The 57,671-nt window shown below is 67.2% G+C and carries 50 protein-coding genes, 1 tRNA gene and 1 pseudogene (1 of these 52 running past the window's edge); 17 read left to right on the top strand and 35 right to left on the bottom strand.

Annotated features, from left to right (window positions below):
- The 6 genes and pseudogenes from A5650_RS26530 to A5650_RS21010 all read right to left on the bottom strand — a co-directional run.
- Positions 1-121: pseudogene (locus A5650_RS26530) on the bottom strand (DUF302 domain-containing protein); its annotated part reaches 356 nt to the left of the window's first position; the annotation flags it as partial.
- 171 nt (positions 122-292) lie between these two features.
- Positions 293-365, bottom strand: a tRNA-Ala gene (locus A5650_RS21030).
- A gap of 62 nt (positions 366-427) precedes the next feature.
- Positions 428-1,435, bottom strand: coding sequence for a divisome protein SepX/GlpR (sepX, locus tag A5650_RS21025; RefSeq protein ID WP_067296163.1), 1,008 nt, complete (start codon positions 1,433-1,435; stop codon positions 428-430).
- Positions 1,436-1,658: 223 nt separating this feature from the next.
- Positions 1,659-2,312: a GNAT family N-acetyltransferase gene (locus tag A5650_RS21020; protein WP_082950869.1), complete on the bottom strand. Its 654-nt coding sequence runs from the start codon at positions 2,310-2,312 to the stop codon at positions 1,659-1,661.
- Between the two features lie 18 nt (positions 2,313-2,330).
- A complete protein-coding gene (gene glp / locus A5650_RS21015) occupies positions 2,331-3,587 on the bottom strand; it encodes a molybdotransferase-like divisome protein Glp (RefSeq protein ID WP_067296160.1) in 1,257 nt (418 codons plus the stop codon).
- Between the two features lie 26 nt (positions 3,588-3,613).
- Complete coding sequence (locus A5650_RS21010; RefSeq protein WP_067296157.1) at positions 3,614-4,525, bottom strand: UTP--glucose-1-phosphate uridylyltransferase; 912 nt, start codon at positions 4,523-4,525, stop codon at positions 3,614-3,616.
- 65 nt (positions 4,526-4,590) lie between these two features.
- On the opposite strand from A5650_RS21010, the gene A5650_RS21005 reads away from it, so the two are divergent.
- The 4 genes from A5650_RS21005 to mscL all read left to right on the top strand — a co-directional run bounded on the left by A5650_RS21005 (position 4,591) and on the right by mscL (position 6,867).
- Positions 4,591-5,187 (top strand): 5-formyltetrahydrofolate cyclo-ligase, encoded by a 597-nt coding sequence (locus tag A5650_RS21005; RefSeq protein WP_067296154.1) that lies wholly within the window; start codon positions 4,591-4,593, stop codon positions 5,185-5,187.
- Positions 5,188-5,260: 73 nt separating this feature from the next.
- Entirely contained in the window at positions 5,261-5,587 is a 327-nt protein-coding gene (locus A5650_RS26525) for an FmdB family zinc ribbon protein (RefSeq protein ID WP_082950868.1), read from the top strand.
- 69 nt (positions 5,588-5,656) lie between these two features.
- Positions 5,657-6,307 carry an SAF domain-containing protein gene (locus tag A5650_RS20995; protein ID WP_067296146.1) on the top strand — a complete coding sequence of 217 codons (651 nt, stop codon included), beginning with the start codon at positions 5,657-5,659 and terminating at the stop codon, positions 6,305-6,307.
- 101 nt (positions 6,308-6,408) lie between these two features.
- Positions 6,409-6,867: a large-conductance mechanosensitive channel protein MscL gene (gene mscL / locus A5650_RS20990; protein ID WP_067296143.1), complete on the top strand. Its 459-nt coding sequence runs from the start codon at positions 6,409-6,411 to the stop codon at positions 6,865-6,867.
- 61 nt (positions 6,868-6,928) lie between these two features.
- On the opposite strand, the gene mspA (A5650_RS20985) is transcribed toward mscL, so the two are convergent.
- From mspA (A5650_RS20985) to rpmF, 8 genes are all read right to left on the bottom strand, one after another.
- A complete protein-coding gene (mspA, locus tag A5650_RS20985) occupies positions 6,929-7,573 on the bottom strand; it encodes a porin MspA (protein WP_067296141.1) in 645 nt (214 codons plus the stop codon).
- A 535-nt stretch (positions 7,574-8,108) separates the two neighbouring features.
- Positions 8,109-8,753 carry a porin MspA gene (gene mspA / locus A5650_RS20980; RefSeq protein WP_067296139.1) on the bottom strand — a complete coding sequence of 215 codons (645 nt, stop codon included), beginning with the start codon at positions 8,751-8,753 and terminating at the stop codon, positions 8,109-8,111.
- Between the two features lie 369 nt (positions 8,754-9,122).
- Positions 9,123-9,281, bottom strand: coding sequence for a hypothetical protein (locus A5650_RS27190; protein WP_197501935.1), 159 nt, complete (start codon positions 9,279-9,281; stop codon positions 9,123-9,125).
- A 51-nt stretch (positions 9,282-9,332) separates the two neighbouring features.
- Complete coding sequence (locus A5650_RS20975; protein WP_197501940.1) at positions 9,333-9,872, bottom strand: MogA/MoaB family molybdenum cofactor biosynthesis protein; 540 nt, start codon at positions 9,870-9,872, stop codon at positions 9,333-9,335.
- A 23-nt stretch (positions 9,873-9,895) separates the two neighbouring features.
- Entirely contained in the window at positions 9,896-11,254 is a 1,359-nt protein-coding gene (locus tag A5650_RS20970) for a S1C family serine protease (protein WP_067296134.1), read from the bottom strand.
- 189 nt (positions 11,255-11,443) lie between these two features.
- Positions 11,444-12,913: a HAMP domain-containing sensor histidine kinase gene (locus A5650_RS20965; RefSeq protein ID WP_067296130.1), complete on the bottom strand. Its 1,470-nt coding sequence runs from the start codon at positions 12,911-12,913 to the stop codon at positions 11,444-11,446.
- Positions 12,913-13,599, bottom strand: coding sequence for a response regulator transcription factor (locus A5650_RS20960; RefSeq protein ID WP_067087122.1), 687 nt, complete (start codon positions 13,597-13,599; stop codon positions 12,913-12,915). Before A5650_RS20960 ends, A5650_RS20965 begins: the two co-directional genes overlap by 1 nt.
- A gap of 84 nt (positions 13,600-13,683) precedes the next feature.
- Complete coding sequence (rpmF, locus tag A5650_RS20955; RefSeq protein ID WP_064350598.1) at positions 13,684-13,857, bottom strand: 50S ribosomal protein L32; 174 nt, start codon at positions 13,855-13,857, stop codon at positions 13,684-13,686.
- 195 nt (positions 13,858-14,052) lie between these two features.
- Here rpmF and A5650_RS20950 point away from each other — a divergent pair, with 195 nt between their 5' ends.
- The 6 genes from A5650_RS20950 to A5650_RS20925 are packed head-to-tail and all read left to right on the top strand — an operon-like array spanning position 14,053 to position 22,396.
- Entirely contained in the window at positions 14,053-15,771 is a 1,719-nt protein-coding gene (locus A5650_RS20950; protein ID WP_067296127.1) for an acyclic terpene utilization AtuA family protein, read from the top strand.
- Positions 15,768-16,925: an acyl-CoA dehydrogenase family protein gene (locus A5650_RS20945; protein WP_067296118.1), complete on the top strand. Its 1,158-nt coding sequence runs from the start codon at positions 15,768-15,770 to the stop codon at positions 16,923-16,925. The genes A5650_RS20950 and A5650_RS20945 overlap by 4 nt, the downstream gene beginning before the upstream one ends.
- The gene (locus tag A5650_RS20940; RefSeq protein ID WP_067296115.1) at positions 16,922-18,517 is read left to right on the top strand and encodes an acyl-CoA carboxylase subunit beta; all 1,596 of its coding nucleotides are present in this window, start codon (positions 16,922-16,924) and stop codon (positions 18,515-18,517) included. Before A5650_RS20945 ends, A5650_RS20940 begins: the two co-directional genes overlap by 4 nt.
- A gap of 5 nt (positions 18,518-18,522) precedes the next feature.
- On the top strand, positions 18,523-20,460 hold the full coding sequence (locus A5650_RS20935; RefSeq protein ID WP_067296280.1) for an ATP-binding protein: 1,938 nt from the start codon (positions 18,523-18,525) through the stop codon (positions 20,458-20,460).
- On the top strand, positions 20,457-21,617 hold the full coding sequence (locus tag A5650_RS20930; protein WP_067296112.1) for an acyl-CoA dehydrogenase family protein: 1,161 nt from the start codon (positions 20,457-20,459) through the stop codon (positions 21,615-21,617). Before A5650_RS20935 ends, A5650_RS20930 begins: the two co-directional genes overlap by 4 nt.
- Positions 21,617-22,396 carry an enoyl-CoA hydratase family protein gene (locus A5650_RS20925; RefSeq protein ID WP_067296110.1) on the top strand — a complete coding sequence of 260 codons (780 nt, stop codon included), beginning with the start codon at positions 21,617-21,619 and terminating at the stop codon, positions 22,394-22,396. Before A5650_RS20930 ends, A5650_RS20925 begins: the two co-directional genes overlap by 1 nt.
- Here the strand turns inward: A5650_RS20925 and A5650_RS20920 are convergent.
- Both A5650_RS20920 and A5650_RS20915 read right to left on the bottom strand, forming a co-directional pair.
- Positions 22,378-23,352: an HTTM domain-containing protein gene (locus A5650_RS20920; protein WP_067296107.1), complete on the bottom strand. Its 975-nt coding sequence runs from the start codon at positions 23,350-23,352 to the stop codon at positions 22,378-22,380. The two genes, A5650_RS20925 and A5650_RS20920, sit on opposite strands and share 19 nt — an antisense overlap.
- Positions 23,349-23,927, bottom strand: a complete 579-nt coding sequence (locus A5650_RS20915; RefSeq protein ID WP_067296104.1) for a hypothetical protein — start codon at positions 23,925-23,927, stop codon at positions 23,349-23,351. The genes A5650_RS20920 and A5650_RS20915 overlap by 4 nt, the downstream gene beginning before the upstream one ends.
- Positions 23,928-24,049: 122 nt before the next feature.
- Here A5650_RS20915 and A5650_RS20910 point away from each other — a divergent pair, with 122 nt between their 5' ends.
- The gene (locus tag A5650_RS20910; protein ID WP_067296100.1) at positions 24,050-24,811 is read left to right on the top strand and encodes an SDR family oxidoreductase; all 762 of its coding nucleotides are present in this window, start codon (positions 24,050-24,052) and stop codon (positions 24,809-24,811) included.
- A 93-nt stretch (positions 24,812-24,904) separates the two neighbouring features.
- Complete coding sequence (locus A5650_RS20905; RefSeq protein WP_067296098.1) at positions 24,905-25,486, top strand: DUF1707 SHOCT-like domain-containing protein; 582 nt, start codon at positions 24,905-24,907, stop codon at positions 25,484-25,486.
- Positions 25,487-25,493: 7 nt separating this feature from the next.
- On the opposite strand, the gene A5650_RS20900 is transcribed toward A5650_RS20905, so the two are convergent.
- The 11 genes from A5650_RS20900 to A5650_RS20850 form a co-directional block, all read right to left on the bottom strand.
- Complete coding sequence (locus A5650_RS20900; protein WP_231992699.1) at positions 25,494-27,488, bottom strand: vWA domain-containing protein; 1,995 nt, start codon at positions 27,486-27,488, stop codon at positions 25,494-25,496.
- Complete coding sequence (locus A5650_RS20895; protein ID WP_067296277.1) at positions 27,463-28,845, bottom strand: sigma 54-interacting transcriptional regulator; 1,383 nt, start codon at positions 28,843-28,845, stop codon at positions 27,463-27,465. Before A5650_RS20895 ends, A5650_RS20900 begins: the two co-directional genes overlap by 26 nt.
- A 90-nt stretch (positions 28,846-28,935) precedes the next feature.
- Positions 28,936-29,598 carry a hypothetical protein gene (locus A5650_RS20890; protein ID WP_067296275.1) on the bottom strand — a complete coding sequence of 221 codons (663 nt, stop codon included), beginning with the start codon at positions 29,596-29,598 and terminating at the stop codon, positions 28,936-28,938.
- A 51-nt stretch (positions 29,599-29,649) separates the two neighbouring features.
- Entirely contained in the window at positions 29,650-31,215 is a 1,566-nt protein-coding gene (purH, locus tag A5650_RS20885) for a bifunctional phosphoribosylaminoimidazolecarboxamide formyltransferase/IMP cyclohydrolase (RefSeq protein WP_067296094.1), read from the bottom strand.
- Positions 31,212-31,841: a phosphoribosylglycinamide formyltransferase gene (purN, locus tag A5650_RS20880; protein ID WP_067296091.1), complete on the bottom strand. Its 630-nt coding sequence runs from the start codon at positions 31,839-31,841 to the stop codon at positions 31,212-31,214. Before purN ends, purH begins: the two co-directional genes overlap by 4 nt.
- 10 nt (positions 31,842-31,851) lie before the next feature.
- The gene (locus A5650_RS20875; protein ID WP_067296089.1) at positions 31,852-33,315 is read right to left on the bottom strand and encodes a cell division protein PerM; all 1,464 of its coding nucleotides are present in this window, start codon (positions 33,313-33,315) and stop codon (positions 31,852-31,854) included.
- 71 nt (positions 33,316-33,386) lie between these two features.
- A complete protein-coding gene (locus tag A5650_RS20870; protein WP_067296086.1) occupies positions 33,387-34,253 on the bottom strand; it encodes a DUF5336 domain-containing protein in 867 nt (288 codons plus the stop codon).
- A gap of 52 nt (positions 34,254-34,305) precedes the next feature.
- Positions 34,306-35,436, bottom strand: coding sequence for a dimethylsulfone monooxygenase SfnG (gene sfnG / locus A5650_RS20865; protein WP_067296083.1), 1,131 nt, complete (start codon positions 35,434-35,436; stop codon positions 34,306-34,308).
- A 42-nt stretch (positions 35,437-35,478) separates the two neighbouring features.
- The gene (locus A5650_RS20860; RefSeq protein WP_231992698.1) at positions 35,479-36,663 is read right to left on the bottom strand and encodes a glycosyl hydrolase family 8; all 1,185 of its coding nucleotides are present in this window, start codon (positions 36,661-36,663) and stop codon (positions 35,479-35,481) included.
- Complete coding sequence (locus A5650_RS20855; RefSeq protein ID WP_067296080.1) at positions 36,660-39,332, bottom strand: ArnT family glycosyltransferase; 2,673 nt, start codon at positions 39,330-39,332, stop codon at positions 36,660-36,662. The genes A5650_RS20860 and A5650_RS20855 overlap by 4 nt, the downstream gene beginning before the upstream one ends.
- Positions 39,329-40,903 carry a glycosyltransferase gene (locus A5650_RS20850; protein ID WP_231992697.1) on the bottom strand — a complete coding sequence of 525 codons (1,575 nt, stop codon included), beginning with the start codon at positions 40,901-40,903 and terminating at the stop codon, positions 39,329-39,331. The genes A5650_RS20855 and A5650_RS20850 overlap by 4 nt, the downstream gene beginning before the upstream one ends.
- Before the next feature lie 396 nt (positions 40,904-41,299).
- Between A5650_RS20850 and A5650_RS20845 the strand changes: the two genes are divergently transcribed.
- Positions 41,300-42,148 carry an LLM class F420-dependent oxidoreductase gene (locus A5650_RS20845; RefSeq protein ID WP_067296077.1) on the top strand — a complete coding sequence of 283 codons (849 nt, stop codon included), beginning with the start codon at positions 41,300-41,302 and terminating at the stop codon, positions 42,146-42,148.
- Here the strand turns inward: A5650_RS20845 and modA are convergent, their stop codons facing one another.
- The 4 genes from modA to sucC all read right to left on the bottom strand — a co-directional run bounded on the left by modA (position 42,149) and on the right by sucC (position 46,641).
- A complete protein-coding gene (gene modA, locus A5650_RS20840; RefSeq protein WP_231992695.1) occupies positions 42,149-42,892 on the bottom strand; it encodes a molybdate ABC transporter substrate-binding protein in 744 nt (247 codons plus the stop codon).
- A gap of 17 nt (positions 42,893-42,909) precedes the next feature.
- Positions 42,910-44,436, bottom strand: coding sequence for an acetyl-CoA acetyltransferase (locus tag A5650_RS20835; protein WP_067296074.1), 1,527 nt, complete (start codon positions 44,434-44,436; stop codon positions 42,910-42,912).
- 106 nt (positions 44,437-44,542) lie between these two features.
- Positions 44,543-45,445, bottom strand: a complete 903-nt coding sequence (gene sucD, locus A5650_RS20830; RefSeq protein WP_067296072.1) for a succinate--CoA ligase subunit alpha — start codon at positions 45,443-45,445, stop codon at positions 44,543-44,545.
- An 11-nt stretch (positions 45,446-45,456) separates the two neighbouring features.
- Complete coding sequence (gene sucC, locus A5650_RS20825) at positions 45,457-46,641, bottom strand: ADP-forming succinate--CoA ligase subunit beta (RefSeq protein WP_067296069.1); 1,185 nt, start codon at positions 46,639-46,641, stop codon at positions 45,457-45,459.
- Between the two features lie 270 nt (positions 46,642-46,911).
- On the opposite strand from sucC, the gene A5650_RS20820 reads away from it, so the two are divergent.
- Both A5650_RS20820 and A5650_RS20815 read left to right on the top strand, forming a co-directional pair.
- Entirely contained in the window at positions 46,912-47,973 is a 1,062-nt protein-coding gene (locus A5650_RS20820; RefSeq protein WP_067296067.1) for a M23 family metallopeptidase, read from the top strand.
- On the top strand, positions 47,974-48,663 hold the full coding sequence (locus A5650_RS20815; RefSeq protein ID WP_067296064.1) for a hypothetical protein: 690 nt from the start codon (positions 47,974-47,976) through the stop codon (positions 48,661-48,663).
- Here A5650_RS20815 and pcrA read toward each other — a convergent pair.
- Entirely contained in the window at positions 48,660-50,981 is a 2,322-nt protein-coding gene (gene pcrA, locus A5650_RS20810; protein WP_067296268.1) for a DNA helicase PcrA, read from the bottom strand. The two genes, A5650_RS20815 and pcrA, sit on opposite strands and share 4 nt — an antisense overlap.
- A gap of 223 nt (positions 50,982-51,204) precedes the next feature.
- Here pcrA and A5650_RS20805 point away from each other — a divergent pair, with 223 nt between their 5' ends.
- Positions 51,205-51,525, top strand: a complete 321-nt coding sequence (locus A5650_RS20805; protein ID WP_082950866.1) for a chorismate mutase — start codon at positions 51,205-51,207, stop codon at positions 51,523-51,525.
- A 67-nt stretch (positions 51,526-51,592) separates the two neighbouring features.
- Here A5650_RS20805 and A5650_RS20800 read toward each other — a convergent pair whose 3' ends face one another.
- Together A5650_RS20800 and A5650_RS20795 are read right to left on the bottom strand one after the other, a co-directional pair.
- Positions 51,593-53,596 carry an SGNH/GDSL hydrolase family protein gene (locus tag A5650_RS20800; protein WP_502687086.1) on the bottom strand — a complete coding sequence of 668 codons (2,004 nt, stop codon included), beginning with the start codon at positions 53,594-53,596 and terminating at the stop codon, positions 51,593-51,595.
- 58 nt (positions 53,597-53,654) lie between these two features.
- Positions 53,655-55,103 carry an NAD-dependent succinate-semialdehyde dehydrogenase gene (locus A5650_RS20795; RefSeq protein WP_067296062.1) on the bottom strand — a complete coding sequence of 483 codons (1,449 nt, stop codon included), beginning with the start codon at positions 55,101-55,103 and terminating at the stop codon, positions 53,655-53,657.
- Positions 55,104-55,151: 48 nt separating this feature from the next.
- Between A5650_RS20795 and pgi the strand changes: the two genes are divergently transcribed.
- A complete protein-coding gene (gene pgi, locus A5650_RS20790) occupies positions 55,152-56,819 on the top strand; it encodes a glucose-6-phosphate isomerase (protein ID WP_067296258.1) in 1,668 nt (555 codons plus the stop codon).
- Between the two features lie 29 nt (positions 56,820-56,848).
- Here the strand turns inward: pgi and A5650_RS20785 are convergent.
- Positions 56,849-57,671 (bottom strand): HNH endonuclease signature motif containing protein (locus tag A5650_RS20785; protein WP_156744231.1); only part of this gene is annotated, 823 nt, incomplete at its 5' end.

Below are 57,671 nucleotides of genomic sequence, written 5' to 3'. Positions count from 1 at the left end.
GAGGGATCTCCTCCATCGGCACCGGTTCATCACCGACCTCGCCGAGCGCCGCCGCGACGAGTTCGTCGAAACTCTTTGCGCTGTCGAACCGCAGGCGAACCCCCGTCGAACCACTTCGCACGCGGCTGGATGGCGGCGCTGAGCACCGGGTCAGGTTGGCCGGCAGAGGCTTCCCATCACTCATGACGTCCGCGTTTCACCGATTGCCAGACGCAAGTGCGAGAGGCCTCGAATATCCCTGAGTAGTGTCGACTGAACTCAGACTACGGCTCACAGGCCTGGTCAAACTCTGTGGAGCTAAGGGGAATCGAACCCCTGACCTACTCGATGCGAACGAGTCGCGCTACCAACTGCGCCATAGCCCCTGATACCGGTAGCAGGCTACCAGCCACCGGACGGCCGCCGAAAATCGACGGCGCTCCTCGGTCTACTGGCCCGCAGCCCGCGGCAGGTCGAAGTGCCGCGCGAACGGGGCGTAGTCCAAATGCTCGAAGATCGGATCCTCGTCGTCGATCTCTAGCACCACTGAACCGGGGCGCCGCAGCCGGGCCGGCACCACGTCGAATTCGCGGTCGTCGGTGTTCTCCACACCCAGCCGCGAGCGGGCGATGCGCTGCGCACGCCTGCGACGCAGCCGCTCCTCGATCCGGGTCTGACGCCGCAGATAACCGAGGTACAGGACGGTGAAGCCGCCGACCGCGCCACACAGCCACCACAGCGTCGGGCTCAGCGTGAACACCGCAGCCGCCGACGCCACCAGCAGCACACCCAGCGCCGTCAGCATCCGCTTACGGAACCGGTACTTACGTTCGCTCACCGCGGCCGAGGTCTTCGACTCGTAGCGCCGGCGGCGCGCTTCGGACAGTGAGTCGGCCATCCGCAGGTCCGCTTCCGACGGCGCCTCGAGCCCCGACGAATCGTCAACGGTCTCGTACTCGTCGTCTTCGGGTTCGACGGCCTGTTCCTCGGCGACGGTCTCATCGTCGGCGTGGTCATCGGTTTCGTCTGCCGCCTCGTCGAACTGCAGTGTGAGTTCTTCCTTTTCGGCTTCCTGCCGATCCGAATCGCCCACGGGAAGTGCGCCCGAGTCCTCGTCGATGATGTCCACGTCGAGGTAGTCCGGCTCCACTTTCTCCTGGACGCCGACCGCGGCTGCGCGCACGACCGCGCGGCCCACGGGCTCCGGTTCCGATTCGATCTCGTCGTCGAGGTCGTCTTCCGAGGGCCGCCAGTCCGGATCGCTGGCGTGGCCGGCGGCGGGGCCGCGTCGTTTCAGCAGTCGGGCGTTGCGGCCGCTGTTGAGCACACGCGTCGCCAGCGCTACGTCACTGGTCCGGCGCACGGTGTCGCGCTTGCTGATCAGCATCGGCACGAGCACGAAGAGCCAGAGGACGACGAGGGATATCCACAGAAGGGACTGGGGGATGCTTGGCATGTCGCCTGCTCCTTTCCCCTAAAGGCTAGGTCTGTGACCTGCGCATCCGTGGGCGGCGCGCCGAGACAATTACACACCTGTAATTCGCGGGAGACAAGCACCAACAGTCACAAATGTCACTTTCGTAACAGCTGGCGTGTACCGAGCACCGCGTAATCAACACCAGGGTCGCGATCGTGCTAACACGCACAGTTATGTCGTACGTCTCGCGAGCGCGGGTCAACTACGCCCACCGGGCGCGTCCCTGCCGCACCAGCGCACCGACCGCCGATCCGGTGAGCTCTTCGATCGTGATGGCCACCAGTAAATGGTCGCGCCAGGCGCCATCGACGTTGAGATACCGTCGCAGCAACCCTTCCTCGCGAAAGCCGACCTTCTCTAAAACTGCACGGCTGGCAGCGTTTTCCGGGCGCACGGTCGCTTCGACGCGATGCAGTCTGACCGGACCGAAAGAATGGTCGACGCCCAGGGCCAATGCGGCGGTAGCAACGCCGCCACCGTTGACTGCCTTCGCTACCCAGTACCCGATCCACGCGGAGCGTAAGGCCCCGTGCGTGACATTGCCGATCGTGAGCTGTCCGCAGAACTGGCCGTCCAACTCGATCGCGAAAGGCAGCATTCGACCGTTGCGGGCCTCGGATCGCAGCCCCGAACACACCGACGGCCACGACGTGACGGCGTGCCGAGCCTCCCAATCCACCGTGGCAGCCGGTTCCCATGGCTCAAGGTGGGCGCGGTCGGCCAGTCGGATGCGGCTCCACTTCCCACCATCTCGTAACCGGACAGGACGCAACCGCACCACGCCGGCAGCCACGCGCAGGGGCCCAGCGGTCATCCGCCAACCCGGATGCGCCGCACTCAACCGCAACAGACTCATATCGACACGCGCGCGGATTCAGCCGCGTTGGGCCAGGAATGCGACGTCGACGATCTCGCCGGTGCGGACCTGTTCGGCCTCGGAGGGGACGACCACCAGACAGTTCGCTTCGGCCAGCGTGGCCAGCAGATGCGACGCGCCGGGCGCTCCGCCGAGCGCCTGAACGAGGTACTCACCGGTGTCCTGATCGCGCATGAGCTGGCCCCGCAGATATCCCGTCCGTCCCGCAACCGACTCAATCGGCGACAGTGCGCGGGCCTGCACGATCCGCCGGTGCGCCTGGCGCTTACCGAGTGACAGCCGAATCAGTGGACGCACCATCACCTCGAACACCACAAGCGCGCTGACCGGATTGGCGGGCAACAGGAACACCGGCACACCGTCGCGGCCGAGCTGACCGAATCCCTGCACCGACCCCGGGTGCATGGCGATGCGGGTCACCTCCATTTCCCCCAGCTCGGAGAGCACCGAGCGAACGCCCTCTGCCGCCGCGCCGCCGACCGCACCGGCGATGACGACGACCTCGGCGCGATTGAGCTGACCCTCGACCACTTCGCGAAGCCGCTTCGGGTCGGTGTCGACAATGCCGACCCGGTTCACCTCGGCGCCCGCGTCACGTCCCGCGGCGGCCAGCGCGTAGGAGTTCACGTCGTAGACCTGCCCGTTGCCGGGCGTGCGGGAGATGTCGACAAGCTCACCACCGACGCACAAGACCGACAGCCGCGGCCGCGGATGCACCAGCACCCGTTCCCTGCCGACCGCGGCCAGCAGGCCGACCTGTGCCGGACCGATGATCGTGCCCGCCCGGACCGCGACATCGCCGGGCTGGACGTCGTCGCCCGTGCGTCGTACGTACGCACCCGACCGGACGCCGCGCAACACCTTCACCCGCGCATCGCCGCCATCGGTCCAGCGCAGCGGGAGCACCGCGTCGGCAAGCGTCGGCATCGGAGCCCCGGTCTGCACCCGCGCGGCCTGCCGCGGCTGCAATCGGCTGGGGGTCCGGGCGCCGGCTTCGATCACGCCCATCACCGGAAGGCTCACCTCGCCGTCGGACGCCTCTTCTCCGTCACCGCTGTCGCCTATGCCGAGCACGTCCACGCTGCGCACCGCGTATCCGTCGATCGCGGCTTGATCGAATCCGGGCAGCGGACGCTCAGTGACAACCTCCTCGGCGCACATCAGCCCCTGCGCTTCGGCAATCGCCACCCGAACCGGGCGCGGCGCAACCGCCGCAGCCGCAACTCGTGCCTGCTGTTCCTCGACCGAACGCACTGCACCCCTATCTATGCGTCGGGGCTCTAGCAGTCGACCAGCCCCAATCGCTCCACCAACCACCGCCGGAGTTCCGGCCCGTAGTCATCGCGCTTCAACGCAAAGTCAACCGCAGCCTTGAGGTAGCCTCCAGGATTTCCGAGGTCGTGTCGAGAGCCGCGGTGCACGACGACATGGACGGGATGTCCTTCATTGATGAGCAGCGCGACGGCGTCCGTCAACTGGATCTCGCCGCCGGCGCCGCGCGGAACCCGCCGCAGCGCATCGAAGATCGCCCGGTCGAGGACGTACCGGCCGGCCGCGGCGTACGGCGACGGCGCGTTCTCGGGCTTCGGCTTCTCATACATACCCTTCACGCGCATGACGTTCGGGTTGTTGGTATCGGAGACGGGTTCGACATCGAAGACGCCATAGGCGCTGATCTCCTCGCGCGGCACCTCGATCGCACACAGCACCGAACCGCCGCGTTTGGCGCGCACCTTCGACATGGTCTCCAGCACGCCGGTCGGCAGCACAAGATCGTCGGGCAGCAGCACCGCGATCGCGTCCTCCTCCGGTCCCAACTTCGGTTCCACGCAGCTGACCGCGTGGCCGAGGCCGAGCGGCTCGGCCTGGACCACGGACTCGACCTGGATGAGTGCCGGTGCGCGCCGAACCTTTTCCAGCATCGATTTCTTGCCGCGGGCTTCCAGGGTGCCTTCCAGCACGAGGTCCTCGACGAAGTGGGCGACGACGCCGTCTTTGCCCTCGGACGTGATGATGATCAGGCGTTCCGCGCCGGCCTCGGCCGCTTCCGCGGCGACGAGCTCGATACCGGGTGTGTCGACGACCGGCAGGAGCTCCTTGGGGACCGTCTTGGTGGCAGGCAGGAAACGCGTGCCCAGGCCCGCTGCAGGCACCACCGCCGTGTGAGGGATAGAGACCAAAGGCCGTGTCATCGTTCACACACTAACGTCCAAGGGCAGGTTGAACATGGCGAGGTCGGGCGTGTTGAGGAGATGACGTGAGCGCGGCGAAGGCGAAGCTACGGGCGGCAATTCTGGCGGCCCGCCGGGCTGTCCCCGCGCATGAGCATGACGCCGACGCGCACGCGTTGATCGGCCACGCGACGACGCTCATCTCGGCCGGAGAAACCGTCTGCGCGTATGTGCCCGTCGGCTCCGAGCCCGGCTCGCTCGCGCTGATCGACTCGCTTCACCGTCGGGGTGTGCGGGTGCTGCTTCCGGTGGCCAGGCACGACACCGCGGGTGTGCCGCAACCGCTGCAGTGGGGCGAGTACATGCCCGGGCAGTTGGTGGAGGGACGCTTCGGGCTTCGTGAGCCGAAGGGCCCGTGGCTGGCGCCCGAGAGTGTCGCGCGCGCCCCCACGCTCTTGATTCCGGCCCTCGCCGTCGATCGGAGCGGTGTGCGACTGGGACGAGGTGCCGGGTTCTACGACCGGTCGCTGCGGCGGGTGTCGCGGTCGGCGCGGCTCATTGCGGTGGTTCGCGATGCCGAACTCGTGGACCGGCTGCCCGCTCAACCACACGATGTGTCGATGACCCATGCGCTGACGCCGCAACGCGGCTTGGTGGTCCTCGATGCGGCGGACCGGGAATGACGCACGCCACGTAGCGGTTCTAGCACTTGAGCCGGTAGAGTGCTAACAGATCTGACCATCAGGGAGGGGTCCCGTGCCTACGTATTCCTATGCGTGCACCGAGTGCGGCGATAAGTTCGACGCCATCCAGGCGTTCAGCGACGCGTCGCTGACCACCTGCAAGAAGTGCAACGGCCGCCTGCGCAAGCTGTTCGGCAACGTGGGCGTGGTGTTCAAGGGCAGCGGCTTCTACCGCACCGACAGCCGCGAAGCCGGCAAGAGCTCGTCGAACGGTTCCAGCAACGGCTCGAGCGCCTCGTCCGAGAAGTCGACCTCCTCCGAGAAGTCGAGCGGCAGCGGGTCGAGCGACTCCGGTTCGATCTCGTCGAGCTCGACCGCGCCGGCCGCGGCTTCGAGCTGACCTCCGCGGTTATCCACAGGCGGGCGAGTAACTCGCCCATCGCCGCAGTGCGCTGCCTAATTTGGCCGCATGGGGGACTCACTCAATCCGTCACTGTTTCATCGGTTCACCGGGATCTTGCGACCGGACTGGACACGCACCGTCCTGGCCCGTCGAATCGCTGCGGGCGGCCTGGTAATTCTCGCCGCCGTCGCGGCCGTGCGCTCGGACCCTGATGACGCACGCGTCGATGCCATTGTCGCCGCCCGGGACCTGAGGCCGGGAAGCCAGTTGGGCGTCAACGACGTTCGTGTTGAAAAACTCAGTGCCGCAACGCTTGCCGACGGCATCCAATCCGACCTCGCGTCGGTCGTCGGTGCCACGCTGACCGGTCCCGTCCGCCGTGGCGAAGCAATCACCGATGTCCGCCTGTTGACGCCCAGACTCGCCGAAGCGGCTGCGGGGCCGACGGCTCGCATCGTTCCACTGTCACTCGACGAGACGGCGGTGCTCGACCTGATCCGGCCGGGCGACGTGGTCGATGTGCTAGCGGCCAGCGGAGAATCCGACAGCCGCCCGCGAGTTGTGGCGACAGACGGGATCGTCGTGCTGGTATCCGAAAAGTCCTCGGGGACGGGCGCCGGCGCGGATCGAGTGGTTCTGGTGGCGCTGCCCGCTCATGCTGCCAACGAGGTGGCGGCCGCGACGCTCATGCAGACAGTGACGCTCACCCTGCATTGATACAGGGCTTTCCGCTCGCGCATTCCGCCCCTGTTCGGTGGCGACGCAGCTAACGTCGATGACTGTCGACCGCACACCACGGCAGGGAGGATTCGAGACACATGTTGAAGGGCTTCAAAGATTTTCTTGCCCGAGGCAACATCGTCGACCTATCGGTCGCGGTGGTGATCGGCACGGCGTTCACCGGGCTGGTCACGAAGTTCACCGAGAGCATCATCCAACCGCTGATCAACCGTGTCGGCGCCGGAAAAGACTCCGACTACGGCATTTTGCGCATCGGCATCGGCGGGGGCGAGACGATCGATCTCAACGTGCTGCTTTCGGCGGCGATCAACTTCATATTGGTTGCGGCCGTGGTGTATTTCCTCGTCGTCCTGCCGTACAACCGACTCCGCAAGAAGGGGGAGGTCGAGCAGGCTCAGGACACCGAGCTGACCCTGCTCACCGAGATCCGCAACATTCTCGCAGAGACCAACGGATCGTCGGGCGCTCACAGCGCGGGTCCCGGCACCGGTCCCGACCCCGATACCGCCAAGACGACCAGCGCCGACAAGTCCTGATGGAAACGGAACAGCCCCCGGAGGTTTCCGGGGGCTGTTCTGCGGCTCGGGAGAGCGTTCGTCAGTTCATGTTCCACGGTTCGCCATAGGTGGTGACGCTGTCACCGGCCGAGGAGATCAGCCGAGCGAACGGGCGCAACAACACGCCACCGGCAGCACCGGTCACCGTGCCGTGCGCATTCGACACCGCCACACCGCCATTGGCGCCGGCCACATCCACCGAGAACGTCGCGACCTCCTGGATACCCGGACCATTGCCGAGATCAGCGCTGATCGACACACCCGGGAACAGGTTCGGGGTGGTCAAGAAGCCCGCCGACGGGTCGAGGTTCGGCGGCGCCTGGTCGAACAGGATGTTGGGGGTGGTGTAGCTAAAGTTGATGCCCACACCCAGCGACCACGGAAAGCCGATCTGATAACCCAACTCCAAGGTGCCCTCGAACTCATCAGCACCCGGGCCGGCCACGATGTACTTCGCCCGACCACTGTGGAACCACTCACGGGTCAGCCGGTTGCGGTCAAGGGGAAACACACCATTGAGGAACGTGTCCCACTGCTGAATGGTCAACGTCCGATCCTTGCCGTCGACCAGGCTCAGCTCGTTGTCCAGCCCTGCGTGAGACGTGCCCGCGCCCACGAACACCGACGCGACGGCCCCAGCTATCGCCAAAATCAGTGCCATCAGCACCCGACTGAAACTCTTCATGTTCTCCCTAGCTAGTCGATGCGGGCCCCCTATGGACCCGCAACTGGTGTCAGCCGTAGCTGGCGCTAGCGCCGCACGACGCATGAGTCGCATTTGAGCAAATGAGAGACTTCACATGCTGCTCTAATGTTTCGCTCATCCGTTGACACGAGGAACATAACGGCGCTGACGGAAACCGGCAACGCGAACGGACGCGCGCGAGTCGGCGACGCGTCAACGGACCACCGCGGTCCAGTTCTGCTCACGCCGCGAATAACGCTTGCACGAGACGGATTTCGGAACTGTATCGCGGGTAGTGTGGGGTTCCGAACACGCACTTTCGGCGGCTACGCCCTACAAGACCGTGTGCTGGGGCACACCGAAGCGCAACGTGCGGTGAGGTCACAGTTTCGACCCTGTTACACGTTGTGATCAAGATCACCAGCAAAGTCCTGGCGCCGTTTACCTAGACGCAACCTCATGTTCCACAGACGGCCAGATACAAGACAGCCCCCGGAGGTTTCCGGGGGCTGCTCGTTGCTCGGAAGAGCGTTTGTCAGTTCATGTTCCACGGTTCGCCGTAGGTGGTGACGCTGTCACCGGCCGAGGAGATCAGCCGAGCGAACGGGCGCAACAACACGCCACCGGCAGCACCGGTCACCGTGCCGTGCGCATTCGACACCGCCACACCGCCATTAGCGCCGGCCACATCCACCGAGAACGTCGCGACCTCCTGGATACCCGGACCATTGCCGAGATCAGCGCTGATCGACACACCCGGGAAGAAGTTCGGGGTGGTCAAGAAGCCCGCGGCCGGATTGAGGTTCGGCGGCGCCTGGTCGAACAGGACGTTGGGGGTGGTGTAGCTGAAGTTGATGCCCACACCCAACGACCACGGAAAGCCGATCTGATAACCCAGCTCCAAGGTGCCCTCGAACTCATCAGCACCCGGGCCGGCCACGATGTACTTCGCCCGACCACTGTGGAACCACTCACGGGTCAGCCGGTTGCGGTCAAGAGGAAACACACCATTGAGGAACGTGTCCCACTGCTGAATGGTCAACGTCCGATCCTTGCCGTCAACCAGGCTCAACTCATTGTCCAGCCCTGCGTGAGAGGTGCCCGTGCCCACAAACAACGACGCGACGGCTCCAGCTACCGCCAGAACCAGCGCCATCGGCACCCGACTGAAACCCTTCATCTTCTCCCTAGCTGTGTCGGCGGTCAGCCCTCGGCTCACCGTGCTCTGTAGTTGGCGCCTGGCGCGTCTAGCCGCAGAGGCACGAGTCCCTGCGACGTAGATGAGAGACCTCACATGTCGCTGTTACGTGGTGTTCATCGTTCGTGACACGAGGAACATAACGGTCGGGCAAGAACCCGGCAACGCGAGATCGTCGATCGCCCGCCGGGCGTTACCCGACCTGCTGGTTTGTTGGGCGCGTAGCCCGGGTACCCGGCGACGCCCCGCGATCGGCTCGTTACCTGACCGGTTCGATCCGGTGCATCGGGTGGCAGCTGCGCGGATGTGAGGCATGACCGGCCGTCACCGATGCGGCATGAGGTCGGGCGGTCAATTGTGATGTGGCGGACGGTTTTCGCGCATCCAACGATCGCGGTCAGCGTCATCATCTGGGTCGGGGGCGCCACGTTCGTCGGCCGGAATCTGTGGGAACGCCTCGCCGAACACGTCGTCGATGGAATCCCGGTTGCGCTTCGGCCTATCACTCATGAGCCAGCTCCATTGTGATTAAGATCACATATTGACCATAGCGACAATGTGTTAGATGTCGACCAGCTGCCCGATGATCTGAACCGCGAGGGGGTTCAGGGTCGCCATACCGTCGCGCACCGCTGCGCGCGAACCGGCGAGATTGACGACGAGCGTGCTGCCCGAAATGCCGGCCAGGCCACGAGAGACGCCGGCGTCGATGATGCCGGCGGACAGCCCGGAGGCACGCAGCGCCTCGGAGATGCCGAGCAGCTCGCGGTCGAGGATGTCCCGCGTCGCCTCTGGCGTGACATCGCGGGGCGTGACGCCCGTGCCGCCGACCGACACCACGAGGTCCACACCGCCGATCACCGCGGTGTTCAGGGCGTTGCGGATCTCGACCTCGTCGGACGACACGACGACAACCCCGTCGACGACGAAGCCCGCCTCACCGAGCAACTCGGTGACCAACGGACCACTGTGGTCCTCCTCGTCGCCATGTGCGGTGCGGTCATCGACCACGACGACAAGAGCCCGGCCCACCAACTCCCCTGGCTGTTCCATGACTGCAACCGTATATGCGGGCCGGGACGGCGGCGCGGCCACTCTCAGGGTGGTCACATCGGTCGGCGTGCTCACTGCTGAGCCTTACCCAGCGTGACCTGGACGGTCTTGGGCTTGCCCGACGGATCCAGATACGACAGCGTGACCTTCTCTCCTGGCGCCCTGGACCGAATGGCGGCGACCAGCGCGTCGGCGCTGCTGATCACTCGGTCGTCGACCTTGGTGACCACGACACCGCTCGGCAGACCCGCCGCGGCGGCGGCGCCACCGTCGGTGACCTCCACGATCCGGGCGCCGTCGATCGATGCATCGTTGCCCACCTGCACACCCAGCGAGGCGTGCGCAGCGGTGCCGTTCTTGATCAGCTCATCGGCGATCCGCTTGGCCTGATCCACCGGAATGGCGAAGCCGAGGCCGATAGAACCGCTCTGCGCCTGAGGTCCGGCGTCCGCACCCAACGTGGCGATCGCGGAGTTGATGCCGATCAGCTCCCCGTTCATGTTCACCAGCGCGCCTCCGGAGTTGCCCGGGTTGATCGCGGCGTCGGTCTGGATCGCATCGAGAACGGTGTTCTGATTCCGCGCGTCACCGCTGGCGGCGACGGGCCGGTTCAGCGCACTGATGATTCCTGTCGTCACCGTGCCCTCCAGCCCGAGCGGCGAGCCGACGGCAACGACGTCCTGGCCCACCTGCAGGTTGGCCGAGGAGCCGACGGTGATGGGGGTCAGGTCGGACACGCCCTGTGCCTTCACGACGGCGATATCGCTGCTCGGATCGGTCCCGACGACGGTGAACGGGGCGGTGTGCCCGTTGGCGAACGTGACCTTGGTCTGCGCGCGGGCGACGGGGGCGTCCGGGCTGGACGGGCCGTCTGAAGCGGCCGACACCACGTGGTTGTTGGTCAGGATCAACCCGTCGGAGGTCAGAATGACGCCCGAACCTTCCTCGGATGCGCGCCCCATGTCGGTCTCGAGCTTGACGACGCTGGGTACCACCTTGGCCGCGACCTGTTCGACGGAGCCCACCGGCAGGCTCGCAGCGGGCATGCTGGGTGCCGCGCCGTTGGTAGAAGACGACGCCGACGGCGAATCCGGCTGTGCCAGCAGGACGACACCGCCGCCGATGCCGGCCGAGACGACCGCCACGGCAAGGGCGCCGGCCGTCAACACCCCTGCGCGCGAACGCTTTTGCGGTGGTTGGCCGGCCAGCGGCTGGGGCGCCCCGCGGTAGGGGTCGTAGGGCGCGCGGAACTGCTGCTGCGTCTGATGCTGCTGGGTCGCGTAACGCCAGTCGTACGGCTGTTGCTGCTGTTGGTACGGGCCGGGGCGCTGAGCGCCACCAGGGTAGCCGGACACCCCGTGGTCAGGGCCGATCGGTCGGCGGCCGTACGGCGGCGGGGGCGGCGGCGAATACCTCGGGTGGTTCGTCATGTCGCTCGGGCTCTTCTTCCTGCTCTTTTGGTTCTGTTGTTTTCCGACATCTGCACAACGTTGGACGCTTGCTCAACAGTGCCCCGTCGGGCTGAGAATCCACTTAGAGAACGTTCGGGACATACCCAAACTTCGTTCCCACCGTTCCCGCCGATGTCAATCATCGTTGACGTCGACCGTGCGCGGGAGTTACTCGGCCGGGGCGTGTCGGGGCGCGACCCAGTCGGGAGCGTGCTGAAGCGGTGGCCGCCCCGGCAGTACGACGTGCATCGACGTGCCGGGAGGCTGCCCGCCCGGCACGGTGTCCTCGATCCGCAGAGAACCGCCGTGCTTGAGCACGACCTGCTTCACGATCGCCAATCCGAGCCCGGAGCCGGACATCGACCGTGCGGTCGTCGACCGGTAAAACCGCTCGAACACGAGCGGACGTTCATGGGGCGGGATTCCCGGGCCGTAGTCGGAGACCACCAGCTCGGCGTTCAACGCGTCGATCTGGGTCAGCCGCACGGTCACCAGTCCGCCGGGGGGACTCCACTTGGCGGCATTGTCGAGCAGGTTGAGCACGGCGCGACCCAAGCCGGCTTCGTCGCCGTAGACCAACCACGGGGTCGTCGTGGCCTCGAACACAATGTCGTTGCGGCGGCGGCGAACCCGTTCCAGCGAGCGGTCCACGATCTCGGCGACGTCAACCGACTCGTGAACGGTGACTCCAGCGTCGTCGCGGGTCAGGTCGACGAGATCACCGACGAGGGTCGACAGTTCCTCGATCTGCGCGATCACGTCAGCACGCAGTTCGGCCATCTCCTCCTCCGGCAGCCGCGGCGCACCGGGCGCCATCGACGCCATCAGCAGTTCGACGTTCGTGCGTAACGACGTCAGCGGTGTGCGCAGTTCATGGCCGGCATCGGTGACGAGTCTGGCCTGCCGTTCCCGAGACTCTGCCAATGCGCGCAGCATCATGTTGAAAGCTTCTGTGAGACGGGCGAGTTCGTCGCTGCCGTACACCGGGATCGGCCGCAGATCGTCGGTACGCGCCACACGCTCGGCGGCCTGAGTCAGCCGCGCCACCGGGCGTAGGCCCGCCCGCGCGACCGCCCCACCCGCGATCGCGGCCACCGCCACACCGATTCCACCGACGATGATCAACACCGTGCTCAGTCGTCGGAGCAGCTGCGTGGTGGGCGCCATGCTCTTGGAGATCAGTAGGGAGCTGTCGTTGGACAAGTGCATCGCGAGCACCCGCTGATGATCGGCGGTGCGCAGCGACATGATCAGATCGCCTCGCAGCACCGCCTTTTCGGGGTCACCCAGCGGGAGGGTCTGCCCCTGCTGATTAGCCGTGAAGATGGCCCGGCCCGGGATCACGAGCATCGCGTTGACGTCGGAGTACGCGGTGCCCTCGATGGCCTTACTCGGATCGGCTTGCAGCGAACCGCTTTCCATGAGCAGCCGGGCCCGGTTGCGCAGCTGGTTGTCGACGTCGTCGTACAACGCCCGGGACACCACGGCCCACACCGCCACCGCCATCAGGACCACGACCATCGCCACCATGGACATCGCCAGCAGCATCACGCGCCACCGCAGCGACACCGAACTGGTTCTCGACGGCGGGCGAGGCGATTCGGGCTGGGGCGCGGCCCCGTAACTCGGCGCAGACATCAGGGAGGCGTTTCGCGAAGTACATAACCCACCCCGCGCACGGTGTGGATCAGTCGCGGCTCTCCTTCGGCTTCGGTCTTGCGGCGCAGGTAACCGACGTACACCTCGAGGGCGTTGCCGGACGTCGGGAAATCGAATCCCCACACCTCTTCGAGGATGCGGCTGCGGGTCAGCACCCGGCGCGGATTGGCGATGAGCATCTCGAGCAGCGCAAACTCGGTGCGGGTGAGGCTGATCTGGCGCTGGCCCCTGGTCACCTCGCGAGTGACCGGGTCCAGTGTCAGATCGGAGAAGGTCATCGCAGCCGACTCGGCACCGTTGTCGGGACCCGTACGCCGCAGCAGCGCCCGCATCCGGGCCAGCAGTTCTTCGAGCGCGAACGGCTTCGGCAGATAGTCGTCGGCGCCGGCATCGAGGCCTGCCACCCGCTCGGAGACCGAGTCACGCGCCGTCAGCACAAGGATCGGCAGGTCGTCGCCGGTGCTGCGAAGCTGACGGCACACCTCGAGACCGTCCAGCCGCGGCATCATCACATCCAGGACCAGGGCGTCGGGGCGATCGCTGGCGATGCGATCCAATGCTTCGAGGCCGTCCCCGGCGAGTTCTACGGAGTAACCATTGAAGGAAAGCGAACGGCGCAGCGACTCGCGCACCGCACGATCGTCATCGACGACAAGTATGCGCACAGCCACAGTGTCAACCCCCTATCTGAGAGTGACCTGAGAGGCGCGCCGGTGCCGCTGGGGTCGTCGGCGACATCCGGTCCGGTGTTAGCGGCGGTCCAGGTCGATCAGACCGAGGCGAGCGGCCTTGAGCAGCCGGCGCGGCACCTTGTGCTGCTGACCGGCGACGTTGACGCCCACGAGCTCGGTGCGCTTGGCCTTCCACTGCGCGCGCCGGCTACGGGTGTTCGCGCGCGACATCCTGCGCTTGGGCACAGCCATGGTCGAGATCTCCTCTTGAGGGGTAAGTCTGGCGCCGCGCACACGGTCAGGCGACGGCAAGTGTTCTTCAGGATAGCCAACGACCTGCGTAGCCTCCAAAACAGCCGAATTCGATGGCCCGAACCTTGACGCGGTACCGCCGCTCATCGTTAACCTACCGGTTGGTTGGCAGCGGCCGCGACGAAGGGAGCCCGCGTGACCTCTGCTCGTGGTCCGGTCCGCATCGGCAACTGCTCGGGGTTCTACGGCGACCGGCTCGCGGCCATGCGCGAGATGCTGGCCGGTGGTGATCTCGACTACCTGACCGGCGATTATCTGGCCGAGCTCACGATGTTGATTCTCGCGCGCGACCGCGCGAAGTCGGCCGACCGCGGCTATGCCAAGACGTTCCTGACCCAGCTCGAGGAGTGTCTGGGCACCGCGCTCGACCGGGGTGTGCGCATCGTCACCAACGCCGGAGGGCTGAACCCCGCGGGGCTCGCCGAGGCGGTGCGTGCGCTCGCCGAGCGGCTGGGGCTGACGGTCAACGTGGCGCACGTCGAGGGCGACGACCTGATCGGTCGCGTGGACGAGTTCGGCTTCGGGTCGGTTCTGGCCGCCAACGCCTATCTCGGCGCGTGGGGCATCGTCGACTGTCTCGAGGCGGGCGCCGACGTGGTGGTCACCGGCCGCGTCACCGACGCATCCGTCACCGTCGGGCCGGCGGCCGCGCACCACGGCTGGAGCCGTTCGGACTACGACAGACTCGCCGGTGCGATCGCGGCCGGGCACGTCATCGAATGCGGTGCCCAGGCCACCGGCGGCAACTACGCGTTTTTCGCGCGAGACTTCACTGATCTGAGCGCGCTGACCCACCCGGGCTTTCCGCTCGCCGAGATCCACTCGGACGGATCGTCGGTCATCACCAAACACCCGGGCACCGGCGGAGCGGTCAGCGTCGACACCGTCACCGCACAACTGCTGTACGAGATCGGAGGGGCGCGCTACGCCAACCCCGACGCGACGCTGCGCGTCGACAGCATCGAGTTGTCCGATGACGGACCGGACCGCGTGCAAATCTCCGGCGTGCGCGGGGAACCCCCGCCGCCCACCCTGAAGGTGTCACTCAACGCCATCGGCGGCTTTCGCAACGAGATGACGCTCGTCCTCACCGGGCTCGACATCGAGGCCAAGGCCGAGTTGGTGCGGCGCCAGCTAGAGGCGGCACTGACCGTCAAGCCGGCCGAGCTGGAGTGGTCGCTGGCGCGCACCGACCACGACGACGCCGACACCGAGGAGGCGGCCAGCGCGCTGCTGCGCTGCGTCGTACGCGATCCCGACCCAGACAACGTCGGTCGCCAATTCTCCTCTGCAGCAGTCGAACTCGCGCTTGCGAGCTATCCCGGATTCCATGCCACCAGCCCGCCCGGTCAAGGTCAGGTCTACGGCGTGTTCAGGCCGGCGTTCGTCGCGGCGACGGAGGTGCCCCACGTCGCCGTGCACGCCGACGGTCCCCGTGTCGAGATACCGCCCGCGCAGGAAACCTTGGAGCTTTCGCCAGTGCCGCCGTTCGCCCTACCCGAGCCGCTGCCGTTCGGTGAAACCCGACGCGCGCCGCTCGGCGTCATCGCAGGCGCCCGCAGCGGCGACAAGGGTGGCAGCGCGAACGTCGGCGTGTGGGTGCGCACCGACCAGCAGTGGCGTTGGCTCTCGCACATGCTGACGATCGACAAGCTGCGCGAGCTGCTGCCCGAGACAAGGGATCTCGAGGTCGCCCGGTATCTGCTGCCCAACCTTCGAGCAGTCAACTTCGTCATCGAGGGCATCCTCGGCGAGGGCGTCGCCTACCAGGCTCGGTTCGATCCCCAGGCGAAAGGGCTCGGCGAGTGGTTGCGCAGCAGATATGTCGACATTCCCGAGGAGCTGATGTCGTGAGCATGTGGCACACGCCCGAACGCGATGAGCTCCGCAAGGCCGTGCGGACATTCGCCGAACGCGAGGTGCTCCCGCACGTCGACGAGTGGGAACGTGACGGCGAGATACCGCGCGAACTCCACCAGAAGGCGGGCGAGGCCGGCCTGTTGGGCGCCGGCTTTCCCGAGTCGGTCGGCGGTGGTGGCGGCGACGGCGCCGACGCCGTGGTGATCTGCGAGGAGATGCACTACGCCGGCTCTCCGGGCGGCGTCTTCGCCTCGCTGTTCACCTCGGGTATCGCGGTGCCGCACATGATCGCGTCCGGCGACGAGCGGCTGATCGACACCTATGTGCGGCCGACGCTGAACGGGGAGAAGATCGGCAGCCTCGCGATCACCGAGCCCGGCGGCGGCTCCGACGTCGGTCACCTGACGACCAAAGCTGTGCGAGACGGCTCGGGAGATGGGGACTTCATCATCAACGGCGCTAAGACCTACATCACCTCGGGCGTGCGCGCCGACTACGTCGTGACCGCGGTGCGCACCGGAGGGCCGGGGGCGGCGGGGATCTCGTTGATCGTGGTCGACAAGGGCACCCCCGGATTCGAAGTCACCCGCAAACTCGACAAGATGGGCTGGCGCTCATCGGACACCGCCGAACTGTCCTACACCGACGTCCGCGTTCCCGCAGCCAACCTGGTGGGCGTCGAGAACTCCGGTTTCCTGCAGATCGCGGCGGCGTTCGTCTCCGAGCGTGTCGGGCTCGCCACGCAGGCCTATGCCAGCGCGCAACGGTGCCTCGACCTGACCGTCGAGTGGTGCCGTAGCCGGGAAACCTTTGGCCGGCCGCTGATCTCACGACAACAGGTGCAGAACACGCTCGCGGAGATGGCCCGGCGCGTCGACGTCGCACGGGTGTACACACACCACGTCGTTGAGCGGCAGATCTCCGGTGAGACCGATCTGATCGCCGCGGTGTGCTTCGCCAAGAACACCGCCGTCGAGGCCGGCGAGTGGGTGGCCAACCAGGCCGTGCAGTTGTTCGGCGGGATGGGCTATATGGCCGAGTCGGAGGTCGAACGTCAGTATCGCGATATGCGGATTCTCGGAATCGGCGGCGGCACAACCGAGATACTGACTTCGTTGGCCGCCAAGACGTTGGGATTTCAGTCGTGACCACTCTTCGCTCGACGCTCGACGCCGCGTCGCCGACCTTCGGCGAGGCGAGGGCGGCGATGGCAACCAAGCTCGCCGAACTCGAGGCCGAGCACGCCAAGGCACTCGCAGGTGGCGGCGAGAAGTACGTGCAACGACACCACGACCGTGGCAAGCTGACCGCCCGCGAACGCATCGAGCTGCTCATCGATCCCGACTCACCGTTCCTGGAGCTGAGCCCGCTGGCCGCATGGGGCAGCGACTTCACGGTCGGCGCCAGCCTCATCACAGGCATCGGCGCGGTCGAGGGCACCGAATGCCTGCTCGTGGCCAATGACCCCACCGTCAAGGGCGGCACCAGCAACCCGTGGACGCTGAAGAAGATGCTGCGCGCCAACCAGATCGCGCTGGAGAACCGGCTTCCGCTGATCTCGCTGGTTGAGTCCGGCGGCGCCGACCTGCCGACGCAGAAGGAGATCTTCATCCCCGGCGGGCAGATGTTCCGCGACCTGACCAGGTTGTCGGCGGCAGGAATTCCGACGGTCGCCCTGGTGTTCGGCAACTCGACCGCGGGTGGCGCGTACATCCCCGGCATGTCCGACCACGTCGTGATGATCAAGGAACGGTCCAAGGTGTTCCTGGCGGGGCCGCCGTTAGTGAAGATGGCCACCGGTGAGGAAGCCGACGACGAGTCGCTCGGCGGTGCCGAGATGCACGCCCGCACATCGGGTCTAGCCGACTACTTCGCGCTCGACGAACCCGATGCCATCCGGATCGGCCGGCGCGTCGTCGCCCGGCTGAACTGGCGCAAGCAGGGTCCGACGCCCGCGCCCGTTGTTGAGCCGCTCTTCGACGCCGAAGAGCTGGTCGGCATCGTGCCGGCGGATCTGCGCATCCCGTTCGACCCCCGCGATGTGATCGCCCGCGTCGTCGACGGCTCAGATTTCGACGAGTTCAAACCGATGTACGGCTCGTCGTTGGTGACGGGGTGGGCGCGCCTTTACGGCTACCCGATCGGCATCCTGGCCAACGCCCGCGGCGTGCTGTTCAGCGAGGAGTCACAGAAGGCCACCCAGTTCATCCAGCTCGCGAATCGCTCGAATACGCCACTGTTGTTCCTGCACAACACGACCGGGTACATGGTCGGGCGCAAGTACGAGGAAGGCGGCATGATCAAGCACGGGTCGATGATGATCAACGCCGTATCGAACTCGACCGTGCCCCACATCTCGCTGCTGATCGGTGCCTCGTACGGCGCTGGCCACTACGGTATGTGCGGGCGCGCCTACGATCCGCGCTTCCTGTTCGCCTGGCCGAGCGCCAAATCGGCGGTGATGGGCGGAACTCAGCTGGCGGGCGTCCTGTCGATCGTCAGCCGCGCCGCCGCCGAGGCGCGGGGCCAGGCCGTCGACGAGGACGCCGACGCCGCCCTGCGGGCCGCGGTCGAAGCGCAGATCGACGCGGAGTCGCTTCCGATGTTTCTGTCCGGCCGGCTCTACGACGACGGCGTGATCGATCCGCGCGACACCCGAACGGTACTCGGAATGTGTCTGTCCGCCATCGCCAATGGCCCGATCGAGGGGACGTCGAACTTCGGCGTCTTCCGGATGTGAGCGTGATGATCACTCGAGTCCTGGTCGCCAACCGCGGCGAGATCGCCCGGCGGGTCTTCGCCACGTGCAGGCGGCTCGGCATCGGAACGGTCGCCGTCTACACCGATCCCGACGAGCACTCCCCGCATGTCGGTGAAGCCGATGCGCGGGTACGCCTGCAAGGTCGCAACGGATACCTCGACGCCGAACAGCTGATCGCTGCGGCGCGGGCGGCCGGCGCCGATGCCGTCCATCCCGGCTACGGTTTCCTCTCGGAGAACGCCGAATTCGCGAGTGCGGTGCGCGACGCGGACTTGACGTGGATCGGACCACCCCCCGCAGCGGTGGCCGCGATGGGCAGCAAGATCGAGGCGAAGAAGATGATGGCCGCCGCGGGCGTGCCGGTCCTCGACGAGCTGGACCCCGAGAGCGTTACCGCCGACCAACTGCCCGTGTTGATCAAGGCGTCCGCGGGAGGCGGCGGTCGCGGAATGCGTGTTGTCCGCGAGCTGTCGGATTTGTCGAGCCAGGTCGAGGCCGCGCGCCGGGAGGCGGCTGCCGCATTCGGCGACCCGACGGTGTTCTGCGAGCGCTATCTGGCCAGCGGGCACCACGTCGAGGTCCAGGTGCTCGCCGACGAGCACGACACCGTTTGGGCGGTCGGCGAACGCGAATGCTCGATCCAGCGGCGCCACCAGAAGATCATCGAGGAGGCGCCCTCACCGCTTGTCGAGCGCACACCGGGCATGCGCGCCAAGCTTTTCGATGCCGCGCGGCTGGCCGCGACCGCCATCGGCTACACCGGTGCGGGCACCGTTGAGTTCATGGCGGACGCTTCCGGGGACTTCTACTTCCTCGAGATGAACACCCGGTTGCAGGTCGAACACCCCGTGACCGAGGAAACCACGGGCCTGGATCTCGTTGAGCTGCAACTGCGGGTCGCCGACGGTGGCAGGCTCGACACGGAGCCGCCGCCGTCACGGGGGCACGCGATCGAGGCCCGCCTCTACGCCGAGGATCCGGCGAAGGATTGGCAGCCGCAGGCCGGCACCGTGCACCGGTTCGAGGTCCCGGCCAATGTCCGCGTGGATTCCGGAATCGTTGACGGCTCGGTGGTGTCCATCTTCTACGACCCGATGCTGGCCAAGGTGATCTCCGCTGCGCCCAGCCGGCGGCAGGCGGCCGCCGTTCTCGCGGACGCTCTGACGCGCAGCCGCATTCACGGTGTGCGTACCAACCGTGACCTGCTGGTCAACGTACTGCGGCATCCAGCCTTCGTCGACGGTGCGACCGACACCGCGTTCTTCGACACGCACGGCCTCGCCGCGTTGGCCGCACCGCTCACTGACGCTCGCACGGTCGCATTGTCCGCGGTGGCCGCCGCGCTCGCCAATGCGGCCCAGAACCGCGGTGACGCTGTAGCATTCGCGGCCGCTCCCAGCGGGTGGCGCAATCTGGCGTCGGGACACCAGGTCAAGCGGTACACGGACTCCGCGGGGGCCGAACATGAGGTCCGCTACCGGTTCACTCGGTCGGGCCTCGAGTTGCCCGACCACGACGGCGTATCGCTCGTCTCCGCGACTCCGGACCGTGTCGTGTTGACCGTGGCGGGTGTCGACCGGCCGTTCGAGGTGGCGCGGTACGGCCACGACGTTTTCGTCGACTGCCCTACGGGCCCGGTGCATCTCATTGCAATACCGCGTTTCGGTGATCCCGACGACGCGGTCGCGCACGGTTCGCTGCTGGCGCCGATGCCCGGTTCGGTGCTGCGCGTGGGCGCCGGAGTCGGCGACGCCGTCACCGCGGGCCAACCGCTGGTGTGGCTGGAGGCGATGAAGATGGAACACACCATCACCGCGCCCAGCGACGGTGTGCTCGCCGAACTCAATGTGGAGCCCGGCCAACAGGTCGACGTCGGCTTCGTCATAGCCCGAGTCCTCGCCCAAGCCGAAGGAGAGCAGTGAGCAGTTTCGTCGAGACCGAAGAGCAGCAGGCGTTACGCAAGTCGGTCGCCGCCATGGCCGCGAACTTCGGTCAGGACTATTACCTGGAGAAGGCCCGCGCCGATCAGCACACCGACGAGTTGTGGTCGGAAGCAGGAAAACTCGGCTTCATCGGGGTGAACCTGCCCGAGGAGTACGGCGGCGGCGGCGCGGGCATGTACGAGCTGTCGATCGTGATGGAGGAGATGGCGGCGGCGGGATGCCCGCTGTTGCTGATGGTGGTCTCCCCCGCGATCAACGGCACCATCATCGCTAAGTTCGGCACCGAGGACCAGAAGAAGCGTTGGCTGCCGGGGATCGCCGACGGTTCGATCACGATGGCGTTCGCGATCACCGAACCCGACGCGGGCTCCAACAGCCACCGCATCACCACCACCGCACGGCGCGACGGCGGCGACTGGATCCTGTCGGGTCAAAAGGTGTACATCTCGGGCGTCGACCAGGCGCAGGCGGTGCTTGTGGTAGGTCGGACGGAAGACCACAAGACCGGGAACCTCAAGCCGGCGTTGTTCATCGTGCCCACCGACACCAAGGGTTTGCACTGGACGAAGATCGAGATGGAACTGGTCAGCCCGGAGAACCAATTCCAGCTCTTCCTCGACGAGGTCCGGCTGCCCGCCGACGCCCTGGTCGGCTCCGAGGACGCCGCGATCGCGCAGCTGTTCGCCGGGCTGAATCCCGAGCGGATCATGGGCGCCGCCAGCGCGGTCGGCATGGGCCGGTTCGCGATCGACAAGGCCGTCGACTACGTCAAGACGCGACAGGTGTGGAAGACACCGATCGGCGCCCACCAAGGGCTCTCGCATCCGTTGGCGCAGAATCACATCGAGATCGAGCTGGCGAAGCTGATGATGCAGAAGGCGGCGTGGCTCTACGACACCGGTGACGACATCGGTGCCGCCGAGGCCGCGAACATGGCCAAGTACGCCGCTGGCGAGGCGTCGGTGCGCGCGGTCGATCAGGCGGTGCAGTCGTTGGGCGGCAACGGGCTCACCAAGGAGTACGGCATCGCCGCCGCGGTCACGGCGTCGAAGCTGGCCCGCATCGCGCCGGTCAGCAGGGAGATGATCCTCAACTTCGTCGCGCAGACCTCGCTCGGGCTGCCCCGGTCGTACTGATGGACACGCTCGTCAGGTATGCCGTCGACGGGCCGGTCGCCCGGCTGACCCTCGACTCGCCCGCCAATCGCAACGCGTTGTCGACCGCGCTGGTCGAACAGCTGCACCAGGGCTTCACCGACGCCGTCACCGATCCGGGCGTGCGGGTCGTCGTGCTCGGTCACACCGGCGGAACGTTTTGCGCCGGAGCCGACCTGAGTGAGGCGGCGGGCCGCGAGCCGGGTGAGTTGGCCGTCGACCGCGCCCGCGAGATGACCCGTCTGCTGCGCCGCATCCTCGAGCTGCCGGTCCCGGTCATCGGTGCCATCGACGGGCACGTCCGCGCCGGCGGCCTCGGCCTGGTCGGTGCGTGCGACATCGTGGTCGCCGGACGCCAGAGCACATTCGCGCTGACCGAGGCGCGCATCGGCGTCGCGCCGTCGATCATCTCGCTCACCCTGTTGCCGAGGATGACCAGTCGCGCGGCGAGCCGCTATTTCGTCACCGGCGAGAAATTCTCGGCCGCGGAGGGCGCCGAGATGGGTCTGGTCACGATCGCCTGCGACGACGTCGATGCCGGCGTTGCCGACTTGACCGCGGCGATCGCCAAGGCTTCGCCGCAGGGACTGGCGACGTCCAAAGCGCTGGTCAACGCGCCCATCTTGGAGTCCTTCGACCGGCATGCCGAGGAGCTCACCGCGCAGTCCGCCGAGTTGTTCGTCTCCGAAGAAGCCCGCGAGGGCATGCTCGCGTTCCTGGAGAAGCGGCCGCCGAAGTGGACTCACTCGACCGACTCTTGAGGCACCGCAGACTCTTCCGACGGCGCTGACGGCCGACTCGGCGCTCGTCTCCTGGTCCTCAGCCGGGCCGGCAGACGCTCGGCCACTTCCCAGGGCACGAACGCCAGATACAACACGAACATCGCAACGCTGAAGAAACCGACGTTCAGGTTGACCATGATCGTCAGGTGCATCACCATGCCCGCGGCCAGCACCCAGAATCGCCAGCGCCTGCTCCACACGAGAACCGCCAGTGCCAGCTCGATCAGTAGGGTGCCCCACGTGATGACGTTGATCAGAATCGCGTTGGCGGCCAACCATTCCGGCGCAGGCAGCAACGCCCATCGGCCGTCGGTGCCCCACGCGTAGTACACCGCCGAGCCGTCCACCCAGGTCTTGTTCGCCAGCTTGGCCTGCACCGTCGCCAGGTAGATGATCGACAACTCGATCTGCAGCAGCCGGATGGGCCATACCGATCTGGTCTGTGCCGACCAGAACGAACCAGTCCGCCGTCGCTGATCCAGCGATAGGGCCGCGCCGCAGGAAGAGAGCGCCAGGATCAGGGCGACGACGGTGAGGATGGAGTCGCCGGCGTTGAAGTAGTAATCGCCGCGCCGCACAAACGACTGCAGCAAAACGAAAACCAGAACCGCGGCGGCGCGGCTGTGCCAACCCACCGTCATCGCGACGGCGGACACGAGGAGCACTATCCACCCGGTGAGAAGAGCGGTGTCTCCCGGCCACGCGGCGAAAACGCTCCACTGGTAGTTGATTTCAGGATGCTCGGGCGTGACGCCGTCCGCCCCGAAGACCGGGAACAAATCAGGGAGCAACACCAAGGTCCATGCGACGACGGCCAGCCCGAATCCGATCCGCACAAGCCCGAGCGGATAGATCGGCTCAGCGTCGAAGAAGAAGGTGTTCCAGCGGTCCACGAACACCCCAAGCGGCGATCGGACCCGCTCTCCGGTGGTCATCGGGAACCCGCCAAGTCCTCTTGATACAGGAGCTTGGAAGCGGTCGGGCGTCGTGTCTCGCCTGCCTCTTCACCCGGCGCCGTCAACGTCTCGGTGTGCAGCAGCATCGTGACGGTCGCAGGTTCATCGTCGGGCTGACTCAGCTTGCCGACCACCCAGTGCGCCAACTGCCTGCGGAAGTCGGGATTGAGTACGGCGGCATATCTGAGCAGCAGCCAGCGATCCCACCACCCGACACCCTGCGCGCTGGGCAAGAAGTTCCATGCGCGGGTTTGCCCATCGGCGAAGCGCACCTGAACCTCGACGCTGTCCTGTCGCCTGCTCGGGTTGGCGTACATCGCCCAGCTCTGGTCGAGCGCTGCAGGCACTGCGACCGGTTCGACGACCGGCAGCACCTCCCGCTTGATCGGTGAGTCGGGAAGGTTGCAGACGATTCCGACGGCCACGAACAGCGCCATGCCCGCGCTGATGACCGCCTTACCCACCGACGATTCCTCGAACTGCTGCTGGAGGCTGCCGAGGCCGCCCAGCCGCGAGCGACGGTCCTCCACCTGCTGTTCCTTTGGCGTCACCATCACCCGCTCTCGCCTTTCGTCGGAAACACCCTAATTCACCTCGCGGTTTTTGCCCGAGCGTCGCGTCGCCCGAAGGTTCCGCGTCGATTCAGGCCTTGCCTGGGGAATTAGGCTGAGACCCGATGGCACGTACGGTTCTCGTCACCGGCGCCACGGGCACGCTGGGCCATCGCGTCGTGCCCGAGGCGATCGCCGCGGGCCACGATGTGCGGGCGCTGAGCCGCAAGAGCCACGTGGGATACACCGGCGTGCACTGGGCGCAGGCAGACGTGCTGACGGGGACGGGCCTGGACGCCGCCGTCGACGGCATCGAGGTCGTGATCAACTGCGCGACGCAGCCGACCGGCGACAAGGACGTCACCGCGATGCGCAACCTCGTCGAATCCGCCCGGCGGGCGGGCATCGCTCAGATCGTCCACGTGTCGATCGTCGGCATCGACCGCATCCCGCTGCCCTACTACCGCACCAAACTGCGCGCCGAACAGGTTCTGGAATCCTCGGGGATCGGCCACACAGTGCTACGCGCAACCCAGTTCCACGACCTGATCCGCACCATCTTCGCGCTGCAGAGGTACTCGCCGGCGCTGTGGGCCTTCCGAAGGGTGCGTTTCCAGCCGATCGACACAGCCGACGTCGCAGCGCGGCTGGTCGAATTGGCCGACGTCGCACCCGCCGGGCGAGCGCCCGACATCGGCGGTCCGGTGGTGCACACCCACACGGATCTGGCACGCATGTACCTCGAGGCATCGGGGAGCCGACGCGGAGTGCTCGCGCTACCCGTTCCGGGGCGGATCGGGCGGGAGCTCAGAGCGGGCGCCAACTTGGTCCCGCAGAACCGGGTCGGTTCGGTGGGCTTCGCCGAGTTCCTGGCAGCCCGGCAATAAGTTTGGCCGTCTACATTCTTCGCCGTAGCGAGCCAGGGCACAGTTTGGCCTACTTGCTTGCATGTGCCACGGTTCGTCGTACGCTCGTATCCGATGAGCAATCCAGCGTCGCGGAGCCGTTCGATGCGTGCTGCTGACACCGATCGAATCCAGGTGGCACAGCTGCTCACTGACGCCGCCGCACAGGGCCGGCTTCAACTCAACGAGTATGAGGACCGGCTGACCAGGGCATATGCCGCGCAGACCTACGATGAGCTAGACCGTTTGTCCGCAGATCTGCCGGGTGCGATCACCCGGGCACGCAGCGGGGGCCCGTGCCGGCCCGCGCCGTCGACGATGCTGCTGGCGATCATGAGCGGCTTCGAGCGCCGCGGCCGCTGGAACGTGCCACGACGGATGACGACCTTCGCTCTGTTCGGCGGCGGCGTGCTGGATTTGCGGTATGCCGACTTCACGTCACCGGAGGTGGAGATCCATTCGTATTCGATCTTCGGCGGTCAGACCATCCTGGTTCCGCCGGAGGTCAACGTCGACCTTCGCGGTGTCGGCGTGATGGGTCACTTCGACCACTCTGTGCAGGGCGAAGGCTCGCCAGGGGCGCCGTGCGTGTGCATCCGCGGCTTCTCCCTGTGGGGCCGCGTCGGCGTCAAGCGCAAGAAGCGCAAGGCCTCCTAGCGGCTGCTCAGCGGCGTCGGCGCGACCGCAGATAGTCGCCGACGACCGCGGCGCCCAGCCCGTCGAGGTCCGGCACCACCACACGACCCTCGACCCGGCGCGCCACCTGATCGATGAATCGTGCCAGCCCCGGGTCGTTGCCGAGCCGGAAGATCGTCACCTGCGCCCCCAACGCGGCGACCTCATCGAAGCCCTTCACCGTGTGGGCGATCGTCCGCGGATGCGGCGGATAGTCGAAGAACACAGCAGAACCGGCGTCGTCGTTCGCCGAACTCTCGAGGTGCGCCGTCGGCTCGCCGTCGGTGACGACGAGCACCACCGGCTGGGCATTGGAGTGACGGCGCAAATGCCGCCCGGCCAAGGCCAACGCGTGGTGCAGGTTGGTGCCCTGCTCGTACACGCCCTCCAGGCCGGTGAGCTCGGCGGCGGTAACGGTTCGCGCGTAGCGGCCGAATGCGATGATCTGCAGCGCGTCGGACCGAAAGCGCGTGCTGACGAGATGGTTGAGCGCCAGCGCGGTGCGCTTCATCGGCAACCACCGGTTCTCCATCACCATCGAGAACGAGGTGTCGACCAGCAACGCGACCGCCGCCTGGGTCCGCGTCTCCGTCTCGGAGATCTCGACGTCCTCGACCGTGATGCGAATCGGACGCTCGGCGACCCCCGTCCCTGCCTGGCGCAGTACCGCGTTGGTGAGGGTGCGCGTTACGTTCCATGGTTCGGTGTCACCGAAAGCCCACGGCCGGGTCGCGCCCGTCAGCTCGCCCGCCGCGCCTGCCCGGCGGGTGTCGCGCTCCCCGTGCCGCCCCGAAAGCTGTTGCGCCACATCGCGTAACGCCGTCTGCCCGAGCTGACGCATCGCCTTGGGCGACAGCCGCCACTGCCCATCGGACCCGCGGTCGAGGAAACCCTGGTCCATCAGGGCCCGCTCGAGCTCGGCCAACGTGCGCGCATCGACCGCGGCGTCCTCGCCCAGCTGGCGGGCCAACATGTCGAGGTCGACGTCCTCCATCGTGGCGCCGGCGTAGCTCTGCGACAGCGCCTCGGCCAGCTGCTCCAGTTCGGCGATGTCGGCCATCGCCTGCGCGCCCTCCCCCATGCCCAACGGGTTGTCGCCGGAGAAGTTCGACGAGCCGGTCCAGTCCTCCCCGGGCCGTGCCGCTTGCAGGTGGGCGTCGAGGCGGTTCAGCGCGTTCATCAGCGACGGCGAGCCGAATGCCTGCTGCGCCAACGAATCCAGCTCGGCGCGCTGCTCCGCGCTCAGGCTGTTGCGAAACCGCTGAGCGGCCGCCGCGCGTTGGGCCAGCGAGTCCAGGAGTTCGTCGACGTTGCGCGGGTTCTCCGGGAAGAACTCGCCGTGCTTGTTCATGAAGTTTTCGAAATCTTCTTGGGTGTCTTCGCCTTTGGCGTGCTTGTCGAGCAGGTCGTTGAGGTCGTCGAGCATCTCGTTGACGCGCTGACGGTCCTCGTCGGTGGCGTTCTCCAGCGCCTCCTTCATCCCGGCGAAGCGCTGGTCGAGCATCTCGCGACCAAGCAGATCCTTGATCTGGTCGTACTTCTCGCGACCCTCGGGGCTGCGCCACTCGTAATCGGCGAGTTCCTGCACGGCCTTAGCCGGTGACGGCGGCAGGTTCTCGATGCGCATCTCCTGGAACCGCGCGTCGTCGTCCAGCGCACGGGCCAACTCTTTGCGCTCGGCCAGCACCGCTTCGTCGAGGAGCTTCTTGATTTCGGCCAATGTGCCGTCGAGGTTGTTGCGAGTCAACAACTCCCGGCGACGACGATTGGCTTCGGCGGCGAGCTTGTCGGAGCCGCGCATGTTCTTGGTGCCGCGACGCAACATCTCCGACAGCGCCCGCCGCGGCGAGCTGCCCTCCATCACGTCCTGACCGATCTGCTCGAGCGCCTCGCGCAGGTCGATCGGCGGCGCCAGCGGGTCCGGCCCGCCGGTGTATCGCGAATACCGCGAGACGTGTCTAGCCATATGTCGTTTCGCCCTCATCGGAAACCTTGTCGATCCGCTTGGCCAGGTACAGCGCCTCGAGTGCCAACTCGACTGCGGCGGCCCGCTGTCCGTCGGTCGTGGCATCGAGCCGCTTCTGGATCTCGGCGATCGCGGGCACCTCGGGAACCGCGGCCAGTACGTCGCGCGCCGAAACCCGCTCTCCCGTGGTGACGGCGGAGCCGTTCTCGATCGCGACCACCAGCGGTCCGACGTCGATGCCGCCGAGCAGCCGCTGCGCGGTGTCGGCGGTGGCCCGGCGCAGCAGATGCTCGAGCACCGCCTGCTCACGGCCCTCCTCGCCGGTCTCGAACTCGAGCTTGCCGCGCAGCACATCGACGACCGAGCCAAGGTCGACCACGCGGGCCACCGGCTCCTGCTCACCGAGCACCGCAGACCGGTGACGGGCGGCCGCCGCGACGGTCTCGGCTGCGGCGATCGCGAAGCGCGCCGACACCCCGGAGCGCTGGTCGATGGAACGCGACTCGCGCAGGTAGCGCGCGAACCGGGCCAGCACCTGTATCAGGTACTCGGGAACCTCGGCCGCTAGGTGCGCTTCCTGCGTGATGACGCCGACCTCCGCATTGAGTTCCAGCGGATAGTGCGTGCGGATCTCGGCGCCGAACCGGTCCTTGAGCGGCGTGATGATCCGACCGCGGTTGGTGTAGTCCTCCGGATTGGCGCTGGCCACCACGAGCACGTCGAGCGGCAGCCGCAACGTGTAGCCGCGAACCTGGATGTCGCGCTCCTCCATCACGTTGAGCATCGACACCTGGATCCGCTCGGCGAGGTCTGGCAGCTCGTTGATCGCGACGATGCCGCGGTGCGCCCTCGGAATCAGCCCATAGGCGATGGTTTCCGGGTCGCCGAGGCTGCGCCCCTCGGCAACCTTGATGGGGTCGATGTCGCCGACCAGGTCGGCCACGCTGGTGTCGGGGGTGGCCAGCTTCTCGGTGTACCGCTCGCTGCGGTGCCGCCAGGCGATCGGCAGGTCGTCACCCGAGTCGGCCACGCGCCGGATCGACTCAGGGATGATCGGGTTGTACGGGTGCTCACCCAACTCCGAGCCGGCGATCACCGGCGTCCACTCGTCGAGCAGGCCGGTCAGCGCGCGCAGTAGGCGCGTCTTGCCCTGGCCGCGTTCGCCGAGCAGCACGACGTCGTGGCCGGCAATCAGCGCCCGCTCGAGCTGCGGAATGACGGTGTCCTCGAAGCCGAGGATCCCGGGCCACGCGTCACGTCCCTCCGCCAACGCGGCCAGCAGGTTTTCCCGGATCTCTTGCTTGACGCCCCGTTCGCGATGGCCGGATGCCCTCAGCTCGCCGACGGTGCGGGGTTGATCTTGGGGTTGAGTCACCACTCCACGCTACGACTTGTCTCGCGACGGTGCGTGTCCCCCGCTGGTCGACGCCGTTGTTTCGTCAGACTTCCCGCACGCTCGCGGCGCTCAGCCCGCCGACGGAGGCAGTAGCTGGAACCCGTCGAGAATCGCCGTGCTGTCCCGTTGATACGTCGGGTCATCGGAATCGAGCGTCTGGGCGGTGACGCTGACCGCGAAGGTTCGGCCCTCGGCACGCATCACCGCGCCGAGTGCGACGGCCGGATGCGGCGCGACGTTTCCCATCGTCGGCATGCGGTAGTCGAACATCCTGGCAGGCACCCCGCACAGCGTGCGTTCGCTGACACGGACATCCGTCGCGCCGATGCCGGACTCGAGCGCATCGCGCATGTTGGTGAACACCAGGTTCGCGTCCTGTACGCCCGGCGCGCTCTCGAGCGTGACCACGACGTTCGGGGTGAACCCCTGGGAGGTGAGCTCGTCGTTGCGCATGGCGAAGCGGATCAGTTCCGAATCCATCAGCGTGGTCCGCTGCCACCCCGGTGGCGTCGGGATCTTCATCACCGGCTCGTTGTCGTTCCTGGCCGGAATATTCGTCAGTGGCAAATCGACAGTTTCACACTGCGACGAGTCGGACCCGCCGGATTCGGCCGCCGCTGTCAGGTCCGCTCCGGCGACCGCGCGTGCATCGTCGACGACCCTGGTGCACGAGACGATCAGGATCGTCGTCGCCGCCACCACGAGGGTGACGGCACGCGAGGCAGAGACCATGGTGTGCAACATAACGGCCTCCTGCCGTCTTAGCCCGAGTTCAGCCAGACATCAGTGCGCGAAGTGACGCGCACCGGTGAGGTACAGCGAGATACCCGCTCGGGCAGCGGCTTCGGTGACCTGATCGTCGCGCACGGACCCACCAGGGTGGACGATCGCCTTCACGCCGCCTTCGGTCAGCACCTCCAGTCCGTCGGGGAACGGGAAGAACGCGTCGGAGGCCGCGACGGCGCCGCGTACCCGGTCGCCGGCCCGCTGCACCGCGAGCCTCGCCGCGTCGACGCGGTTCACCTGGCCCATGCCGACGCCGACGGTGGCACCGTCCGCGGCGACGACGATCGCGTTCGACTTCACCGCCCGGCACACGCGCCACGCGAACTTCAGGTCTGCCAGGGTCGCGGGATCGGCAGGCTCGCCGGTGGCCAGCGTCCAGCTGAGCGGATCGTCGCCGTCGGCGGTGAACTCGTCGCGCTGCTGCACCAACAGCCCGCCGCTGATCTGGCGGAACTCGGTGCCGCCGGGTTGTGGCTCGGAGGCCACCAACACCCGGATGTTCTTCTTTCGGGTCAGCACCTCCACCGCGCCGGGTTCGTACGCGGGCGCGATGATCACCTCGGTGAAGATGTCGGCGACGGTCTCGGCCATCTCGACAGACACCGCAGTGTTGGCCGCGATCACCCCGCCGAACGCCGACAGCGGATCGCATTCGTGGGCTTTGCGATGCGCGTCCGCCACGGACTGCGACGAGATCGCGATGCCACATGGGTTGGCGTGTTTGATGATCGCCACACAGATCTCGGAGTGGTCGAAGGCGGCCCGCCATGCGGCGTCGGCGTCGGTGTAGTTGTTGTAGGACATCTCCTTGCCGTGCAACTGCTCGGCCTGCGCAAGGCCCGGCCACGCGGCGTCGTTGCGATAGAGCGCCGCCTGCTGATGCGGGTTCTCGCCGTAACGCAACACGGCGCTGCGCTGCCACGTAGCGCCGACCCAGCCCGGCAGGGGGCTCTCCGACTGCTCCGGCGCCAGCACCGAACCCATCCACGACGCGACGGCGACGTCGTACTCCGCGGTGTGCCGAAACGCCAGCGACGCGAGCCTCTTTCGTTCGTCGAGGGTGAACCCGCCCGCGCGGACCGCGGCGAGCACACCGTCGTACCCCAGCGGGTCGACGACCACCGCCACGCTGGGGTGGTTCTTCGCGGCGGCCCGCACCATCGAGGGGCCGCCGATGTCGATCTGCTCGACACACTCGTCGATGCTCGCGCCGGAGGCGACGGTCTCGGCGAACGGATACAGGTTGACCACGACGAGCTCGAACGCCTCGACACCCAGTTCGCTCAGGGCCGAGACGTGTTCGGGTTTGCGTTGATCGGCGAGCAGTCCGGCATGCACATGCGGGTGCAGCGTTTTGACGCGCCCGTCGAGCACCTCGGGGAAGCCGGTGACCTCTTCCACCGGGGTCACCGGAACACCGGCTGCAGCAATGGTTTTCGCTGTCGACCCGGTGGACACGATGCTGACGCCCGCCTCATGCAGCCCGCGGGCCAGGTCGGCGAGGCCCGTCTTGTCGTAGACGCTGATCAGCGCCCGTCGAATCGGCCGCTTGCCCTCGGTCATCCCAATGTCGCCTTTCGTCCGGTCCAGGTCACGCCGCGGACTGCCACCGCGGCAAGTACTTCCGCCAGAAGTCGCCGCTCGACGACCTTGATCCGTTCGTGCAGCGTCGCCTCGTCGTCCTCATCGAGGACGGGCACCGCCTCCTGCGCCAGCACCGGCCCGGTGTCGGTTCCCGCATCGACCAGATGCACGCTGCATCCGGTCACCTTGACGCCGTACGCGAGCGCGTCGGCCACCGCGTGCGCGCCGGGAAAAGCGGGCAGCAACGCGGGGTGCGTGTTGATGATGTGCCCCATGAACCGCGACAGGAAGTGCGGCCCAAGGATTTTCATGAAGCCCGCGGACACGATCAAGTCGGGCTCATATGCGGCGGTGGCTTCGGTGATCGCGGCGTCCCACGCCTCCCGGTCGGGATAGTCGCGCAGCCGCACGGTGTACGAGGGAACCGAGGCGGCCGAGGCGATGTCGACGGCGGGGCAGTCGCGGTCGACACCGACGGCGACGATCGATGCGGGGTACTCGCCCGCCGTGGCGTCCAACAGCGACCGCAGCAGCGAACCGGTGCCCGACGCCAGCACGACGACCCGTGCAGGAACCTTCGGCGGTACGCGGAGGGGTTGCTGCACGCCTGGCAGCCTAATGGGTGCCCGGCGGGCCGTCGTCGTCCGCCATGAAGTGCTCTTCGGGGTCCTCGACGACGTCGTTCGGGTTCGGCCGCGGCTCGACACGGCCGGCGGCTTCGGTGTCCGGCGCACCCGCGGGCTCCTCGTCAGCGGGCCCGGGTTCGACGTCCACCGGTTCGAGGTCTTCGGCTTCGACGTCCATCGGTTCGAGGTCGGGCTCGAGGTCTTCGGGTTCGGGGTTCTCGGGTTCGATGTCCTCGGATTCGGGCTCTACGTCGTCACGGTCGTGGTCGTAGTCCTCGACGTGATCCTCGAGGATGGGCTTGGGCGCCCTCGGCCTGCGGGCCACGCCACCCGCCATCACTACGGTCAGCGCACCGATTCCGGCGAACCACAGGAACACCGCGGGCCCGAACGTCGCCTGGTCGACGCCGACGTCGCCGAAGTTGCCCAGCCGCCCGCCGCCGGCATAGCCGAGCAGGGCCATGGTGAGCGCCGCCAGCGCCGACGCGACCAGGAGCTTGGCCAGCGCCGGGCCGAGCGGGACGGGGCGTCGCGCACACTGTTGCCCCACCGCCACCGCCGCGACCGCCGCGACGATGAGCAGCGCCACCCACACCGGCCCCAGCGGCGGCGTCGGCACCGCCGCCAGGACAGGCAGTGCCGGAATGTCGCCGCCGAACACCGTGAACGAACTGAAGGTGGCGAGCCCGACGTGCGCGCTGGACCCGACCGCCACCGCCGCCGTGCCGACCAGCACATTCGGGATGTACAGCACCGACAGCACCGTCAGGCTCAGCTGGCCGAACATCGAGTCGGTGATCGAGTAGAGATCGTGCATCGTCGACCAGTGCACGACCATCGATCCGGCCATCACCACGCCGGAGAGGCCCGCCAACGCGAGCACGCCCGCGGCCGCGGCGCGGAACGCGTCCGGCAGCCACGGGGGCAGCGACGCCCGGTGCGAAGTTGGGGCCATCAACCGCCTGCCCAAGCGTGACCCGACCCCCACCGCCGCACCGATCGCGTGCACGGCGAGTACGCCGCCGAAGGCGCGTAACGCGTGCGGGGTCTGGAGCTGGGTGAGCACCGACGCGGCGTCGTGGACCACGGCCAACGCGATCGCGGCGATCAACAGCGGCCCGCCCAGCGCTGAGGCCACCACCCAGCGCGTCACGAACCACGAACCGTTCGGGCTGGTGGCGGCGGCCGTCGTGCGGGCGGTGCCCCACACCATCGCGAGGGCGGGCAGCAACGGCATCACGCCGAGCTCGGCGCCGCCGATCGACACCGGCACCAGGTGCACGCCGAGCCACATGCTGGCGATCGCGCCGAGCGCGCCGGTCATGTCGCTGTTGGCGATCAGCAGTTGCAGCAGCACGACGGCCGCGATGATGACGAGCGCGACCAACGACGGCCCGAACGCGACCCGAAGGAGCTCACGCGCCTGGCGTGCGCCGACTGGCCGTTGATCCACTGGTTGAGCCGCTCCTCAGTCAGGCTGCCGTGCGGCGGTGACGCACGCGCGGCTCAGACTACTGGCTCACCTCACGAAGGCGGCGGACCCGACTCCGAGGAGGACGACGGCTGCGCCGGAGTCTGAGTCGTCGGCTGAGACGACGGCGGCTGCCCATACGCGGGGAACCCGGTCGGCGGTGTCGGCGGGCCCTGCTGGCCCTGCTGCCCTTGCTGGTGGCCCTGGTGCGGCGCTCCCGGGAAGCCGCCGGTCGACGGACCGCCCGGATAACCGCCCGGATAGGTCGACGGATATCCCGGTCGGTGCTGCTGCTGGGGTCCGCCGTGCTGCGGCTGGCCCTGCTGGCCGTAGTACGGGCCGGGGGCGCCGTACTGCTGGCCGTAGGACTGGTCGTACTTCGGACGCGGCGCGGGCGGGGTGATGATGCCCGACTCGAACAGCAGCGCCGCCACCGCGACGATCGCCTGGAACAACGAGAAGGCGATGATCAGGTACAGGCCCCAGTCGATCGCCGCGCCGCTCGGGCGGTTGATCACCTCGGCGATGATGAGCAGGAACGCGGCGACCGCGAGCACGGCGTACACCGCCGTGGACGCGCCGTGTCTCGGCAACAGCGTCGTGCCGGCCAGCAGCCCGGCCACGAGCGATGTCGCGACGGCGAGCACCAGGCCGAACGAGCTTCCGCTGATGCTGCCCAATCCCGGGAAGTCGGACGCGGAAATGGTGAACAGCGGCGCGAAGCTCGACAGGTACACCGCCAGGCCCAGCAGAGCCACGGCGATGGCCAAATACATCGGCAGCTTGTTCGCGACGTCGGTCGTCGACGGCGAAGCCTCCGGCGCCCTGCCGAACTGCTGCGTCGGCGCGGAGAACTGGGTGGTCGGCTGCTGCGCGGGCGGGTATCCGGGGCTACCCGGCGGTCCTTGCGGGTACGACATGACCTCTCCTGTGCTCGGGCGGGCTTTGAAAACCACGCTAGCGCACAGCCGGTTACGCAGAGACGAGCACCGGTTCGCCCACGCTGTCTTGTTCGGACCGTTCGATTTCGCGGACCAGCGGCAACACGTTCGCGCCGAAGTACTCGATCTCTTCTTGAAAGTGCAGGAACCCGCCGAGGATCAGATCGACACCGCGTTTGCGGTACGTCGCAATGCGTTCGGCGATCTGCTCGGGTGTGCCGATCAACTGCGTGCGGAACCCGTCGTTGTACTGCACCAAGTCCTCAAACGTCGAATCAGCCCACATACCGCGCTTGTCCCCGGTCGAGTTGCCCGCCTGCTGCACCGCGGCGCGGAATCCGTCCACGGCCGGCTTGTTGGCCTTCGCGATGATCTCGCGCAGGACGTCTTTCGCTTCTTTTTCTGTGTCGCGGGCGATGATGAAGCCGTTGAGCCCGAATCGGACTTCGCGGCCCGCCCCGCGAGCGTGCTCACGCACGTCCACGATCTGCTCGGTCACCCCGTCGAAGTCCTTGCCGTTGGAGAAGTACCAATCGGCGTACAGGCCGCCGTTGCGCCGCGCGGCGGTCGAGTTGCCGCCCTGGAACAACTCGGGGTTGGGACGCTCTGGGGTGTTGAGTGGTTTGGGTTTGAGCGTGAAGTCGTGGATGCGATAGAAGTCGCCGCGGAAATCGACGTCGTCCTCGGTCCAGATCTTGCGCAGCACCTGCAGGAACTCGGCGCTTCGCCGGTAGCGCTCATCGTGTTCGAGCCACGGCTCGCCCAGATGGGTGAACTCGTCCTTGAACCACCCCGACACGACGTTGACCGCGAAGCGACCGTTGCTGAGATGGTCGGCGGTGGCTCCCAGCTTGGCCAGCACCGCCGGCTGCCACAGCCCCGGATGCACCGCCGCGATCACCTTCAGCTTCTGCGTGGCCAGCAACAGCGCCAGCGAGAAGCTCGTCGATTCGTGTTGGTACTCAGCGCCGTAGCTCGCTTCGTAGCGCACCTGGCTCAGCGCGTATTCGAACCCGTTGTTCTCCGCGGTCTGCGCCAGCTTGGCGTTGTACTCGTAGTTCCAATCAGTGCGCTGCTCGATATCGCTCGTCACCAGACCACCACTGACGTTGGGCACCCAGTAGGCGAACTTCACATGATCGGCAATGCGTTCGGTCGTCATGGTCTGACATGACAGCAGTGCGGGCCCCGCACGTCGCCGGTATCAATCACGTTGAAGGAAACGCGCCCCACCCTGCGGACACTCGCCCAACAAGTCAGTCGCGAGCATGATCCTGCCAAGGGCCACCCATGCGGCGCCGTAGTAGGTCGGATAGCGCTGCAGCAACGTCGAGGCCTGGTCGAGGCGCGCCGCCGCCGCGTCGCCGTCTCCCGCGGCGGTCTCGGTGGCCGCGGCGCTGACGAGCGCCAGGGGATGCTGCCACTCTCCGGCGGTCGACCCGTCGAGGTTGCGCACCGCCGGCGGGTTCCCCGGCGCCGCAATCTGCTCGCGCATCGATGCCGCGAGGGCCCGGTCCTCGGGATCGCAGGACTCGGCGAAGCGGACGGGAAGGCGCGCGGCATCCAAGCCAAAATTCACGGGTCCTCCGCCGGGCGGTTCGATCGGCGTCGCATGGCCGGCCGGGTTCACGGCCGCCCAGTCCGGCGGCAGCCGGTCGACACCGACCAACTGCCAGCTCAGCGTTCGCTGGGTGCGGCTGATCTCGAGCCAACTCCGGTCACCGGAGGCCCGGAACAGTTCGTCCTCGGCACGAGGGCTGAAGTAACCCGGGTTGATGGCGTGCGGCGGCGTGGTCGCCCAGTTGCCCGCGACCGTCGTCAGGCCACCACCGACGAGCCACTGCCCGGGCGGAGCCACGTCGCGCGGCGGCGGCGTGGGGGAACCGACCGGGACTGTTTCGGCCCGCATGACATCGGCGCCCAGCCGCTTACCGTCGTCGACCAATTCCTGCGCATCGAACCGGTTGCCCGCGAGAACCAGGGCGCGCGCCGCGTCGAGGTCGGCGTCGGTGGCGCTGTTGGCGTCGACCACCTTGCCGTCCGCCCACCGCCACGACAGAAGCCCGTCGGGGCGGCCTAGCTGTGATTTCGTCCAGTCCCAGATCGATCGAAACCGGTCCTCGTCGTTCAGCGCGGCGGCGATCAACATGCCGTACGCCTGGCCTTCGCTGACCACGTCACCGCCCTCGTCGCGGCGCACCACGCGTCCGTCGCCTTCGACGTAGCGGTTGAGGAAGTCTTGTCCGGCCTGGCGAGCGGCCGCCTCTCGCATGGTGCCGATGTCGGTTTGCGAGACGCGCGGATCCGCCGCGTGTGCGACGCCCCATCCGGCGGCCACCACGGTCACCACCATCAAGATCTTCACGACCACAGTGCGTAAGCGAATCACTGTCGACTCCTTCGGGCTCGTACGGCCAGGCCCACCGCGCCCGCGATCACGGATGTACACAGCACGAGCGGGATCGCCTGCTGCCGTGGGTCGTTGGTGCCGACCGGTTTCGACGGCGCCTTGTCCGGCGGCAGCTCGGCCGCGGAGATCGCCACGCCGGGCGGGTCGAGCGGCGCCGACGCGTCGGGCACATCGCGCACCTGACGAAGGTCTGGGCCGTCGGGCCCGTCGGTGAGTACGAGCGTCGTGGGCGCGCCGTCGGCGAGTACGACGGGCCGTCGGAATTCTCTGCCCTCGACGGTGATCACTGCTTCGTGAGCGCCCGGCGGCTGAGGTAGGTATCCAGTGATCAGACCGTAGGAAGCGTTGTCCGCCAGCACAGTTGGATCGGACGCGCCCGAGGTCAGCGCCAGCTTCACCGGGCCGGTCGCCCCGGCGGCGTGCATCAGTCGGACCGTCGGCTCGGGCGACGGCCCGCCGTCGGGCGCGAGCTGCGCGGCCACCTCCGACGACTCCGCAGCGGAGAACAACCCCAGCGTGTACGAGACGCCCGGCGAGACCGTGAAGGCCTGGCGCATCTTCACGGTGCCGGTGCGCTGTTCGACCGTGGTCATCACATAAGTGCCCGCGGCGATGCTGCGGTACTCGGTGGGATTCGGCCTGTCGCCCAACGAGATCGAGCCGCCCGGGCCGCCATCGATGCGCACGAATTCCACGCGATCCGGCGCTGAGCCCCGTCGCATGTCGCTGATCCGGACCGAGCCCGCGCCTTCGGGCGCCGGCGCTGCGTTCCCGCCGAGACCGATGTTCGTCGCCTTGGCGGGAAAACGGACCGTCAGCCGTCCGTCGCGAAGGGCGACCGACTCGACCGCGAAGGGGCTCTCCTGCCGCTCGAGGAAGGCGGCGACCGTCCGCAGCCGCTCCGGTGGACCACCGACCGTGAATTCCCTTTCGGGAGTTCCGGCGGTCCGCTCCGCGGAAACAGACGTGATGCCCTCGAGGGCGACGGGCTGCGTCACCGTGATCACCGCCAGCGCGGCGACGACACGTTGATCGACGGTGGCCGACTGCAGGGTTGTGACCGCGTCGGGGTCAGACCCGGCGTCCAGGCGCGCGGCCACCTGTACCCCGAACGGCGGTGCCGCCGGTTGCGCGGGACTGGATGTCTGCGCGCCGTCGTCGACGCGGAGCACGTCGACCTTCTTGCCGCCGTTCCCGAACGTGGCCACCGGCTGCGCGTGTGCGATCGCATCGGTCAGTACGCCCTGATCGGGCATGTTGGCGCGCATCGACGGCGTCGACACGACCCAGTCGTAATCGGCCCAGCCGGCGGGCGCCAGCTTCTGCACCTGTTCGTCGGTGTCCACCTTGTACGACCAGACCACGTTGTGGCGGTCGCGGCCCTCCCGCAGAAGGTCGACCCACAGCGCGTCGTCGACGATGAGCCGGTCCTTCTTTGCGACGTTCTGCGAAATCCATTGCTGCGCCGCCTGTAACGATGCATCGTCATCGCTCGCCAACACCTGTCCGTGGCCCGGAAGCCAGAGCGCGACCACCATCGAAACACCGAAGGCGGCGGCCAGGCCCGACGCTGGGCGCAGCCAACGGCGGGTCCTCACGTGCTGCGGCCCGCTGCGCTTCAGGAGGCCGACGGCTTCTTGGGCCAGTCCGGCCGCCAGCATCGCGGTCAGCGGCAACGTGGCGATCACGAACGGCACGGGCAGATAACCCGGTCGGACCACCATGACAACCAGGATCAGAAGTCCGACCGCATACGGCCGCAGACGCTCGATCAGCAGAGCGGTCAGTGCAATCGGCGCGGTGAGCAGCGGAAGCACCGGATCCAGACGCAACCACTCGTCGATCGTGTGCCGCTTCAGCGACAACGGATCACCCAGCGCTCCCCCGGATTCGCGCTGCCACAGCTGGAATTTGATGCCGTCCCACAGGCTCACGTGGCCCGGGCCGGGTACGAGTTCACCCCGGATGACGGCCATCACGACGTAGGTACTGACCACCAGGACGGAGACCGCGCCGAAGACCGCCAACGCGTACCGCCGGGTCGCGGGCACGGTCTTGCACCACACCAGCCAGGCCACCATCGGTACCAGCAGCAGCATGGTTTCCTTGGTCAGCACCGCGACGCCGAAACAGACCGCCGCCCCGAACATCGCCGAGAGTCGGTGGCGCGGTGAGCAGATCAGAACCAGCGCACCGAGCACCCACGCCACTGCCAAGTTGTCCAGATAGACGGAGCGGCCGAGGGAGATCGCGAGCGGCGAGAGGGCGAAGATCGTCACGGCCAGCGTGGCCGCCCAGCGGGACAGGCCGACGCGACATGCCAGTAACCACAGCAGCCCGGCAGTGAGCACCGCGACGAGAACCATCAGGAAGCGGGCCGCGACAACGGCATTGCCACCGAACCCTGGGCCGGTGATCACCATCCACGCCGCCAGCTGCAGCCAGCCGGCGGGCGGGTGGTCGTACCAGTAGGTGTAGTGCGCAAGCTCACCCCATTGCACGACCGCGAAAGCCTGTGCGACATAGGTGCCTTCGTCATCGAGCCGGGTCGGAGATCCGGTGATGTTGATCGTGCGCAACACGGCAGTCAGCGCCATCAACGCGATGACGATGGGAATCGAGGGATTCAGTCGAATCGATCGGATCACGCGGCGATCCTCTCTTCCCGGCCGACCGCGCGGTGAGCGTTGGCGTGCTCGGTCTTCTCCCAGCCGCCTTGTCCGCGGCTCTGCCGCCACGCCGACCGCACCGCCGCGGCGGCGAGCAGGAGCTGGTACGGGAAGGCGCCGAGTACGAGGCGGACGTGGTCCCAGAGCCGGATTCGCACGCCGAACTCCTTGCCGAACTCCCCGAGCGCGGCGGCCTCGACGGCCACGGTGACCAACGTCGGCACCAGCGGCAGAAACGTCAGCAAGGTCAGCGGCACGGGAACTTTGAGGACGAACATGCACACGATGGCGATAGGGACCAGCGCGCCCGTGGCGGCCTGCAGGAACGGCATCGCCAGCGTGTAACGGGCGAGCAGGCGTTGGCGCCGAGTCGGAAGCTTGCGCCATTCGCCCTTCTGATAGACCTGCATGAAGCCCTGGTCCCAGCGAGTGCGTTGTTTGACCAGTGCCCGAACTGTGCCCGGTGTCTCCTCGCGGGTGACCACACGGGGGTCGTATGCCACCGCGACGCGCGCGCCGCGGGTGGAGAGCCGAACGCCGATCTCACAGTCCTCGGCCAGGCAGTTGCGATCCCATCCGCCGACGGCTCGCAACAGCGCGGTCCGCGCGAACACTGTGTTGCCGCCCAGCGGAATGAACCGCTGTTCGGCATGGAAGTGAAGACGGGAGCGGAACCAGAAGTAGTACTCCAGACAGTTGCGCAGCGACCACCAACTGGTGCGCACGTTCATCAACTGCACACCCGACTGGACGACGTCGGCGCCCGACTCTTCGAATCGGGCCTCGACCAGCCGTAGCAGGCTCGGATGGACCTCGTCCTCGGCGTCGAACACCCCGACGACCTCACCGCGGCAGGCCGGTAACGCGGTGTTGAGCGCCTTGGGCTTGTTCTTCGGGATGTTGTCGTCGATGACGACGCGGACAGTGCGCCGGTGCCGCGCGGCAGCCGCCCGGGCCACGCGCTCGGTCTCGGGATCGTCGTGGCCGATGATGACGATCACCTCGTAGGCGGGATGGTCGAGCCGGGCCAATGCGTCGATGGTGTCGCCGAGGACATCCTGCTCATGCCGGGCGGGCAGCAACAGTGAGAACGACCACGGCCGGTTAGCCGAACGACGGCGAAAACCTGTCCCGGACAATGCCTCTGGGCTGTGCCAGGCATGCAGCATCCACCACAGCGTCGTCGCGGCGACCACGAACAAGAGCAACGACACCGACCCCATCACGACGAACAACACGATGTCGGCGAGGCTCAGCGGGTCGTTGCGGTGCGGCGGCGGCAGGGGTGCCGCCTGACCGTCATCGCCGGAGGCGGCTTGCACGCCGTCTGCCTGAGGCAGCGCCCCACCCGACGCGCCGACCGAGCGGCTGTCCTGCTGGGCAGCAGGCGCCGGGCCCGACTGGGTCACCGCGGAGTCACCGGCAGGCACCGACGGCGGCCCACCGGATTCGTCGTCGCCGCCGAACCAATGGCCACCGAAGACCACGAACGCGGCGAATATCAACACGACGGCGCCGAACGCGGCGCCGCCACGGGTTATGCGGGGCATTTTCTCGCCTAAAGTCTGGCGACACCTGCGCCCGTCGCAACCTCGACGGGAGGTGCCGCTGCGTGCTGAGAACCGGCACGGCGAACACCTCTGAACCAGCTCTCTCGTGCATCTCGAACAAGAGCGCTATCTCTGTGCATGTCGCCCCGGCACACGTGCCCGTTACGTGCAGTACGTCACGTCGCCCTCGAAAGGGTCTGGGAAGCAGAACAATTGACGCGCGAACAAGTGATTCGAAACATGCGCGTTCGGCCTGCTCACCCAGCAATTACGACACGATGAGGCGGCACCGTCCCGGCTGGCCGTCGGGGCTCGGACCGCCAAGGCAGCGCGGCAATGGGAGCCCAAATAGAACCATGCTTGCCCCTCAGACTGAAACACGTTCTAATTCTGGGCATGGACTACGGGCTCGTTCTGTTCACCAGCGATCGCGGGATCACCCCCGCTGCGGCCGCCAAGCTGGCCGATGACCACGGGTTCACCACGTTCTACGTGCCCGAACACACGCACATACCGGTCAAACGGCAGGCCGCGCATCCCACGACGGGCGACGAGTCGCTGCCCGACGACCGCTATATGCGCACGCTCGATCCCTGGGTGAGCCTTGGCACGGCCGCGGCCGTGACCTCGCGTGTCCGGCTGTCGACCGCGGTGGCGCTGCCGGTCGAGCACGACCCGATCACACTGGCGAAGTCGATCGCCACGCTCGACCACCTGTCTGGTGGCCGCGTGAGCCTCGGGGTCGGCTTCGGCTGGAACACCGACGAGCTTGCCGACCACAACGTCCCGCCGGGTCGCAGGCGCACCATGTTGCGCGAATATCTTGAAGCGATGCGGGCGCTGTGGACCGACGAGGAGGCGTCGTACGAGGGCGAGTTCGTCAACTTCGGTCCCAGCTGGGCGTGGCCGAAGCCCGTTCAATCGCACATCCCGGTACTGGTCGGCGCCGCGGGCACCGAGAAGAATTTCAAATGGATCGCCCGCTCGGCGGACGGTTGGATCACCACACCACGCGACTTCGACATCGACGAACCGGTCAAGCTGCTGCAGGACACATGGGCAGCCGCCGGACGCGACGGCGCACCGCAGATCGTGGCTCTCGATTTCAAACCCGATCCCGAAAAACTCGCTCGCTGGGCAGATCTCGGTGTCACCGAAGTGCTCTTCGGCCTCCCCGACAAGTCTGCCGACGACGTCGCCGCCTACGTCGAACGGCTGGCCGGCAAGCTGGCCGCATCGGTCTGATCAGGGCTCACCGAAGCCCGCTGCGGCGAGCACCTGCTGTCCCGCCTCGCCGATCACCGCGTCGACGAACTCCTGTGCGCGGTCTCGGTGCGCCGAGTCCTTCAGTGGTGCAATGGGATAGACGTTGACCACATCGGCGCCTTCGGGAATGGGCACCGCGGTGACCCGGGCACCCGCTTCCCGCGCGTCGGTGACATAGACGATTCCGGCGTCCGCCTGACCGCTCGTCACCTTGCTCAGCACGTCGGTGACGGACGACTCCTCGCTGACCGGCGACAGCTCGATATTGGCGGCCTGTTCGACCTTCCGTGTCGCCGATCCGCACGGGACCTGAGGGGCACACACTACGGCGCTGACGCCGGGCCGGGTCAGATCACGAATCGTGTTGATGTTCCCCGGATTTCCCGGCGCCACCGCGATCGTCAGCGTGTTCGATGCAAAGCTCACCGGGGCGCCGGCGAGCAGCCCCGCCGTGGCGACCTTATCCATGTTGGCGGTGTCCGCGGAGGCGAACACGTCGGCCCGTGCACCCTGCGTCAGCTGCGCGGCCAGGTCCGAGGACCCGGCGAAGGAAAACTCCACCCGGGTCCCGGGGTGGTGCTGTTCGAACTGCGCACCGATCTCGGTGAACGTCGCCCTCAGCGATGCGGCAGCGAACACCATCAGCGAATCAGCCGCCGGCTCTTTTGCGCACCCGGCGGTCACCGTGAAAACGAGTGCGGCCAGAAGGGAGAGGGCTCTCACGGCTGAGACACCTGCGCTCAGGCCAAACTCGCGCGGTTGACCTTCTCATCCGGACGCACCGTGATCGCCGCACCCAGCGGGTCGCCGTCGGACATCAACGCGACGAGCTCGTCATCCTCGGAGATCGCCAGAAACCGCGAGTTGTCCGAATCGAGCCTGCCGACGATGATTCCGGTGCGGACCGGCCAGTCGTAGCGCACCGAGTAGGTCTCGATGGTCGCGCTCCCTTCGGGTCGCTCGGTCACCGAGACCGCCGGGAGTGTTGCGACATCGGCGCTGAGGCGTTCGCTGTCATTGGTGCGCCAGTCGGCCGGCAGCGTCGAATAGATCCCGACGGAATACTTGCTCATCGTGCCGCCGTTGGCGCCCACCAGGCCGTATTGTCCAGGCCTATCGCGCATTTGGGCGACCGTCTCGGCGATGGCATGCAAGGAGTAGCTGTTTCCCGGGCCTCCGAAATACGGCAGGCCACCGGTCACCGTCAGACCCCGCGGGTCATCCCCGTCGATACCCAGCGCCTCGCAGGCGACGTACACCGGAAATGGGAAGCAGCTGTAGAGATCGAAGGTGGAGATGTCGTCGACGCCGATCTGGGCCACCCGCAACGCTTCTCGCACGGCGTGCACGGTCGCGGGACTCGCGCCGAGGTCGACGCGGTCCAGTAGGCTTTGCTCGGTCAGGTCCGAATGCCCGTGCAGATAGACCCACTTCTCCTCGGGCACCCCGAGTCGGCGTGCGGACGCCACCGACATCATGATCGCGGCGGCGCCCTGGTTGACCTGATCGCGGGCCACCAGCAGGCGCGGGTACGGGTCGCAGATCATCCGGTTGTCGTCGGTGACCGTGATGATCTCGTCCACCAACCGTTCGACCGGCGATGACGAGAACGGGTTCTTCGCAGCGACTTTCGACAACGGCGCGAACAGTTCGGCCATCTGCCGGCGATATTCGGCCACACCCAGTCCCAACCGGCTGCGGCGTGCGTTGTCCAGCAGGCCGTATTGCACTGCGGCGCCGGTCAACCCGTGCGCCACGGTGTAGTCGGTGAAGTACTGGTGGACCTGGTGACCGCGGTCCTCGAGCTGGCCGTCGACGTATTCGGTGAAATCGGGCTTGTCGTCGCGTTGCGCAAAGTAGCGAGCCGTCGAACCCGGCTCCGAGCCGATCACCATCGCCACGTCGAGTTCGCCCGTGGCTATGGCGTTACCGGCCTCGGTGACGAGTTTCTGCGGGCCCTGTCCGCCGACGGGTTCGAGCACGACGCGTGCGGGGTCGCCGCCGACGCGGCGCATGACCGACCGCGGATAGTTGTTCGACTTGCCCAGCGCCGCGGGCATCGGCCCGGAGATCTCGAACTGGCGCAGCGCGTACACCGTCTCGATGGCCTTTGCGGCCGCCGTGGCGTCGAGTCCGGTGTCGGTCAGCGCCGCACGCACCGCCTCCGTCGCGAGGTCGACCGCCGACATGCCCCGATAGCCGGGATCGTCGATACGTTCGGTGAACTGCCCGACGCCGACGATGACCGGGGTCCGGGAATCGACCATTACAGACCTCCTGACGGGTGTTAATTCGCCAGGCTAATCGACAGCCACCCCGAACACGAAACCGTCCCCGGCCGTGAAGCCGGGGACGGTTTCGATGTCAGGCGAATTACAGGCTCTGCAGGATCTCGCGAGCCAGTCGGGCGGTCTCCGACGGTGTCTTGCCGACCTTCACGCCCGCTGCCTCCAGCGCTTCCTTCTTGGCCTGCGCGGTGCCCGAGGAACCGGACACGATGGCGCCCGCGTGGCCCATCGTCTTGCCCTCCGGCGCCGTGAAGCCCGCGACGTAACCGACGACGGGCTTGCTCACGTTGGCCTTGATGTAATCGGCCGCCCGCTCCTCGGCGTCGCCGCCGATCTCACCGATCATCACGATGATCTTCGTGTCGGGGTCCTTCTCGAAGGCCTCGATCGCGTCGATGTGCGTCGTACCGATCACTGGGTCGCCGCCGATGCCGATCGAGGTGGAGAACCCGAGATCGCCCAGTTCGAACATCATCTGATAGGTCAGCGTGCCCGACTTGGACACCAAACCGACCGGACCCGAACCGGTGATGTTGGCCGGCGTGATGCCCGCCAGGGCTTCACCCGGCGTGATGATGCCCGGGCAGTTCGGCCCGATGATGCGGGTCTTTCGCCCTTTCTCAACGTTGTAGGCCCACGCATACGCGGTGTCCTGCACCGGGATTCCCTCGGTGATGACGACCAGCAGCGGGATCTCCGCATCGATGGCTTCGATGATCGCGTCCTTGGCGAACTTCGGCGGCACGAACACCACCGAGACGTCGGCGCCCGTCTCCTTCATCGCTTCGGCGACGCTGCCGAACACCGGCAACTCAACGTCCTTGCCGTCTTTGTCCTTGTGCGACACCGTCGTACCGGCCTTGCGCGCGTTCACGCCGCCGACCAGCTGGGTGCCGGCCTTGAGCATCAGCGCGGTGTGCTTGGTGCCCTCGCCGCCGGTGATGCCCTGGACGATGACCTTGGAATTTTTGTTCAGAAAAATCGACATCGTCAGTCCCTTCAGGCCTTCGCCGCCAGCTCGGCGGCCTTATCGGCGGCTTCGTCCATCGTTCCCACCTCGGTCACCAGCGGATGGTTGGCATCGGCCAGGATGCGACGGCCTTCCTCGACGTTGTTGCCGTCCAACCGCACGACGAGCGGCTTGTTGGCCTCGTCGCCGAGGATCTTCAGCGCGTTGACGATTCCGTTGGCCACGGCGTCACAGGCGGTGATGCCGCCGAACACGTTGACGAACACGCTCTTTACCTGTGAGTCGTTGAGGATGACGTCGAGGCCCGCGGCCATCACCTCGGCCGAGGCGCCACCGCCGATGTCGAGGAAATTGGCGGGCTTGACGCCGCCGTGGTTCTCACCGGCGTAGGCGACCACGTCGAGCGTCGACATCACGAGGCCGGCGCCGTTGCCGATGATGCCCACCTCGCCGTCGAGCTTGACGTAGTTGAGGTCGTGCTCCTTGGCCTTGAGCTCCAGCGGGTCGGTCGCGTCGCGATCCTCGAACTCGGCGTGCTCGGGATGGCGGAAGTCGGCGTTGCCGTCCAGGGTGACCTTGCCGTCCAGGGCGAGGATCTGGCCTGGATCGTCTCCACCGCGGGAGGGGGTGCGCACCAACGGGTTGACCTCGACCAGCGTGGCGTCCTCGCCGACGAAGACCTCCCACAGCTTGGCGATCGTCACCGCGGCGGCGTCGAGCACCTCCTCGGGCAGGTGGCCCTTCTTGGCGATCTCGCGCGCGAAGGCCTCGTCGACGCCCTTGGTGGCGTCGACCGGGATCCGGGCGAGCCGATCGGGCTTGGTCGCGGCGACCTCCTCGATCTCCATACCGCCCTCGACCGAGCACATGGCCAGGTAGGTGCGGTTCGCCCGGTCGAGCAAGAAGGAGATGTAGTACTCCTCGGCGATGTCGCTGGCCTCGGACACCAGCAACTTCTTGACGATGTGGCCCTTGATGTCGAGGCCGAGGATGTTCTGCGCGTGGGTGAACGCGTCGTCGGCGGTGGCCGCGTATTTCACGCCGCCGGCCTTACCGCGACCGCCCGTTTTGACCTGCGCCTTGACCATCACAGGCTTGCCGATCTCCTCGGCGATGGCCTTGGCGTCCTCGGCGGTGTCGGTCACCCGTCCGGGTGTGGTGGGCACGTTGTGCTTGGCGAAGAGCTCTTTCGCCTGATATTCGAAGAGGTCCATTGGCTTTGGAACGTCCCTGTCTCTAGCGCGTCGATTGCGGAGTTGTTGGGCCGAAGGCTCGGAGGAACTTTATCCACACGCCCAAAACGCGTTGGCACCGCCCACCGCTCATGTGGTAGATCTCACCGCCGCGCTCCAGTGATACGAATCACAATCGCCCGTGGAATAGTCTCTCGGGTTGCAGCCGTCGTCCGGAGTTGGTTAACGTGCCTCTGGTCTCGATAACGCTTTGGTCACGACAGGCATCCCGACAGGCAAGGATTTTCCAGGTTGGCTTCGCACCGTTCGTCCGGATCTCATCGCAGATCGTCGACGAATCGGCAAATCAGCCGCCGCGTAAGCGAATCCCCGTCGGAAGTCACCGACATCATTCCGTTCAACGAATTCGGCGATCTCGACGACATCGATTTCCGTGAGAACAGCGCCTTCGACCGCGAAGCCCAGGTCATCCGCGCTCCCGAACTCGACGACCTGACCGACACCGACGACCTCGTTCCGCTGCGCCTGGCCGTGCCCACGGAGTTCGCGGCCGGCCCCCGTCACGCGCGCCGTTCACACGCCTACCGCGACAGCCACACCGACACCAGCGACGGGATGGCCGCCACCGACGTCATCCGGATCGGCACCCGCACGCCGGCGCACCGCAAGCAGGAAGTCCCCGTCAAGGGCCGTCTGATGGTCGCCGCGATGGCGGTCGGGGCCACGGCGGCGGGCGCGTACTCGATGGCCAACGCGACGCAGGAGAAGTCCTCGGAGACCGTGCTGGCCGCCGACCAGTCCGCGCTCGCCAATCCCATCAGTGGGTCGACGGGCGGTATGCAGGTGGTCGCGGTGACACCGGCCGCCAGCTCGACGCTGCACACCGAGGAGATCCAGAAGGCCGCCGCGTTCGCGCAGGAGCGTGCGGAACGCGAGGCCCGCCTGCAGCGGCCGATGTTCGTGATGCCCACCAAGGGCGTGTGGACGTCGGGCTTCGGCTACCGGTGGGGCGCGCTGCACGGCGGCGTCGACATCGCGAACTCGATCGGCACCCCGGTGCTCGCCGCCTCCGACGGCGTGGTCATCTCGGCAGGCCCGTACGCCGGCTACGGCAACATGGTCAAGCTGCGGCACTCCGACGGCACCGTGACGCTGTACGGCCACCTCAGCGCGTGGCAGGTGGAGGTCGGCCAGCGGGTGTGGGCCGGTGACCAGATCGCCAAGATGGGTAATACCGGCAACTCGACCGGGCCGCACCTGCATTTCGAGGTCCACCTCAACGGCACCGATCGTGTCGACCCGGTGGGTTGGCTGGCCAAACGCGGCCTGTCGCTCGGCAACTACTCTGGCTGAGTGGCCAGCGACGACGATTCCGATCTGACACGTCGAGCGCCGTCGAGCGCTGACACAGGCATCATTCGTCGTCACCCCTCCGGTGAGATCCCGACCGGTCAGGAACCGAGGACCAGCATCATCCGGCGCCATCCGACCGGAGCGATTCCGATCGCGGATCCGCCCACGCAGATGGTGGATACCAGCGGCGCGACGCAGATGTCCGACATCGGCGGGCCGACACAGATGTCCGATATCGGCGGGCCGACGCAGATGTCCGACCGGGCCGCGCCGGACACCACGTACATCCCGCGGGCCAGGCCGGTCACGGTGTCGCCGGCGGCCAGCCCGAAGACGGCGATCGCGACCGCGGTGGCGAGCATCTTGACCGGGTGGACCACCGCCGTGATCGCCACCGATCTGATCACTGGATGGTGGCGCTCGGACCAACTGTTCTGCGTCGCGATCGGCTTCCTGACCGCGATCTCGGCCGCCGCCCTCATCGCCGGGCTCATCGGCCTGCTCCTGCGCCGGTGGGTGAGCCGCCTATTGGTGATGGTCGGTGCGATGGTGGCGCTGCTGATCTTCTCCAGCCTGTTCGTCGCCGGTGCGAAGCTGCCCGCCGTCGTCTACGCGATCCCGCTGTTGCCGGTGGCGAGCATCGTGTTCGCCGCCCTGCCCGCCACCGGACGCTGGGAACGCTCCGGCTAGAGCTTGGTGATCGGCGCGTGATTGTGCATCAGCTTCACGCGACCGGAGCTGCCGAAGTCGATGAGCGACATCGCCGACTCGCCCACACCGCTCACCTCCTCCACGCGGCCCAGCCCGTACTTGTCGTGCGTGACCCGGTCGCCGGGTTCGAGCACCAGCAGCGGTCGTTTACCGGCGCCGGACCGTGTCGGCGACGGCCTCGGAGTCCCGAAGCGTCCCGCACCGCTGACAGCTGCGCTGAACGACGACGGAGTCGGGTCGGTGCGCCGCCAGTCGATGAGGTGTTGCGGAATCTCTTTGAGGAAACGTGATTCCGGATTGAGCATCGGTTGCCCCCACGACGAACGCACCTTGGCCCGGCTGAGGTAGAGCCGCTGTCGCGCCCGGGTGATGCCGACGTAGGCCAACCGGCGTTCCTCGGACAGCTCGGCGGGGTCGCCCAGCGCCCGCATGTGCGGGAACATGCCGTCCTCCCAGCCGGTCACGAACACGACGGGGAACTCGAGCCCCTTAGCGGTGTGCAGCGTCATCATCGTGACGACACCGGCGCCGTGCTCGGGAAGTTCGTCGGCGTCGGCCACCAGTGACACCCGCTCCAGGAACTGCGCCAGCACGCCGGTGTCGGGAATGTCCTCGTCGAGGGTCTCCTCCTCGGCGAGCGCCTGCGCATTGGCCAGGTCGGTACTGAATTCGTGTGCGACGCTCACCAACTCGTTGAGGTTGTCCAACCGCGCGAGGTCCTGCGGATCGCTCGACGACTCGAGTTCGCCGCGGTAGCCGGTGCGGTCGAGCACGGCCTCGACCAACTCACCCAGCTCACCGTCGAGGCGGCCGCGAAGATCGTCGAGCATCTCCACGAACGCCGAGATGCATTTCTCGGCACGGGTGTTGAGCATCGGCACCCTGCCCTCGGCGGCCGCCTGCAGTGCGTCGTTGAAGCTCAGGCCTGTGTTCTCGGCGTACACCGCGACGCACGCTTCGGCGCGGTCACCGATGCCGCGGCGCGGGGTGTTCAGGATGCGACGCATGCTCACCGAGTCGCCGGGATTGTCCAGCACCCGCAGGTACGCGACGATGTCGCGGATCTCCCGGCGTTCGTAGAAGCGAACGCCTCCAACGACTTTGTACGGGATGCCCGCCCGGATGAACACCTCTTCGAGAGCCCGCGAGGAGTTGTTGGTGCGGTAGAACACCGCCACATCGCTGTAATTGCCTCCGTCGTCGACGAGCGCGTCGATCTCCTGGGCGACGAATCGCGCCTCGTCGTGCTCGTTGTCGGCGACGTAGCCGACGATCAGCTCGCCCTCCCCTTCGTCGGTCCACAGCCGCTTCTCGCGGCGACCGGCGTTGCGGGAGATCACCGCGTTCGCAGCGTTGAGGATGTTCTGCGTCGACCGGTAATTCTGTTCCAGCAGAATGGTTGTCGCGTTCGGATAATCGCGTTCGAAGTCCTCGATGTTGCGGATCGTCGCACCGCGAAACGCATAGATCGACTGGTCGGCGTCGCCCACGACGCACAATTCGGCCGGCGGCACCCCGTCCACCGTTTCGGTTCCCACGAGTTCCCGCACCAGCACGTACTGGGCGTGGTTGGTGTCCTGGTACTCGTCGACGAGGATGTGCCGGAACCGCCGCCGGTAGTACTGGGCGATCTGCGGAAACGCTTGCAGCACAGCGACCGTCTCGCCGATCAGGTCGTCGAAGTCGAGCGCGTTGGCCGCACGCAGGCGGCGCTGGTATTCGCCGTAGACCTCGGCGATGATGCCGGGCAGTTCCTCGCCCGCCTCTGCGGCCTCGGAGGCCGCCTGCTCCGGGCCAACCAGCTCGTTCTTGTGGTTGGAGATGGCGTTGGACAGCAACCGCGGCGAATACCGCTTGGTGTCCAGGCCCATGTCCTTGCCGATCATCAGCAGCAGGCGGCGTGAGTCGTCGGCGTCGTAGATCGAGAAGTTCGAATTCAGGCCCTTGATGAGAGAGGCCTGGTTGCGCAGGATCCGCACGCAGGTGGAGTGGAACGTCGACACCCACATCGAACGGGCGCGCGGGCCGACGAGGCCCACCACCCGCTCGCGCATCTCGGCGGCGGCCTTGTTGGTGAACGTGATGGCCAGCACCTGTCCCACGCCGACGTCGCGGGCGGCGAGCAGGTAGGCGATACGTCGGGTGAGCACAGCCGTCTTGCCGGAGCCGGCGCCCGCGACGATGAGCAGCGGCGATCCCTCGTGCAGGACAGCCTGACGCTGCTGTGGGTTGAGCCCGTCGAGCAGGGAGTCTGATTCGGTGGCCCCGTTCGGTGCGATCATGTTCGGTGCACTCATGTCAGTGACGAACTTACCGCTGCACAGGGACACTCCTGCGCCCGAACCGCGCATCAGCTCCTGCGGTCGGACCGCTCATGGGCTTTGCGCTGGCTCGACGTTTGGTGGCACACTTTGTCCCGTGCTCAGCAAACAGCGATTTATCTGCGGGTGCCGCTGCACGGTGCCCGTGGTCTAGCAGCTTCTGTGAGAGTGCCGCGGTCCCGGATCCGCGGCTCGTCTCTTGTGTGAGGCCGGACCGGACGAGACCAGGAACCCACACAACGAGGCGGTGAATCCCATGACGACCGAAACCGAGACTGTGCCTGATATCGATGACCTTCGCCGGGAGATCGACCGGCTCGACGCCGAGATTCTCGCGGCCGTGAAGCGCCGTACCGAGGTGTCCAAGACGATCGGTCAGGCCCGGATGGCCTCCGGGGGAACACGCTTGGTTCACAGCCGCGAGATGAAGGTCATCGAGCGCTACAGCGAACTCGGCCCCGAGGGCAAAGACCTCGCGATGCTGTTGCTGCGGCTGGGCCGCGGCCGCCTCGGCCACTGAGATATCCCGTGATTTGGGTGCACTACCAGTCGCTCAGCGATAGGTAGAGCACCGAAACCGCCCCGCGTCAGCGCAGCGCATCGGTCAGCCACGGCGTCAACCACTCGACCGCTTCCGGCGTGGGGTGCACGCCGTCGCTGCGGATGCGGATGCCGTCGATCCAGTTGGTGTAGCCCCCGTTCGGGCCGAGCTTGCGGTTTAGATCGAGCACGGTGACGTTCGACCGGTATTTGACGGCGCTGCGCAACAACGCGTTCCAGTCGTCGACCCGATCGGGATCGTCCTCCGGGTACAGGCTGCCGTCGCGTTTCTCGGCGCGGCGGTTGTAGGGCTCGGTCGTGACGACGACGCGCGCGCCGGTCGAGGACAGAATGTCGAGCGCGCGGTTCAGTTCGGAACGCAGATACGCGTCGTACGTCGGCTCGCCGATGTGCGTCCACCGGCCTTCGTTCATCCGGTCGACGACCTCCCAGCGCCCCACGATCAGCAGCACAACGTCGGGTCGGTCGCTCTTGACGCGCTGTGACCACCTGCTCGGCCACGAATCGCATTCGGGTTTCTGGTTCAGCGTCTGCCCGACGTAGCGGTAGGGGCCGCCGCGCGCGATGCCGCATCCGATCATCGTGTGGTTGGTGAACGCCATGCCCGGTATCTCCGGCAGGTAGCGCATCAGCGTCCAGGCCACGGAGTCGCCGAACACCGCCACGGTCCTGGCGCCGGGATCGCGAGCCGTCGGGCGTTCCACCTCGACCGGCACCTCCGGTGCGATCAGCGCGGCGGAGTCGATGCTGGGCTCCTTCAGCGCCGGACCGCCGGGCGCCACCCCGACCGGCAGCACGGTCATCGTGATCACCGCTGCCGTGGCGGCCGTCGCACCCGCCAACGGCAGCATCGGCACGATCACCGGTCGCCACCGCCGGATCGGTTGTTCGAGGAGCCACCACGACAGCGCCGCCACCGCGATCGTCGCGCCGCATCTCAGGGCGAACAGCGACCAGCCCGACCATCCGGTGCGCTCGCCGTTGAGCGCGAGGAAGATCGGCCAGTGCCACAGGTAGACGCCGTACGAGATCGCGCCCAGCCACACCAGCGGCCGCCATGCGAGCACGCGCGCCACCGGGCCTTCCTGGTCCAGCGCGACCGCGCCGACCACGCAGGCAGCGGATATGGCGACGATGATCAGCAGACCCTTGTGGAAGTCGCCGACGCTGCCGGTCGCCATGTGTACCGCGAAGCCCGACATGACGAGGCCGGCCACGGAGACGACCCGGGCGACCCACCGCAGCCACCGCGTCCTGATCACCGGCCCGGCGAGCGTCACCGTGGTCCAGTCCCGCACCAGCAGGGCGGCCGCAGCGGCGCCGACGAGCAGCGCCTGCGCGCGGGTGTCGGTGCCGAAGTAAACCCGGTTCAGCGTTGCGTCGCCGACGAAGACGATCGCCGCGGCGGCCGACGCGACTGCACCGGCAGTGGCAAGGCCCAACACGGCCCACCGCAGATGCGTTGGGTTGCGCCGGCAGAAGACGAACGCGACCGCGATCAGCAGAAGCGGCCAGATCAGGTAGTACTGCTCCTCAACCCCGAGCGACCAGGTGTGCTGCAGCGGCGACGGCGGTGCCCCTTGGGAGAAATAGTCGGTGCGCTGCGCGACGAACGCCCAGTTGGCCACCCAGAAGAACGAGGCCACGGCGTCATCGCGCAGGTTGGCGATCGCCTCCGTCGAGAAAAACTGCCGCGCCGCTACGACGGCGAGCACCATCACCAGCAGCGCTGGCAGCAGGCGGCGGGCGCGACGGATCCAGAAGTCCCGCAGGCGGATTCGGCCGGTGCGGGCGTGTTCGTCGAGCAGCAGCGAGGTGATCAGGAAGCCGCTGAGCACGAAGAACACGTCGACGCCGAGGAAGCCGCCGTCGACGCCCGGGATGCCGCCGTGATCGGCGAGCACGAGGGCGACGGCGACGGCGCGGATGCCGTCGAGGGCGGGGATCTCGCCACGCCGATGCGCGCGCGAGGAGGGACGTACTGACAGCGGGCGGCGATCAGCGGGCGCGACGGAGCGACGCGCATTCACTTGCGAAATCTTGCCCGCGCGAGTGGACGCGCGGGCGCAGGCGCGGCGGCGTGTCGAGCTACTTCGTCAGCGCGATGTATTTGACCTCGAGGTACTCCTCCATGCCCTCGAAGCCGCCCTCGCGCCCGAACCCGGATTCCTTGACGCCGCCGAACGGTGCGGCGGGGTCGGAGATCACGCCGCGGTTGATGCCGACCATGCCCGATTCGATGGCCTCGGCAACGCGCAGCGCGCGGTCGAGCGACTGGGTGTAGATGTAGGCCGCCAGGCCGTACTCGGTGTCGTTGGCCGCTGCGATGCCCTCTTCCTCGGTATCGAATCCGGTGATAGGGGCGACGGGGCCGAACACCTCCTCCTTGAGGATGCGGGCGTCGGCGGGCACGTCGGCCAGCACAGTGGCCGGATAGAAGTTGCCCGGCCCGCCGGGGGCCACCCCGCCGATCGCGACCTTCGCGCCGCGCGAGACCGCATCGGAGACCAGGTCCTCGACGGTGGCGACCTGCTTGGCGTTGATCAGCGGCCCGAGGGTGGCCGACTCGTCGACTCCCTTGCCGAGGCTGAACTCGCTCATCCGCTTGACCAGCTTGTCGGTGAACTCCTCGCGCACGGAGTTGGCGACGTGGAAGCGGTTGGCCGCGGTGCACGCCTCCCCACCGTTGCGCATCTTGGCCAGGATCGCGCCCTCGACGGCGGCGTCGACATCGGCGTCGTCGAACACGACGAACGGGGCGTTTCCGCCGAGTTCCATCGAGGTTCGCAGCAGTTTGTCGGCGGACTGTTTGACCAGTGCCTTACCCACGCCGGTGGAACCGGTGAAGGTCAGCTTGCGCAGCCGGCCGTCGTCGATCAACGCGGCGGTGACGTCGCCGGGGCTCTTCGTCGGCAGCACCGACAGCACACCCTTTGGCAGGCCGGCCTCGTCCATCAGCTTGGCGAGCAGCAGCATCGTCAGAGGCGTCTCCTGCGCGGGCTTGACGATCATGGTGCAGCCGGCGGCAAAGGCGGGCCCGATCTTGCGGGTGCCCATTGCGAGCGGGAAGTTCCATGGCGTAATCGCGTAGCAGGGGCCGACGGGCTGTTTGGTGACCAGAACGCGACCGCTGCCCGCGGGGCTGTGCGTGTAGCGACCGGCGACGCGCACCGCCTCTTCAGAGAACCACCGGAAGAACTCGCCGCCGTAGGTGACTTCGCCCATGCTCTCGCGCAGCACCTTGCCCATCTCGAGGGTCATCAACGTGGCGATGTCCTCGGCGCGTTCGCGGATCTTCTCGAACACCGCGCGCAGAATCTCGCCCCGTTCGCGCGGCGCGGTGGCCGCCCACTCCGTCTGCACCGCACAGGCCGCGTCGAGTGCGGCGATCGCGTCGTCGGCGGTCGCATTGCCGACCGAGGCCAGCACCTGGTCGTCGGAAGGGTCGAGCACGTCGAAGGTGGAGGACGCCTCACGCTCCTCACCGCCGATCCACAGTCCGGTGGGCACTGACGACAACAGCTTCGCGGTATCCATAACTCTTCTGTACACCTTTGGCCTTTTCACCGCACTAGGGTCGTGTTCATGAGTGCCGACACCGACCAGACACCCGATATCGCCGCGACTCCGGCGTGGCAGGCGTTGCAACGGCATCACGACGAGGTGGGCGCGAAACACCTGCGCGAGTTGTTTGCCGAGGATCCGGCCCGCGGCACGGAGTTGGCGGCGACGGTCGGCGACCTCTACGTCGACTACAGCAAGCACCGGGTGACGCGCGAGACGCTCAAGCTGCTGGTGGACCTGGCGCGCGCCGCGCGTCTGGAGCAGAAGCGTGACGCGATGTTCTCCGGCGTGCACATCAACACCTCCGAGGATCGCGCCGTTCTCCATACGGCCCTGCGGTTGCCGCGCGGCGCCGAGCTGGTCGTCGACGGGCAGAACGTCGTCGCCGACGTGCACGAGGTGCTCGACAAGATGGGCGATTTCACCGACCGGTTGCGCAGCGGCGAGTGGACCGGCGCGACGGGTGAAGCCATCAAGACGGTCGTCAATATCGGCATCGGCGGGTCGGACCTCGGACCGGCGATGGCCACGCTCGCGCTGCGCCACTACGCCGATGCCGGTATCTCGGCGCGGTTCGTGTCGAACGTCGACCCGGCGGACCTGGTGGCCAAGCTCGACGGACTCGACCCCGCGACAACACTTTTCATCGTCGCGTCTAAGACGTTCTCTACGCTCGAAACGCTGACCAACGCGACGGCGGCGCGGCGCTGGTTGACCGATGCGCTCGGCGATGCAGCGGTGTCGCGACACTTCGTGGCGGTGTCGACCAACAAGAAGCTGGTCGACGATTTCGGCATCAACACCGAGAACATGTTCGGGTTCTGGGACTGGGTTGGTGGCCGGTATTCGGTCGACAGCGCAATCGGTTTGAGCGTCATGGCGGTGATCGGCCGCGAGCGGTTCGCCGAGTTCCTGTCCGGGTTTCACATCGTCGACGAGCACTTCCGCACGGCGCCGCTGGAATCGAATGTGCCGGCGCTGCTCGGCCTCATCGGACTGTGGTACAACGAGTTCTTCGGAGCGGAAACCCGTGCTGTGCTGCCGTATTCGAACGATCTCGCTCGGTTCGCCGCGTATCTGCAGCAGCTGACGATGGAGTCGAACGGCAAGTCGGTGCGCGCCGACGGTTCACCGGTCACCACGAGCACCGGCGAGATCTTCTGGGGCGAGCCGGGAACCAACGGCCAGCATGCGTTCTACCAACTGCTGCACCAGGGCACGCGGCTCGTACCCGCCGATTTCATCGCATTCTCACAACCGACAGACGATCTGCCGACCGCGGACGGCACGGGCAGCATGCACGACCTGCTGATGAGCAACTTCTTCGCACAGACGCAGGTGCTGGCGTTCGGTAAGACAGCCGACGAAATCGCCTCTGAAGGCACACCGCCGAATGTGGTGCCCCACAAAGTGATGCCGGGGAATCGGCCCAGCACGTCGATCCTCGCGACACGGCTGACGCCGTCGGTGCTCGGTCAGTTGATCGCGCTGTACGAACATCAGGTGTTCACCGAGGGAGTTGTCTGGGGCATCGACTCGTTCGATCAGTGGGGCGTCGAACTCGGCAAGACACAGGCGAAAGCTCTGCTGCCGGTCATCACCGGCGACAACTCCCCCGCCGAACAGTCGGACTCGTCGACCGACGCCCTGGTGCGCCGATACCGCAGCGAGCGCGGTCGCTCAGCCTGAGTCAACGAGAGGCGAAGTTACACAGGCGATTAGCGCTCGGAGCCGCCAGCGACGTCTTCATCATCGCTGTCGCAACACTCCGCGTCGTCGCCCTCGGTGTTGTCGTCGATGAGGTAGCGGTGGGGGTGGTGGTAGTTGTTGGTGCGGGCTTGGCCGGTGTCGAGTTGGGGTGGGGGCCGCCATTCGGTGCACCCGTCTTTGCGGTTACGGGTGCGCCAGCCGCCGGGTGTGACGCGGCGGTTATCGGGCCCGCAGGCCAGGGTCAGGTCGGTGACATCGGTGCGCCCACCAGCAGCCCAGTCACCATTGGCGTGATGGACCTGGCATTGATACGCCGGGGCCGTGCAGCCGGGTCTCGTGCAGCCGCGGTACTTGGCGAACAACAGCAACCGCTGCGCCTTGGACGCCAACCGGCGCCCCCGCCCCAAAAACAGGGGTTGTTCGGTGGCCTTGTCGAACACCGCCAGATACGGATGCGCCGCCGCGGCCTGCCGGATCACCTCGCTCATCGGCAACAGCGACCCCCCGCCGGTGACCGCCTGCCCGGTGCCGGACTCCAGTTCTTGCAGCGTGGTCGTGATCAACAGCGTGGCCGGCACCCCGTTCTGCGCCCCGAGCTGCCCCGAGGCCAACAACGCCCGGCACATCGCGTTCAGCGCGTCGTGGTTGCGCTGCCCGGCCGTGCGGGTATCGGAGCGCACCGCCTCCGGCGAGGGTTCCGCAGCAGGATCGGGTCGGTCACCGTCGGGCTTGTCCGCGTCGGGTGGATCGTCGGCGGGGTTGTTGCGCCCGGGAGCCGCCCACACCGCCAGCACCGCCTCCAACGCCGCCCGCGTCGCGGGGTCGATCTGC

This window comes from Mycobacterium sp. 1164985.4 (genome assembly GCF_001668575.1).
Lineage (GTDB): Bacteria > Actinomycetota > Actinomycetes > Mycobacteriales > Mycobacteriaceae > Mycobacterium.
This window is presented reverse-complemented; position numbering and strand designations above follow the sequence as displayed.

Excerpts from the sequence above, each read along its gene's own strand:
- sepX (WP_067296163.1), bottom strand. The coding sequence starts at position 1,435 with ATGCCAAGCATCCCCCAGTCCCTTCTGTGGATATCCCTCGTCGTCCTC.
- A5650_RS21020 (WP_082950869.1), bottom strand. The coding sequence starts at position 2,312 with ATGAGTCTGTTGCGGTTGAGTGCGGCGCATCCGGGTTGGCGGATGACC.
- A5650_RS21010 (WP_067296157.1), bottom strand. The coding sequence starts at position 4,525 with ATGACACGGCCTTTGGTCTCTATCCCTCACACGGCGGTGGTGCCTGCA.
- A5650_RS20995 (WP_067296146.1), top strand. The coding sequence starts at position 5,657 with ATGGGGGACTCACTCAATCCGTCACTGTTTCATCGGTTCACCGGGATC.
- mscL (WP_067296143.1), top strand. The coding sequence starts at position 6,409 with ATGTTGAAGGGCTTCAAAGATTTTCTTGCCCGAGGCAACATCGTCGAC.
- mspA (WP_067296141.1), bottom strand. The coding sequence starts at position 7,573 with ATGAAGAGTTTCAGTCGGGTGCTGATGGCACTGATTTTGGCGATAGCT.
- mspA (WP_067296139.1), bottom strand. The coding sequence starts at position 8,753 with ATGAAGGGTTTCAGTCGGGTGCCGATGGCGCTGGTTCTGGCGGTAGCT.
- A5650_RS27190 (WP_197501935.1), bottom strand. The coding sequence starts at position 9,281 with ATGAGTGATAGGCCGAAGCGCAACCGGGATTCCATCGACGACGTGTTC.
- A5650_RS20970 (WP_067296134.1), bottom strand. The coding sequence starts at position 11,254 with ATGACGAACCACCCGAGGTATTCGCCGCCGCCCCCGCCGCCGTACGGC.
- A5650_RS20965 (WP_067296130.1), bottom strand. The coding sequence starts at position 12,913 with ATGTCTGCGCCGAGTTACGGGGCCGCGCCCCAGCCCGAATCGCCTCGC.
- rpmF (WP_064350598.1), bottom strand. The coding sequence starts at position 13,857 with ATGGCTGTGCCCAAGCGCAGGATGTCGCGCGCGAACACCCGTAGCCGG.
- A5650_RS20935 (WP_067296280.1), top strand. The coding sequence starts at position 18,523 with ATGATCACTCGAGTCCTGGTCGCCAACCGCGGCGAGATCGCCCGGCGG.
- A5650_RS20925 (WP_067296110.1), top strand. The coding sequence starts at position 21,617 with ATGGACACGCTCGTCAGGTATGCCGTCGACGGGCCGGTCGCCCGGCTG.
- A5650_RS20920 (WP_067296107.1), bottom strand. The coding sequence starts at position 23,352 with ATGACCACCGGAGAGCGGGTCCGATCGCCGCTTGGGGTGTTCGTGGAC.
- A5650_RS20915 (WP_067296104.1), bottom strand. The coding sequence starts at position 23,927 with ATGGTGACGCCAAAGGAACAGCAGGTGGAGGACCGTCGCTCGCGGCTG.
- A5650_RS20910 (WP_067296100.1), top strand. The coding sequence starts at position 24,050 with ATGGCACGTACGGTTCTCGTCACCGGCGCCACGGGCACGCTGGGCCAT.
- A5650_RS20905 (WP_067296098.1), top strand. The coding sequence starts at position 24,905 with ATGAGCAATCCAGCGTCGCGGAGCCGTTCGATGCGTGCTGCTGACACC.
- A5650_RS20900 (WP_231992699.1), bottom strand. The coding sequence starts at position 27,488 with ATGAGGGCGAAACGACATATGGCTAGACACGTCTCGCGGTATTCGCGA.
- A5650_RS20890 (WP_067296275.1), bottom strand. The coding sequence starts at position 29,598 with ATGGTCTCTGCCTCGCGTGCCGTCACCCTCGTGGTGGCGGCGACGACG.
- purH (WP_067296094.1), bottom strand. The coding sequence starts at position 31,215 with ATGACCGAGGGCAAGCGGCCGATTCGACGGGCGCTGATCAGCGTCTAC.
- A5650_RS20870 (WP_067296086.1), bottom strand. The coding sequence starts at position 34,253 with ATGTCGTACCCGCAAGGACCGCCGGGTAGCCCCGGATACCCGCCCGCG.
- sfnG (WP_067296083.1), bottom strand. The coding sequence starts at position 35,436 with ATGACGACCGAACGCATTGCCGATCATGTGAAGTTCGCCTACTGGGTG.
- A5650_RS20850 (WP_231992697.1), bottom strand. The coding sequence starts at position 40,903 with ATGCCCCGCATAACCCGTGGCGGCGCCGCGTTCGGCGCCGTCGTGTTG.
- A5650_RS20845 (WP_067296077.1), top strand. The coding sequence starts at position 41,300 with ATGGACTACGGGCTCGTTCTGTTCACCAGCGATCGCGGGATCACCCCC.
- A5650_RS20835 (WP_067296074.1), bottom strand. The coding sequence starts at position 44,436 with ATGGTCGATTCCCGGACCCCGGTCATCGTCGGCGTCGGGCAGTTCACC.
- sucD (WP_067296072.1), bottom strand. The coding sequence starts at position 45,445 with ATGTCGATTTTTCTGAACAAAAATTCCAAGGTCATCGTCCAGGGCATC.
- sucC (WP_067296069.1), bottom strand. The coding sequence starts at position 46,641 with ATGGACCTCTTCGAATATCAGGCGAAAGAGCTCTTCGCCAAGCACAAC.
- pcrA (WP_067296268.1), bottom strand. The coding sequence starts at position 50,981 with ATGAGTGCACCGAACATGATCGCACCGAACGGGGCCACCGAATCAGAC.
- A5650_RS20795 (WP_067296062.1), bottom strand. The coding sequence starts at position 55,103 with ATGGATACCGCGAAGCTGTTGTCGTCAGTGCCCACCGGACTGTGGATC.
- pgi (WP_067296258.1), top strand. The coding sequence starts at position 55,152 with ATGAGTGCCGACACCGACCAGACACCCGATATCGCCGCGACTCCGGCG.